Raw genomic sequence first — 55,361 nt, 5'->3', positions numbered from 1 at the left:
GGCGATGACCGCCTTCACCTCGGCCCGCGTGATGCCCTCGACGGGGGGCATGTCGCCGAAACGCCAATGATGGGCCCGGACGCCGCTTTCCGCCGCGATCAGGAAGGCCCGATCCCCGTGGTGGTCAGGAAGATAGAACGGATGCAGGAACGGGGGTCCCTGCTCGGTACCGGTCGCGACCTCTCCATGGCAGCTGGCGCAGCGCGCAGCATAGGCGCGCTGGCCGAGCGCCGCCTCGCCGGTCACGTCGGGAAGGATCACCGCTCCCGGCTCGGGCACCGCGAAGCTGCCGGCAGCCGCGGGCAGACCTGCCGCCACGGCAAGGCACGCGAGCGTCCCTGCGAGGGGCCAGTTCATGCCCGGCCCTCCGCCCCGGCAAGGTCCGACAGGATCGGGCAGTCCGGGCGGTCGTCGCCGTGGCAGCGGTGCACGAGGTCCGAGAGCACCGCCTTCAGCCCCTCGAGCTCAGCGATCTTGCGGTCGATCTCGCCAAGCCGCTCCTCGGCCAGTCGCTTCACGTCGGCACTGGCACGCTCGCGGTCCTCGTAGAGCGAGATCAGCGCACGGCAATCGTCGATCGAGAACCCCAGCGACCGCGCCCGGGCCAGAAAACCCAGCTTCGCCGCCTCGCGCGCGCCGAAGTCGCGGTAGCCGTTCGCGGCACGGGCCGGACGGACCAGCCCGATCTCCTCGTAATAGCGGATCGTCTTCGCCGGCAGGCCGCTCGCCTCGGCCGCGTCCTTGATGTTCATCGCGCCACCTCCATCCTTTGATGCAAAGCCTAAGGCTTCCTGCCGCTGGAAGGTCAATCGCGATTTTCCCCTTGACCTTCCAGCGACTGGAAGGACTACGTCACAGGGCGACGCAAGGTTCCTGCCCGGGAGGCACACATGCACGCGCATCATCATCACGACCATGGAACCGGTTCCGGCTGCTGCGGCGGTAAGGGCCAGGGACCCGCGAAGACGACCGTCATCCGCGATCCCGTCTGCGGCATGACCGTCGATCCCGCCGCCGGCAAGCCGAGCCTCGATCACGACGGCCGCAGCTTCCACTTCTGTTCGGAAGGCTGCCGCACCAAGTTCGCCGCCGCGCCGGAGGACTACCTGACCGCGAAGGATCCGGTCTGCGGCATGACTGTCGACCGCGCCAGCGCCGCGCACATGGCCAGGCATGACGGCCAGCGGTTCTACTTCTGCTCGGCCCGCTGCCAGCAGAAGTTCGAGGCCGATCCGGCCAGCTACCTCGGCGACCGCCCCGCGCCCGTGGCCCCGGCTGGCGCGCAATGGACCTGCCCGATGCACCCCGAGATCGTGCAGGACGGCCCCGGCGACTGCCCGATCTGCGGGATGGCGCTCGAGCCGATGATGCCCACCGCCGACAGCGGTCCCAACCCCGAACTCGTCGACTTCCGCCGCCGGCTGTGGATCGGCGCACCCTTGGCAGCGGCGGTCTTCGTGCTCGAGATGGGCGACCACCTCGGCCTGCCGTTCCGCGACTGGCTGGGGCCGACCGCCTTCCTCTGGGTCCAGGCGGTGCTGGCGACGGCGGTCGTCTGGCTGACCCGCGTGTTCTTCAAGCGCGGCTGGTCCTCGATCGTCAACCGCAGCCCGAACATGTGGACGCTGATCGCGATCGGCACCGGGGCGGCGTGGATCTTCTCGGTGGTGGCGCTCATCGCGCCGGGCATCTTCCCGCACGCCATGCGCCATGACGGCATGGTGCCCGTCTACTTCGAGGCGGCGGCGGTGATCCTGATCCTCGTGCTCGTCGGACAGGTGATGGAAATGATCGCGCGCGAGCGCACCGGTGACGCGATCCGGGCGCTGATGGACCTCGCGCCGAAGACCGCGCGGCGGATCCGCGGTGGACAGGAGGAGGACGTGCCCCTCGACGCCGTCGCGGCGGGCGACCTGCTGCGCGTGCGCCCGGGCGAGTCGGTGCCGGTCGACGGCACGGTGACCGAGGGTCATTCGAGCGTCGACGAGAGCATGGTGACCGGCGAGCCGGTGCCGGTCGAGAAGGCGCAAGGCGCCACCGTCACCGGCGGCACGCTGAACCGCACCGGCAGCTTCGTCATGCGCGCCGAGCGGGTGGGGGCCGAGACCACGCTGTCGCGCATCGTGGGCCTCGTCGCGCAGGCGCAGCGCTCGCGCGCGCCGATCCAGGCGGCGGCCGACCGGGTGGCGGGTTATTTCGTGCCGGCGGTCGTCGGCTCGGCCCTGCTGGCGTTTGTCCTGTGGTGGGCGCTCGGCCCCGCGCCGGCGTTGAGCCACGCCTTCGTCGCCGCGGTCTCGGTGCTGATCATCGCCTGCCCCTGTGCGCTGGGCCTCGCCACGCCGATGTCGATCATGGTGGCGACCGGGCGCGGCGCGCATGCCGGCGTCCTGATCCGCGATGCCGAAGCGCTGGAGCGGCTGGCCAAGGTCGACGTGCTGGTCGTGGACAAGACCGGCACGCTGACCGAGGGCCGCCCCTCGCTGACCGAGGTGGTGGCGGGCGCGCTCGACGCGCCCGCGATCCTCGCCCATGCGGCGGCGCTCGAGCGTGGCTCGGAACACCCGCTGGCCGAGGCGATCACCGCCGGGGCCCAGGCGCGCGGGGCCGCGCGGCTTGAGGTGCAGGACTTCGAGGCCGTCACCGGCAAGGGCGTGACCGGCACGGTGAACGGCGCGCGGGTCGCCCTTGGCAATGCCGCGCTGATGGCGGCCGAGGGCATCGAGACCGGGGATCTTGCCGCCCGCGCGGCAGAGCTGCAGGCGCAGGGCCGCACCGCGATGTTCCTCGCGGTGGGCGGCAAGGCCGCGGGCCTCGTCGCGGTCGCCGACAAGGTGAAACCCACCACGGCCGAGGCGATCAGGGGCCTGCACGCGGCGGGTCTGCGCATCGTCATGGCGACGGGCGACGCCGAGGCCACGGCCAAGGCCGTGGCGCAGAGCCTCGGCATCGACGAGGTCCGCGCCGGGGTTTCGCCCGAGGACAAGGGCGCGCTGGTGGCCGAGCTGCAGGCCAAGGGCCTGAGCGTCGCGATGGCGGGCGACGGGGTGAACGACGCGCCGGCGCTGGCGGCGGCGGACGTGGGCATCGCGATGGGCACCGGGGCGGATGTCGCGGTGGAAAGCGCGGGCATCACGCTGGTGAAGGGCGACCTGACGCGGATCCTGACCGCGCGCAGGCTGGCGCAGGCGACGATGGCCAACATCCGCCAGAACCTGTTCTTCGCCTTCGTCTATAACGCCGCCGGGGTGCCGCTGGCGGCGGGGGTGCTCTACCCGTTCCTCGGCATCCTGCTCTCGCCCGTTGTCGCGGCGGCGGCGATGAGCCTCAGCTCGGTTTCGGTCATCGGCAACGCGCTGCGCCTGCGCGCGCTGAAGCTTGACTGAGACCAAGGTCGGTGGCGGGGGATTGCCGCGCCACCGACCAGGCCCTTGCCCCGCGCCCCTGCAGTCCGGTAGATTTCCCCCATGTGGCACCGCCTTCGCGCTCTTCTCCCGCTTTGCGTCGTGATCCTGATCACGGCGACGGTGGCGTTGAGCCCGGCCAACGCGGCCTCGATGCTCGACTGCGATGGCACGGTGACCGCGCCTGCCAAGGCCTCCGAAATGGGCCATGACCATGCCTCGATGTCGCACGCGGATAAAACGCCCGCGCCCGGCGACATGAAGGCCGACCACTGCGCCAGCCATGCCTGCCTGATGGCGATCGCCGCGCTGGCGATCCAGCCTGCGGCGCCGTTGCGCCTTGCGCAGCCGCAGGGCCTGCCGGTGCGCGCCTCGCTCATTGACCTCGCGATCCCCGAGGGGCTGCGCCGGCCACCCCGCGCCTGATCCGGATTCCGCATGCGCGGGGGGGCCAAGCCCTCGCGCCCGTCGTGACCTGTGATCGGATGAGGACCTTTCGTGAAAACCGTTCTTGCGGCCATCGTGCCGCTGCTTGCCGCCGGCTGCGCGCCGGTGGACAGGCTGACCCCTGCGCTGGCGCTGATCGCCCCGGCCGATCCCGCGACCGCGCGCCCGGCCCCTTCGGGCCCCGCCGTCGCCTATACCGCGCATGAGATCACCGAGCCGGGCGACTGGCGCGGCCTGAACGACGCGCAGTCCGGGGGGCGGCCATGAAGCCGCTGATCCTGGGCCTCTCCGCCGCCCTCACCCTGTCGGCCTGCGCCGATTTCGGCACGATGGGCCGCGCCTCGGAGCCCCGCGCGGGCTTCGCGCGCACCGAGGCCGCAGCCCGCTCCGCCGGACTGACGGCCGCCTGGCACCTCACGCCGGCCGAGGTCGCGGCCAATGCCGCCCGCGTCCGCGCCCGGGTGCAGGGCAAGACCGTCAACGCCGACACCGCGGTGCAGGTGGCGCTGGTCAACAACCGCGCGCTGCAGGCGCGCTATGCCGAGCTTGGCCTGTCCTCGACCGAGCTTTGGGAGGCCGCGATGGGCCCTGTTCCCACCCTCGGCGTCTCGGCCACCGGCCTTGCGGGCGATGCCGCGCGCAGCTTGGAAGCGGCGCTCGCGGCCTCGCTTCTCGACATCGCCACCGCGAAGCCCCGCACCCGCGTGGCGCAGATCCGCTTCGAACAGGCCGAACTCGCGGCGCTGTCCGAGACCATGGCGCTCGCCGTCGAGACCCGCCGCGCCTGGATCGAGGCGGTCGGCGCCTTCGAGGCGGCGGCGCTGATCGGCCAGACCCAGGGCACGGCCGAGGCCGCGTCGGAACTGGCGGCGCAGCTTGGCCAGACCGGGGCGCTGAACCGGGCCGATCAGGCGCGCGAACATGCCTTCACCGCGGAACTCGCCGCCGAGCGCGCCGCCGCGCGGCTGGAGGCCGAGGTCGCCAAGGAACGGCTCTTGCGGCTGATGGGTCTTTGGGGCGGCGATCTCGACGTCTTCGTCCCCGACGCCCTGCCGGGGCTGCCGGGCCGGCCGCGGGGCGCTGCCGACATTGAGCGGCTGGCCCTGCAGAACCGCCCCGATCTGGCGTCGGGACGGCTGGAGCTGGAGGCGGTCGCGCTCGACTACCGTCTGGAAGGCCGGACGCGGATGATCTCCGACGTGGCGCTGGCCGCGGGCGGCGAGGTGGAGCGCGAGGACGGCGAGACTGACCGCACGGCGGTTCTGGACCTCGATTTCGAGATCCCGCTCTACGACACCGGCAGGCTCGTCTCGAAGCGCGGCCAGATGGCCTATCTGCAGGCCGCCAACGAACTGGCCGACCAGGCGATCGCCGCGCGGGCCGAGGCGCGGATCGCGCAGCGGCAGGTCACCGGCCGCCACGCGATCGCGCGGCAGTGGCGCGACCAGGTGGTGCCGCTTAGGGCCGAGATCGATGAGCAGGCGCTCCTGTCCTACAACGGCATGCTCACCTCGGCCTTCGATCTTCTCGAGGATGCCCGCGACGGGCTCGAGGCGCGGCTCTCGGCCGCCGCGGCCAAGAAGGACTACTGGATCGCCGAGACCGACGTGACCGCCGCCATCTGGGGCGGCCCGATCTCCAGCGAAGGAGGCGACGAATGAACCGCAGACAGATGCTGGGCGCCGGGATCGGCGCCGGTGCGGTGCTGGCCTCGGCCGCCGCCGCGCAGACGCGCTTTCGCGACCTGCCCGAGGCCGCGGTGATGGACAGCCCCGCGACCGCGGTGCCGCCGCGCCCGGGCTCGGGGCCCGACTACAACCCGGTGGTCACGCTCAACGGCTGGTCGCTGCCCTGGCGGATGAACAGCAACGTCAAGGAGTTCCATCTGGTCGCCGAACCGGTCGAACGGATCATGGCCGAGGGGATGATCGCCCGCCTCTGGGGCTACAACGGCCAGTCCACCGGCCCGACCATCGAGGCGGTCGAGGGCGAGCGGGTGCGGATCTACGTCACCAACCGCCTGCCCGAACACACCTCGGTCCACTGGCACGGGCTGATCCTGCCCTCGGGGATGGACGGGGTCGGCGGCCTCAGCCACCCGGCGATCCCGCCGGGCAAGACCTTCGTCTACGAGTTCGACCTGATCAAGTCGGGCACCTTCATGTACCACCCCCATGCCGACGAGATGGTTCAGATGGCGATGGGGATGATGGGCCTCTTCATCGTGCATCCGCGCGACCCCGCCTTCATGCCGGTCGACCGCGACTTCGCCTTCCTGCTCGCTGCCTATGACATTGACCCCGGCACCTACCTGCCGCGGGTGGCCGAGATGACCGACTTCAACCTGTGGACCTTCAACAGCCGGGTCTTCCCCGACATCGACCCGCTGGTCGCGGCCAAGGGCGACCGGGTCCGCGTGCGGGTCGGCAACCTGACGATGACCAACCACCCGGTGCACATGCACGGCTACGATTTCGAGGTCACCTGCACCGACGGCGGCTGGGTCCGCCCCGAGGCGCGCTGGCCCGAGGTGACGATCGACATCCCCGTCGGCGCGATGCGGGCCTACGAGTTCGACGCGAACCACGTCGGCGACTGGGCGCTGCACTGCCACAAGTCGCATCACACGATGAACGCGATGGGCCACGACCTGCCGACGGTGATCGGCGCCGACAAGTCGCGGCTGACGGCGATGATGCGCCGCCACCAGCCCGGCTACATGCCGATGGGCACCGCCGGCATGGCCGACATGGGCGAGATGTCGATGGAGCTGCCCGAGAACACCGTGCCGATGATGACCGGCTGGGGGCCCTACGGCCCGCTCGAGATGGGCGGCATGTTCACCGTGCTGAAGGTGCGCGAGGGCATCGCGCCCGGCGACTATTCCGACCCCGGCTGGTTCGAGAACCCGCCCGGCACCCAGGCCTGGGAATGGACCGGAGAGCTTCCGGACCATGCCCGCAACGACAGCCCCCGCACGATCCTGACCCCGCCCGGCCACCTGCGCCGCGGCTGAGCCCCGATTTTCCTGAGGAGACTCCCAGATGACCACCAGACTCCCCCTGATCGCTTTCGCGCTTTCCCTTGCGCCGGGCGTGGCCCTTGCCGCCGGAAACCATGCCGGCGGCCACCCGATGGCGATCGGCATGGCGGCCCACCACAAGCCCTCGCGCACCGTCGAGGTGACCATGCGCGAGACCGACGACGGGGCCTATGTCTTCGAACCCGCCGATCTCGCCTTCACCCCCGGCGAGACGGTGCGCCTGCACATCGTCAACGCCGGCGAGACCGAGCACGAGTTCGTCATGGACACGCCCCATGCCATCACCGAGCACAAGGCGCTGATGGAGAAGTTCCCCGAGATGGAGCACGACGACCCGAACGCCGTGCGCCTCGGCCCTGGCGAGGAGGCCGACATCCTGTGGACCTTCGGCGACGCCGGCGCCTTCGCCTTCGCCTGCCTGCTGCCCGGCCATTACGAGGCCGGCATGCACGGCACGCTCGACGTCAAGTGACCCCTGAAAGGAGATTTCCGATGAAGACGCTGCTGACCCTCGCCGCCGCGCTGACGCTCTCGGCCGGCATGAGCCTCGCGCAGTCCGGGATGCCGATGACCACCGGCACCGTGACCAAGATCGACACCAAGTGGAACAAGGTCACGATCGACCACGGCCCGCTCGAGAACCTCGACATGCCGGCGATGAAGATGGTGTTCAACGTCGCCGATCCGGCGATGCTCGAGGGCCTGAGCGAAGGCGCCGAGGTCGAATTCCACGCCGAGCGCATGAACGGCAAGCTGACGGTGACCGAGCTGAAGCGCTGACGGCGATGCCCCGGGTGACGGATCATGCCGTTCATCCGGGGTTCAAAGAAGGCATCGCCAGCTTGCGGGCACGGTCGCGGACCGGGCATCACCCTCGACCTTCGCCCGCATCGTGTTGCCACCGATCCGTGGCGCCGTTCCGGGATCCGACCCTGGCCCCTTCCCCTCGCGAGACGGGGCCCGGTGCACGCGCGAGCCGGACAGGCAAGTGCGGTCGCGAATGTCCGCTCCGTCCGCGAAGTCGACTGCCACGGTCGCATGCACGCCCGGAGATCCCGCGCTTGCGGCCGTCGGCACGCACCCGCGAAGCGACAGGTTATGGGTAATCGCGCACCCTTACGGGGGCGCGAACCGCTTTGGGCACTCCTGCACCCCGATCAGAAGTCGAGGTTCTCGACGCTCAGCGCGTTCTGCTGGATGAACTCGCGGCGCGGCTCCACCACGTCGCCCATCAGCTTGGTGAAGATGTCGTCGGCCTCCAGCATGTCGTCGACCTTCACCTGCAGCAGCGTCCGCGCCACCGGGTCCAGCGTGGTCTCCCACAGCTGATCCGGGTTCATCTCGCCCAGACCCTTGTAGCGCTGCAGCGTCAGCCCCTTCTCGCCCTCGGTCAGGATCGCCTTCAGCAGCTCGAGCGGGCCGTGGATCAGCTGCTCGCGCTCCTTGCGCACCAGCTTCACCGGCTGGCCATAGGCCTCGATCAGCGCCTCGGTGAACGAGCCCAGCCGCCGCGCCTCGCCCGAGCGCAGCACCTGCCCGTCGAGCGTGCGCACTTCCTCGACGCCCCGGACGAAGCGGGCGAAGCGCAGCCCGTGGTCCTGCGTCGGGCGGCCCTGCCAGCCGCGCTCGTATTCCAAGACCACATCGTCCAGCCGCGCGGCCACGGCATTGCCCACGCCCTGCTGGTCGGCATCGACCGCACCGGGGCGGAAGGCGCCGGCGATCGCCGCCTGTTCCAGGATATGGGCCGGATAATGCGTCGGGAAGGCCTTCAGCACCCGCTGCACCGACCGCGCCTCTTCGACCACGCGGGCCAGGTCCTGGCCCATGATCTCTTCCCCGTCCGCGCGGCGCAGCATCGCCCCGTCGACCCCGGCCTGCACCAGGTAATCCTCGAGCGCCGCCTGGTCCTTCAGATAGACCTCGGACTTGCCGCGCGCGACTTTGTAAAGCGGCGGCTGCGCGATGTAGAGGTGTCCGGCCTCGATCAGCTCGGGCATCTGCCGGAAGAAGAAGGTCAGAAGCAGCGTGCGGATATGGGCGCCGTCGACATCGGCATCGGTCATGATGACGATCTTGTGGTAGCGCAGCTTGGCCAGGCTGAACTCGTCGCGCCCGATGCCGGTGCCCAGCGCGGTGATCAGCGTGCCGATCTGGTCAGAGCTGAGCATCCGGTCGAAGCGCGCGCGCTCGACGTTCAGGATCTTGCCGCGCAGCGGCAGCACCGCCTGGTTCTTCCGCTCGCGCCCCTGCTTGGCAGAGCCGCCGGCCGAGTCCCCCTCGACGAGGAAGAGTTCGGAGAACTCGGGGTTCTTCTCCTGGCAGTCGGCGAGCTTCCCGGGCAGCGAGGCCACGTCCATCGCCGTCTTGCGCCGCGTCAGCTCGCGCGCCTTGCGCGCCGCCTCGCGTGCCAAGGCGGCCTCGACGATCTTGCCGACGATGATCTTGGCTTCCGAGGGATGCTCTTCGAACCATTCGGCGAGCTTCTCGTTCACCAGGTTCTCGACCGCCGGGCGGACCTCGGACGAGACCAGCTTGTCCTTGGTCTGGCTCGAGAATTTCGGATCGGGCACCTTCACCGACAGCACGCAGGTCAGACCCTCGCGCGCGTCGTCGCCGGTGAAGTCGACCTTCTCCTTCTTCGCGATCCCGCTCGTCTGGGCGTAGGAGTTGATCGTGCGGGTCAGCGCGCCGCGGAAGCCCGCCATATGGGTGCCGCCGTCGCGCTGGGGGATGTTGTTGGTGAAGGGCAGCACCGTCTCGTGGTAGCTGTCGTTCCACCACATCGCCACCTCGACGCCGATGCCCTTGACCTCGCCGGTCATGTAGATCGGCTCGGCCATCACCGGGGTCTTCGAACGGTCGAGATACTTGACGAATTCCTTCACCCCGCCCTCGTAGAACAGCTCGGTCTTCAAGGGCTCGGCCGGGCGCTCGTCCTCGATGATGATCCGCACGCCCGAGTTCAGGAAGGCCAGTTCGCGCAGCCGAGTCTCCAGCGTCTTGAAGCTGTACTCGAGGTTCGAGAAGGTGCCCTCGGGGTCCGTCACCTTCGACGAGGCCATGAACCGCACCTCGGTGCCGCGCTCGCCGGGGGCGGGGCCCACGGGGTGGACATGGACGGTGCAGACGCCGCCCTCGAACCGGGCCTTGTATTCGGTGTCGTCGCGCCAGACCGTCAGCTCCAGCCAGTCGCTGAGCGCGTTCACCACCGACACGCCCACGCCATGGAGCCCGCCCGAGACCTTGTAGGCGTTGCCGTCGCTGTCGGTGTTGTTGAACTTACCCCCGGCATGCAGCTGGGTCATGATGACCTCGGCCGCCGAGACGCCCTCTTCCTTGTGCATGTCGACCGGGATGCCGCGGCCGTTGTCGCGCACCGAAACCGAGCTGTCGGCGTGGATCTTCACCCGCACGAAGTCGGCATGGCCCGCCAAGGCCTCATCGATGCCGTTGTCGACGACCTCGTAGACCATGTGATGCAGGCCCGAGCCGTCGTCGGTATCCCCGATATACATGCCCGGCCGCTTGCGGACCGCCTCCAAGCCCTTCAGAACCTTGATGGAATCCGCGCCGTAGGTCGAGGGCTTCGGGCTGTCGTCGGTCATGGGGAAAGGCCTTCGGTGGTGGATGCCATTTTATAGGGGATCGGGGGGGCAATGTCACCCCGAACCCACAATATTTGGGGGTTTCGCGCCTGTGGCGGCCCTGCGCCGGAAACAGGGTCGGGGGGCCTGCGAGGCCCCCCGTGCCCCCCCGGCTCTGGCGCGCCTGCCCGGGGTCAGAGCAGGGGGATGATGCAGCCGACGGCGACCAGCAGTCCGCCCGCTACCCGGTTGGTCCAGATCAGCGCCGCGGGGCGGGTCAAGAGCACGCGGGCGCGGGCGACCGCGGCGGCGGTGATCAGGTTGCCGCACAGCGGGATCGCCATCGACATCGCCACGATCGCCGCGATGTCCCAGCCGGTGATCCGCGTCAGGTCGAAGAAGCCGGGCAGCACCCCCATGTAGAACAGGATCGCCTTCGGATTGCCGAGGATCGCGAGGATCCCGGCCGAGAACCCGGCCCAAAGCCCCGGCCGCGTCATCCGCCCGTCGGTGGTCAGCGGCCGCGCCGCGCCGCGGATCAGGCCCAGGCCCATCACGATGAAGATCCCCGCGGCGATCCAGCGCAGCACCGCCATGATCTCGTGCATCTGACCCGCAATCACCGACAGGCCGAAGATCGCCACGAGCGACCACATCATGTCGCCCAGCACCACGCCCACCGCCAGCGGCCAGGCGCCCGCGAAGCCCCCCGTGAGGCCGCGGGCGATCAGCGCCACGAAGACCGGGCCGGGGGTCAGCCACAGGATCAGCAATGCCCCGGCATAAAGCCAGAGGCCTTCGGCAGAGAGCGTCATCGCGGCCTCGCGCAGGGCAGGGGGCGGGCGGGCCGCCGGTTGGTCCGCGCAGTCATGCCGGGCCGCGATGCCGCTGTCGAGGGGGCCCGTCGATGGGGCCCGTCGAGGGGAGGTGTCGAGAGGGCTAGAGATCCCGCGCCCAGGTCTGCCCCATCAGGTCCTGCCCGAAGCTGCGGTGCGGCGCCTGATCGACCAGCTCGAACCCCGCGCCCTGATAGATCCGCCGGGCGCTGGTCAGGCAGTCGTTGGTCCAGAGCACCATCCGGCCATAGCCCTTCGCCCGGGCGAAGCGCAGGCATTCCTCGACCAGCCGCCGCCCGATGCCCAGTCCCCGTGCCCAGGGCTCGACCCACAGCAGCCGCAGTTTCGCGCTGCCGTCCTCGGCCTTCACCACCATGACCGAGCCCGCGACCCGCCCCTCGACCTCGGCGATCCAGAGACGCTCGCAGGCGGGATCGAAGTCGCGGACGAACTTCGCCAGGATCTCGGCCACCAGCGCCTCGTAGCTCTGGTCCCAGCCGTATTCGGCGGCATAGAGCGCGCCGTTGCGGGCCATGATCGTGCCAAGGTCGCCCGGCTCGGGCGCCCGCAGCACCACCGTCCGATCCTTCGGCCCTTCGCCCAGCAGCCGCGAGACGCTGCGCATCGCGCCGACCAGCTCGCGCCGCTCGGCCGGGGTCAGCGGCGCCAGCAGCCCGCGCATCACCTCGGCCGAGGCCGCGTCCAGCCCCGCCGCCGCCGCCGCCCCGGCCCGGGTCAGGCGCAGCTCCAGCCGCTTGGCATTGGCGGCGCTCGGCCGGCGCTCGACCAGCCCGTCGCCCTCGAGCTGGGCGATGACCCGGCTCAGGTAGCCGGGATCGACCCTCAGCGTCTCGGCCAGATCACGGGCCGCGGGGGCGGCTTCGGCAGTGGCGATCTCGTAGAGCACCCGCACCTGCGGCAGCGCGTAGTCCGACGCCAGGAAGCGGTCGTCGAGCAGCCCGACCAGCCGCGTGTGGAAGCGGTTGAACTGCCGGAAGGCGGCGACCTGCCCGGGATCGACCTCGGGCACGGCCTGCGCAGGGGAAGGGGAAGACATGTTGCCTGATTCCGCTAAGTGTTGCCTTTGGCAACATAATCGGCGCGCGTCTGTCGGCGCAAGAGGCTCTGCGCGACCGAAGCTTCTGAAGAAGCCCTGAACGGCGTGGTCGCGGGGGGTGTACGGGGGGTGTACGCGGGCTGCACGCGAGGCACCCCCCCGGTTCTCGCGCTGCCGGCGGCCTCAGCCCTGCGGCGGCAGGGTCAGGCTGCCATCGGCGGCCAGCGGCCAGAACGGGTTCATCGCGACCTCCCAGACATGGCCGTCGAGATCGGCCCAATAGCCGGAATAGCCGCCCCAGAACACCTCCTCGGGCGCCTTCACGGCGCGGCCCCCCGCGGCGAGGGCGGTGGCATAGGCCGCGTCGACCTGCGCCTTGGTGGGGAAGTTCTGGGCCAGCGTGACAGCCCCGGTGCCCAGCTCGGCCACCGGGCGCTTCTGGTCCGCGGCCAGATCCTCGCGCCCGAACAGCGCCAGCACCGCGCCCTGCATCTGGAAGAAGACGACCCCCTCCTGCGCCTGGGCCGGCACCCAGCCAAGCCTCTCGTAGAAGGCGCGCGCCGCGTCCAGGTCGGCAACACCGAGCGTCAGCAGCGTGACCCGCTGCGGGCTGAGCGCACTCATGGGACATCCCTCTCGCTGGCCGCAGAAATCCCTGCGGTTTCGGTGACTTCCAGACCCTGCGCCCGTGCGCCGAGCCCCTCGAACAGCTCGGGCCCGGTGCCGGTCAGGAAGGCCTGCGCGCCAAGGGCCGCGATCTCGTCGTACAAAGCCCGCCGCCGGCCCGCGTCAAGATGGGCCGCGACCTCGTCCATCAGGATCACCGGCGTCAGGCCGGTTTCCGCCGCCAGAGCGCGCGCATTGGCCAGCACCAGCGACAGCAGCAGCGCCTTCTGCTCGCCGGTCGAACATTGCCCGGCGGGCAGACCCTTGGCGGCATAAACCGCTTCCAGATCAGCACGATGCGGCCCGACCACCGTCCGCCCCGCAGCAAGATCGCGCGCCCGGCCCCCCGCCCAGGCCGCCGTCAGCGCCCCGGCGCCCTGCGGATCGCCCTCCGGCCCGGTCAGCGTCAGCACCCCGGCGGGAAAGGCCGTCTCGGCCCCTGCCTGCGCCGCGACGATGCGGGCCACGGCCGCCGCCCGGTTCGCCTGGATGCGCGCGCCTTCCTCAGCCATCCGCGCTTCCAGCGCCTCGTACCAGCCCGCGTTGCGCGAGCCGTCCTTCAGCAGCCGGTTGCGCTGCCGCATCGCCTTCTCATAGGCCAGCGAAGCCTCGGCGTGGTCCGGCGCGAAGCTGAGCGTCAGCCGGTCCAGGAACCGCCGCCGCCCCTCGGCCGCCTCGATCCACAGCCGGTCCATCGCCGGCACCAGCCAGACCATCGGCACCACAGCCGCCAGCGCCGCCTGCGGCGCGGCCTTGCCATCGATCCGCACCATGCGCGAAGCAAGCCCCTCGGCCCCGGTCTCGATCTCGCGGAACACCCCCTCGCGGCGCAGCCCGGCCGAGACCTTCCAGCCCACCGCCTCGGGCCGCCGCGCCAGTTCCTCGGCCCCCGCACGCCGCAGGCCCCGCCCCGGCGACAGCAGCGACAGCGCCTCGAGGATATTGGTCTTCCCCGCGCCATTGGCGCCCCAGATCGCGACGGGCCGCCCGTCAAACGCAAAAACCGCCCGGCGATGCGAGCGGAACTGGGCGAGCGTCAGCTCATGGATCGCGAGGCCCGGCATCGCGCCCCTTTTCGCATTGGTTCAAATATCCCGGGGGGAGGCCGGGGGCCCGGGGGGCAGAGCCCCCCGCCTTAAACTAAATCGGGGCAGTGCCCCCCGCTCTTAACAGAAGCGGGGCAGCGCCCCCCGTCCGCGATGTGTCACACGCGCATCGGCATCACGACGTAGACCGCCGAGGTGTCGTTGCCCTCGCGCATCAGCGTCGGATCGCCCGAGGAGTTGAACAGGAACACCGCGTTCTCGCGGTCGACTTGGCTCGCGATCTCCAGCAAGTACTTGGCGTTGAAGCCGATCTCCAGCCGCTCGTCGCCATAGGCCACGGCCAGCTCTTCCTCGGCCGCGCCCGAATCCGGGGCGTTGACCGACAGGATCAGCCGGTCCTCGTCCAGCGCCAGCTTCACCGCGCGCGAGCGTTCCGACGACACCGTCGCGACCCGGTCCACCGCCTTGGCGAATTCGGTCGCATCCACTTCCAGCCGGCGCGAGTTGCCCATCGGGATCACGCGGCTGTAGTCGGGGAAGGTGCCGTCGATGACCTTCGAGGTCAGCGTGATCGCCGGGGTCGCGAAACGCACCTTGGTTTCCGAGACCGAGACCGCGATCTGCATCTCGTCATCGTCCAGAAGCTTGCGCAGCTCGCCCACGGTCTTGCGCGGCACGATCACGCCCGGCATCCCGTCGGCGCCCAGGGGCAGGGGGGCGTCGATCCGCGCCAGCCGGTGGCCGTCGGTCGCCACGCAGCGCAGCACCTGGCCATCCTCGCCCTGCGCGACATGCATGTAGACGCCGTTCAGGTAGTAGCGGGTCTCTTCGGTCGAGATCGCGAATTTCGCCTTGTCGAACAGGCGGCGCAGCACCGGCGCGGGGGCCGAGAAATTCGCCGAATACTCGGACGAGGCCATCACCGGGAAATCTTCCTTCGGCAGCGTCGCGAGGTTGAAGGTCGAGCGTCCCGCGGTCACCGTCAGCCGCCCCGAGGCGGGGTCGTCGGCCAGCGTCACCAGCGCGCCATCGGGCAGCTTGCGGACGATCTCGTGCAGCGTCACCGCCGAGACGGTGGTCGATCCGGCGCGCTCGACATGCGCGACGGCCTTGTCCACGACCTCGATGTCCAGGTCGGTCGCGCGGAAGCTGACGCCCTCGCCCTCGGCCTCGATCAGCACGTTCGCCAGGATCGGGATGGTGTTGCGACGCTCCACCACCGACTGTGCCTGACCCACGGCCTTCAGAAGCGTGCCGCGTTCGATCGAGAACTTCATTCCAACCCCCATCTCGCCGGGAGGGGAACGGTATCCGATTTCCCTGCCGGCTCAAGTCCTTTCGGCCCCAGCGGACCGTCGCCGCGACTGTTCCCGCTTCGCCCCGTCCCGTCAAGGCGGGCCGGGCCGATCTGCGGCATTCCGGCCACGCCCGGGGCGCGGCCTGTTGTCACGAGGACATAAGTCGGCGCAGCAGTTCCAGGTCCTCGGACAGCTGGTTGTCCTGGCCGCGCAGCTCTTCGATCTTGCGGATCCCGTGCATGATCGTGGTGTGGTCGCGCCCGCCGAAGCGCCGGCCAATGTCAGGCAGCGACCGGGTGGTCATGTGTTTCGACAGATACATCGCGATCTGCCGGGGCCGGGCGATGGTGCGCTGCCGCTTCGGCCCGATCAGATCGGCGAGGCGGACGTTGTAATGCTCGGCCACCTTGCGCTGGATCTCTTCGATCGTGACGCGGCGGTCGGAGGCGCGCAGGATGTCGGCGAGGCAGTCCTGCGCCAGTTCCAGCGTGATCGGCTTGTTCAGCAGCGAGGCGAAGGCGAAGAGCCGGGTCAGCGCGCCTTCCAGCACGCGGACGTTGGTGGTGATGCGGTGCGCGAGGAACTCGAGCACGCCCGGCGCCAGTTCGAGGCCCCGATACTGGCCGCCGTCGCGGGCCTGTTCGGCCTTGGTCTGCAGGATGCCCAGCCGCAGCTCGTAGTCGGTCGGGTGCAGGTCGACGACAAGGCCGCATTGCAGGCGCGACTTGATGCGCTCTTCCAGGTCCTTGATCTCGCCCGGCGCACGGTCTGCCGAGATGACGATCTGCTTGTTCTGATCCACGAGCGCGTTGAACGTGTGGAAGAACTCTTCCTGGGTCGAATCCTTGCCGGCGATGAACTGCACGTCATCGACCATCAGCACGTCGACCGAGCGGAACAGCGACTTGAAGTCCATCACCTGCTTGTCGCGCAACGCCTGCACGAAGCGGTACATGAACTGCTCGGCCGAAAGATAGAGCACCCGCAGATCGGGGCGGCGGGCCTGCAGCTCATGCGCGATGGCGTGCATGAGGTGGGTCTTGCCCAGACCGACGCCGCCGTAGAGGAACAGCGGGTTGAAGGTCACCGGGCCGCCCTCGGCCACCCGGCGGGCGGCGGCATGGGCCAGCGCGTTCGGCTTGCCGACGACGAAGCTGTCGAAGGTGAAGCGCGCGTCGAGCGGCGCGCCCGGCAGCTCTTCGGCCGGGGCCGCAACCGGGGCTGCGGCACGCGCGGGTTTGCGGGTCGGCTCGGCCGGCTTCGCGGTCTCGGTCGTGCGTTCGGTGGCGCGGGCGGGCGCGGCGGGGGAGGCGCCGGCGGTCATCCGCGGAACGGTGAATTCAAGGCGGTCGACCTCGGCGCCGGTGCGCTGAAGGACCTGACGGATCTGCTCGCCGAAGTTGCGAGACACCCATTCGCCCATGAAGGTCGTCGGCACTTCGATGCGGGCGATGCCGCCCTTGAGGCCTGCGAGTTTCAAGGGTTCGATCCAGGTCACGAAGTTGTTGTGACCCAGCGCCTTGAGCAACTCGTTACGAACCTGTCCCCAGCTGTCTTCAGCCATTATTATTCTGTCCATTCTGTCTGCACGCGGGACCCCCACGGCCCGCTGCGACCCTCATGGACAAGGGAAACCGAATACGTGCCGGCCTGCCGGTGGCAGGTCGGATCGCAGACAGCCCGTCCGGTCGCGCCCGAGAGGAGGGCGCGTCGAACGGTATGGGACAGACACCAAGGTGCAGGTCCGCAAAGTCGCCTCTCTCACCGGCACCGTGGCAGCGGCTGTCCCGTTCCCTGGCAGGGGCGCGGGGCGCAGTGAGGGGTGCAACTTCCCCCAGTCGATGTGAATCGCAGGGCCAAGCTAGACCGGCGCCGGAAGGGTCCGCAACCGAACTTCACGCTTGACGGAGGGTTTGTCCGAACGAATCCCTCGGGCCTGTGCACGCCGGACACGGGGATCCGTAAGTGGCTGAAAACAAACGAAAGGGGGCGCAGCTATGTGCTGCGCCCCCTTTAAATATTGGGATTCCCGGCCGGGCCGGGCAGCGGCCTATCAGGCGGCCGACAGGGCCTTCACGCGGGCCGAGAGACGCGACATTTTGCGCGCCACGGTGTTCTTGTGCAGAACGCCCTTGGTGATGCCGCGGGCCAGTTCCGGCTGGGCGGCGCGCAGGGCGGCGACGGCGTCTTCGGCGTTGCCCGAGGCGATCGCTTCCTCGACCTTGCGCAGGAAGGTGCGGATGCGCGAACGGCGGGCCTTGTTCACGTCGTAGCGGCGCTCGTTCTGGCGGGCGCGTTTCTTGGACTGGGCGGTATTGGCCATGGTGTGGCTCCCCTCTGGCGGGTCGAATGCATAACGAAAAGCGTGTTCGCCCCACCACCGGGTTCAGTACCGGCTGATTCCGGCCAAAGCGGGCCTCACACGCATGATCGGGCGGCCTATAAGCAGATTCCCGGGCCTTGAAAAGCAAAAACCGCGCCGGGGGCGCGGTTCGGGGGCCTGCGAGGGGCGGCGGGGTACCCGCGGAGGGGCGGCTCAGCGGTCGCGGAACTGCGGCGTGCGCTTTTCCAGGAAGGCCGACATGCCCTCTTTCTGGTCCTCGGTCGCGAACAGCGCGTGGAACAGCCGGCGTTCGAACAGCACGCCCTCGCGCAGCGTCGTCTCGTAGCTGCGGTTCACCGCCTCTTTCACCGCCATCACGGTCAGCGCGGATTTCTCGGCGATCTTCTTGGCTGCGGCCATCGCCTCGGGAATCAGCTTGGCGGCCGGGACCACCCGGCTGACGAGGCCTGAGCGCTCGGCCTCGGCCGCGTCCATGAACCGCCCCGTCAGGTGCATGTCCATCGACTTCGACTTGCCCACGAAACGGGTCAGGCGCTGGGTGCCGCCGATGCCGGCCACCACGCCAAGGTTGATCTCGGGCTGGCCGAACTTCGCGGTGTCCGAGCAGATGATGAAGTCGCACATCATCGCCAGCTCGCAGCCGCCGCCCAGCGCATAGCCCGACACCGCCGCGATGACCGGCTTGCGGGTGCGGCAGATGGCCTCGCTCTCGCCGGCGAAATAGTCCGAGCCGAACATGTCGACGAAGCTTTTCTCCGACATCTCCTTGATGTCGGCGCCGGCGGCGAAGGCCTTTTCAGAGCCGGTGAGGACGATGCAGCGCACCTTCTCGTTCTGGTCTGCGGCCTTCAGCGCCTCGGCGAGCTCGCCCAGAAGCTGGGAGTTGAGGGCGTTCAGTGCATCGGGACGGTTGAGACGGATGAGGGCGACGTAGTCTTCGACTTCGACGATCAGCGTCTGATAGGCCATCGGGGAACCCTTCCTTTGGTCGGGGAAGTCCTATCACGGCAGCGGGTTTTGGCAAGCCGCTCGCCCCTTTCGACCCCTGTGTCGCGAGGTCACGGGGGGCGGTCGGGGCCTCAGTCGCCGTGGCGGGTGAGGGGCAGCGGGCGCTGTTCCTCAATCGCCTCCATCGCGAAATACGAGGTGACGGTGTCCAGCTCGACCCGGCTGATCAGCCGGCGGTAGATCGCGTCGTAGCTGGCCATGTCCTGCGTCACCACCTTGATCAGGTAGTCGTAGTCGCCGCCGATCCGGTAGAAGTCGATCACGTCCGGGATCGACGAGACATGCGCGCGGAAGGTCTCGAGCCAGCGCGCCGAGTGGTGCCGGGTGCGGATCATCATGATCACCAGCAGGCCCGAGCCCAGCCGATCGCGGTTCAGCACCACCGTGCGGTTGCGGATCGCGCCGCCAGCCTCGAGCGCCTTCAGCCGCCGCCAGCAGGCGTTCTGCGAAAGGCCCACGCGATCGGCCAGATCGCGCTGCGAGGCGGTGGCGTCGCGCTGCAGCTCTTCAAGGATCTTGCGGTCGAGATGATCGAGTTTCAGGCTCATGTTGGGTCATGTGATAGAATATGTTGGTCTGTGCTGTGTCATTTTGGGACAAATCCGCACCCATGCAATGACATTCTTCGCCGAGAGACAGGGCGGCCCTTCCACCGCCAGGACCGGAGACCTGAAATGAGCGTCCTTGAAAGCTTCCGCGCCGATCTGGCCGCCCCCCGCCTTGCCGAACGGCTGGCCGCGGGGCTGGTCGGCCATGACGCGGTGATCGAGGGGCCGTTCGGGCCGAAGCCGATGGTCTATTGCGATTACGTCGCCTCGGGCCGGGCGCTGCGGCAGGTCGAGGAGTTCGTGCTGACGAAGGTGCTGCCCTTCTACGCCAACAGCCACACCCGCGCCTCGCATTGCGGCGCCTATACCACCGGCTTGCGCGAAGAGATCCGGGCCGAGATCGGCCGGATCGTCGGTGCGGGCCCCGAACAGTCGGTGATCTTCGCGGGCTCGGGCTCGACCGCCGGGCTGAACCGGATCGCGATGCTGCTCGACATCCCGGGCGTGCTGGCCGCGGGCGGGCGCGCTGTGGTGCTGGTCGGGCCCTACGAGCATCATTCGAACCTGCTGCCTTGGCGCGAAAGCGGCGCTGAGGTGATCGAGATCCCCGAATCCGAGGCCGGCGGGCCGGACATGGCGGCGCTCGATCGGGTGCTGGCCGAGGTCGCGGGGGCGGCGCTGGTGGTGGGGGCCTTCGGGGCGGCCTCGAACGTCACCGGGATCCTGACCGATGTCGAGGCGGTGACGCGCCGGCTGAAGGCTGCGGGCGCGCTGGCTGTCTGGGACTACGGCTGCGCAGGGCCCTACACGCCGATGACCATGGGCCACGGCACCGATGCGGCGAAGGATGCGATCGTCTTCTCGTCGCACAAGTTTCCCGGCGGCCCGGGCGGCTCTGGCGTCATGGTGCTGGACCCGGCGGTCGCCCGGCGCCGCACGCCGACCCTGCCCGGCGGCGGCACCGTGGCCTTCGTCTCGCCCTGGGGCCATGTCTATTCCGACGACCTCGCCGACCGTGAAGAGGGCGGCACTCCGAACGTGGTGGGCGACATCCGCGCGGGCCTGTCGCTGATGATCAAGGCGGCGCTGACCGATCAATGGCTGGCCGACCGGCAGGAGGCCCTGCGCCGCCGGGCCGAGGCGGTCTGGGCCGCCAACCCGCGGATCGAGCTGCTGGGGCGCGAGCGCAGCGCGGCGAAGCTGCCGATCTTCTCGTTCCGAGTCCGCGACGGCAAGGATGCCCTCGTGCACCACCAGCTGTTCACGCGGATGCTGTCGGACATCCACGGCATCCAGGCCCGCGGCGGCTGTGCCTGCGCGGGCAGCTATGCGCACCGGCTGCTGGGGCTGGACGAAGAGACCTCGGCCGCGATCGTCGCCGCGCTTGAGGCGGGAATCGAGACCGAGAAACCCGGCTGGGTCCGCCTGAACCTCTCGGCGCTGATGTCGGACGAGAAGGTCGATTTCGTCATCGAGGCCGTGGACTCTCTGGCGCGAGAGGCGTCTGATCGGGCCAGTGCCTACGCGGCCGACACCGCCCATGCCCGCTTCACGGCACGGGCCCTGACCGAGGTCTGATCCTGAGCCGATCCCCGCTGCTGAGCCCCGTCTTCCGCCGCCTTTACGCCGCGCAGGTGCTGTCGCTGCTGGGAACCGGGCTTTTGACCGCGGGCCTGTCGCTGACCGCCTGGCGGCTGGGCGGGGCCGCGGCGGCGGGGCTGATGCTGTCGGCGGTCTTCGCGCTGAAGATGGTGGCCTATGTCGGCCTCGCGCCGCTGGCCGAGGTGGCGCTGGCGCGGGTGTGGCGCGGGCCGGCGCTGATCGGGCTCGACCTTCTGCGGCTCGGGCTGCTGGCGCCGCTGGCGCTGGTCGACAGCTGGCCCGCCATCGCGGGTCTCAGCTTCCTGTTCTTCGCCGCAACCGCCGCCTTCGCGCCGCTCTTCCAGGCTCTGATCCCCGAGATCCTGCCCGAACGCGACGCCTATGCCCGCGGTCTTGCCCTGTCGCGGCTGGCCTCGACCGCCGAGACGCTGCTGACGCCGATGCTGGTCGCGCTGGCGATCGCGGTGATGCCCTCGCGCTACGTCTTCACGCTGGCGGCGCTGTGCTTCCTGGGCTCGGTCGCGGCGCTGCTTCTGGCGCGGGTGCCGGCGACGGTGCGTCCCGCAGTGCGGGCGCCGCTGTGGCAGCGGGTGACGAAGGGGATGGCGATCTACCTGCGCACGCCGCGGCTGCGCGGGCTGTTCATGGTCAACCTCGGGCTCAGCCTCGGCTATGCTTGGGTGCTGGTGAACACCGTGGTCTTCGCGGGTGCCCGGCTGGGCAATGCCAACCACAATTACGCGCTGCTGATGGGGGCCTTCGGGGTCGGGGCCGGGGCGATGGCGCTGGTCCTGCCGCGGCTGATGGCGCGGGTGTCCGAGCGGCGGCTGACCGTTGCCGGCGCGCTGTTCTTCGCCGCGCTGACGCCTGCGATCCTGCTGCCGCTGGCGCTGCCGGGACTGCTGGTGCTCTGGGCCGGGTTCGGCGCGGCAACCAGCCTCGTGCTGACGCCCGGCGGGCTCGTCCTGACCCGTTCGGCGGCCGAGTCCGACCGGCCGGCGGTCTTCGCGGCGCAGTTTTCGCTGAGCCATGCCGCCTGGCTGGCCGCCTATCCGCTGGCGGGCTGGCTGGCCGGGAGGCTCGGCCCCGAGCCCGCGCTGGTGGCGCTGGGCGCGCTTGGCGCGCTGGTGACGCTGGCGGGGCTGGCGATCTGGCCCGCCGAGGACCCCGAGATCCGCGCCCACAGCCACGACGACCTGCCCCCCGATCATCCGCATCTGGCGGAGACCCCGGGGGCGCGGCGCCATGCCCATGTCTTCCACATCGACGCGCTGCACCCGCACTGGACGATGTGACCGCGCGCGGCGCGCATCCTGCCCATGATTTCAGCACCCCGCCGCTCGCCTGCCGCGCGCTTTGGCGGTATACTCATCATACCGGCCTTTCGCCTGCGCAGCGTGTATTTCCGCGCTGCAGCATGATAGGCTGGCCGCAAGGAGGACGTGCCGCATAGCTTGAGGATATTTGAGATGATCGCCCTTGTTTTCATGGCCTGCCTGCCGAACGGCGGCAGCGACTGCCGCGAACAGCAGCTTCTGTTCTCGGCGGAAAACCTGACCCCCTACATGTGCCTGATGCAGGCGCAGCCCGAACTGGCGAAATGGACCGAGGGCCATCCCGGCTGGACCATCGCGAAATGGGGCTGCCGTCGCGTGAAGTCGGGCGAAGTCACGCTCTGACCCGTCCGGAGGCCCGGCCTCCGCCCTTTGGCTGAATTGCGACCGATCACGGGCCGGTGACACACTCCGGGCGTGCCGCTTGTGATGCGGCTGTCACGGGAGGAGTGACCGGTCATGACCTACGAACACGTCAAGATCCACCCCGCGGTGGACAATGGCATCAAGCCTGCGGCCCCCGGCTTCGCGGGGGGCACGCTCAGCTGTCTCTGCGCCACCGACCCGGTCGAGGTCTCGGTCGGCGGGCAGACCGCGCACAACCACGTCTGCGGCTGCACCAAGTGCTGGAAGCCCGACGGGGCGACCTTCAGCCAGGTGGCAGTCGTGGGCCGCGACGCGGTGACGGTGACGAAGAACGGCCACAAGCTGAAGATCGTGAACGAGGCCGCGCCGATCCAGCGCCATGCCTGCACCGGCTGCGGGGCCCACATGTACGGACGGATCGAGAATCGCGAGCATCCGTTCTACGGGCTCGACTTCGTGCATACGGAACTGTCGTCGCAATCGGGCTGGTCCGAGCCGCAATTCGCGGCCTTCGTCTCGTCGATCATCGAATCCGGGGTGGACCCCTCGCGCATGGATGACATCCGCGCGCGGCTGCGCGAACTGGGGCTCGAGCCCTACGATGCGCTCTCGCCGCCGCTGATGGACGCCATTGCGACGCATGTGGCCAAGAAATCCGGCGCACTTGCAGCCTGATTGCGGGCAGTCTACCCCTTGCCGCGCTGCCGCATGCCGGCGGCGCGCTTCCGTGACCTGACAGAGGAAAGTTCCATGCGCACCCGTGCCGCCGTCGCCGTCGCCCCCGGCAAACCGTTGGAAATCATGGAGGTGAACCTCGAAGGGCCGAAAGCCGGCGAGGTTCTGGTCGAGATCAAGGCCACCGGCATCTGCCACACCGACGAATTCACCCTTTCCGGCGCCGACCCGGAAGGCATCTTCCCGGCGATCCTCGGCCATGAGGGCGCGGGCGTGGTGATCGAAGTGGGCGAGGGCGTCACCTCGCTGAAGCCCGGCGACCATGTGATCCCGCTCTACACGCCCGAATGCCGCGAATGCCCCTCGTGCCTGTCGCGCAAGACCAACCTCTGCACAGCGATCCGCGCGACGCAAGGGCAGGGCCTGATGCCCGACGGCACCACGCGCTTCTCGATGCTCGATGGCACGCCGATCTACCACTACATGGGCTGCTCGACCTTCGCGAACCACACGGTGATGCCCGAGATCGCGCTGGCCAAGGTCGACCCGGCCGCGCCCTTCGACAAGATCTGCTACATCGGCTGCGGCGTCACCACCGGCATCGGCGCGGTGCTGAACACGGCCAAGGTCGAGATCGGCGCCAAGGCCGTGGTCTTCGGTCTGGGCGGCATCGGTCTGAACGTCATCCAGGGCCTGAAGATGGCCGGGGCCGACATGATCATCGGCGTCGACCTGAACAACGACAAGAAAGAATGGGGCGAGAAGTTCGGGATGACCCACTTCGTCAACCCGAAGGAGATCGAGGGCTCGGTCGTCCAGCACATCGTCGAGATGACCAAGACCCCCTTCGACAAGATCGGCGGTGCGGACTACTCGTTCGACTGCACCGGCAACGTGAAGGTGATGCGCGACGCGCTAGAATGCACCCACCGCGGCTGGGGCGTCTCGGTCGTGATCGGCGTGGCACCGGCAGGGGCCGAGATCCAGACCCGCCCGTTCCAGCTGGTCACCGGCCGGGTCTGGAAGGGCACGGCCTTTGGGGGCGCCCGCGGCCGGACCGACGTGCCGCAGATCGTCGACTGGTACATGGACGGCAAGATCGAGATCGACTCGATGATCACCCACACGCTGAAGCTCGAAGACATCAACAAGGGCTTCGAGCTGATGCATGAGGGCAAGTCGATCCGCTCGGTCGTCATCTACTGACCCACGGCCCCCGGGCCGCGCGCGGGGCCGGTCTTCCGGCCCCGTTTCCATGTTCGAAAACCGATCGGGAGATCACCGATGGCGATGAAGACCGTCTCCGAGAACGCGAGCTTCGGCGGGGTGCAGGGCGTCTATTCCCACGCCGCCACCTCGACCGCCTGCGACATGACCTTCGCGGTCTACCTGCCGCCCGAGGCGAAGACCCAGAAGGTGCCGGTGCTGTGGTATCTCTCGGGCCTGACCTGCACCCATGAGAATGCGATGACCAAGGCCGGGGCGCAGGCCTGGGCCGCGGCCTACGGCATCGCGGTGATCTTCCCCGACACCAGCCCCCGCGGCGAGGGTGTGGCGAATGACGAGGCCTATGATCTCGGGCAGGGCGCCGGCTTCTACGTCAACGCCACGCAAGCCCCTTGGGCCCCGCATTTCCGCATGTGGGACTACGTGAAGACCGAGCTGCCGAAGCTCGTCTTCGACGAATTGCCGCTCGACCCCGCGCGGCAGGGCATCACCGGCCATTCGATGGGCGGGCACGGCGCGCTGACGCTGGCGATGACCGACCCAGACACCTACCGCTCGGTCTCGGCCTTCGCGCCGATCGCGCATCCCACCGCCTCGGACTGGGGCCGCAAGCAGCTGGGCGCCTATCTCGGCCCTGACGAATCCACCTGGACCGCGCACGACTCGACCTTGCTGATGCGCGAGAAGGGCTATCCGGGCGAGATCCTGATCGACCAGGGCAGCAAGGACAACTTCCTCGACCTGCTGAAGCCCGAGGCCTTGGCCGAGGCCGCGGCGAAGCGTCGCCAGCCGATCCAGTTCCGGATGCAGCCCGGCTACGACCACAGCTATTTCTTCGTCTCGACCTTCATGGAAGACCACGTCGCCTGGCATGCCGAGCGCCTCGGCGCCTGAGGTTTCCGCCTTCGCATTGGTCCAAATATCCCGGGATCCGGGGCAGAGCCCCGGCCCGTTTCCCCCCGTGCGCCCGCCGGTCCCCGCGACCTGCGGGCGTGCCGGCATTCCATTTTTCTGAACCCTCCGACGCCCCTCATACCTTAGGGTGACGCGCCCGTGCGGCCCGTTGACGCAGCCGTGATCGCGCCGCCAGATGGTCCTCATTGAGCGGGACCCCGGCTTTGGGAGGAGCTTGGATCCGGACATCCGGATCCGCGCGGTCACGCTCTCCGCACCAGGGAGGAACCCCATGAAGAAGGTCACATTCGGCGTCGTCGCGGCCCTGTGCCTGTCGACCGCCACCGCCTATGCGAACGATGCGCTGATGGAGGTGATGAAGGATCCCAAGCAGTTCGGCACCCAGCTCGGCAACTATGCCGGCACCCGCTATTCCGAGCTCGACCAGATCACCAAGGACAACGTCAAGGACCTGAGCGTCGCCTGGACCTTCTCGACCGGGGTGCTGCGCGGCCACGAGGGCGCGCCGCTGGTGATCGGCGACATCATGTATGTCCACACGCCGTTCCCCAACAACGTCTACGCGCTCGACCTGAACAACGAGGGCAAGATCCTGTGGCGCTACCAGCCGCAGCAGAATGCCGACGTGATCGGGGTGATGTGCTGCGACACGGTGAACCGCGGTCTCGCCTATGGCGATGACATGATCTTCCTCGGCCAGGCCGACAACACGCTGGTGGCGCTCGACGCCAAGACCGGCGCGGTGAAATGGACGGTGCAGAACGGCGATCCGGCCAAGGGCGAGACCAACACATCGGCCCCCTTCGTGGTGAAGGACAAGGTGCTGATCGGGATCTCGGGCGGCGAATACGGCGTGCGCGGGTACATGACCGCCTACAACATCAAGGACGGCAGCCAGGCCTGGCGCGCCTATTCGACCGGCCCGGACGCAGAGATGCTGGTCGATCCGGAAAAGACCATGGTGCTGGGCAAGCCGATCGGCGCCGACAGCTCGCTGAAGAGCTGGGAGGGCGACCAGTGGCAGATCGGCGGCGGCACCACCTGGGGCTGGACGACCTATGACCCCGATCTGAACCTGATCTACTACGGCACCGGCAACCCCTCGACCTGGAACCCGGCGCAGCGCCCGGGCGACAACAAGTGGTCAATGACGATCATGGCCCGCGACGCCGACACCGGCATGGCGAAGTGGTTCTACCAGAAGACCCCGCATGACGAATGGGACTTCGACGGCGTCAACGAGCACGTGCTGATCGACAAGGCGGTCGACGGCAAGGACCGCAAGCTGATCGTCACCTTCGACCGCAACGGCTTCGGCTACACGCTCGACCGCGAGACGGGCGAGCTGCTGGTCGCCAAGAAATACGACCCCGCCGTCAACTGGGCGACCGAAGTCAACATGGACAAGAACTCGGACCAGTACGGCCGGCCGCAGGTGGTCGCGCAATACTCTACCGAGCAACAGGGCGAGGACGTCAACACCACCGGCATCTGCCCGGCGGCGCTGGGTTCGAAGGACCAGCAGCCCTCGGCCTACAGCCCGAAGACCGGGCTGAACTACGTGCCCACCAACCACGTCTGCATGGACTACGAGCCGTTCCGCGTCAGCTATTCGGCCGGGCAGCCCTATGTCGGCGCGACGCTGTCGATGTTCCCGGCACCGAACAGCCACGGCGGCATGGGCAACTTCATCGCCTGGGACGCCGCGACCGGCGAGATCAAGTGGTCGCTGCCCGAGCAGTTCTCGGTCTGGTCGGGGGCGCTGGCCACCGCCGGTGACGTGGTCTTCTACGGCACGCTGGAAGGCTATCTGAAGGCCGTGGACGCCACGACCGGCGAGGAGCTTTACAAGTTCAAGACCCCCTCGGGGATCATCGGCAACGTGATGACCTACGAGAACGCCGGCAAGCAGTATGTGGCGGTGCTGTCGGGCGTCGGCGGCTGGGCCGGGATCGGTCTGGCGGCGGGTCTGACCAATGCCAATGACGGCCTCGGCGCGGTCGGCGGCTACGCGGCGCTGTCGGACTACACCGCGCTTGGCGGACAGCTGACGGTCTTCGCCCTGCCGAACTGATCGATGCCGAACTGACCGTCGACAGACCAGATCACCGCGCCGTCCCGGACCCCGGGGCGGCGTTCTCGTATCTCGAAGCCCTTGGCGCACCAACTAAAGGCTGACGCGACAGGCCCCGACCCGCGGCCTAGCTTGAGCACGAAAGCTCTTTGGGAGGAGAGACCATGAAGGCCAAGACCTGGCTCGCCGCGGCGCTGATCGCCTGCGCATCCGCCGGCACCGCCGCCGCCGCCGACAAGACGGCCGAGGATCTGAAGGCGGTGTCGAACGACGGTGTGCGCAACTTCGACGCCAAGGAGGAACCGACCTACAAGATCGAGGCCGACGGCACCGTCGACTGGAACACCTTCTCGGGCTTCCGCCGCTATCACGCCGAATGCCATGTCTGCCACGGGCCGGACGGCGAAGGCTCGACCTATGCGCCGGCGCTGAAGAAAAGCGTGCTGCGGCTGGACTATTACGAGTTCCAGGGCATCGTCGCCGGCGGCAAGCAGGAGGTCGGCAATGCCCAGAACCAGGTGATGCCCGCCTTCGGCACCAACCCCAACGTGATGTGCTATCTGGACGACATCTACACCTACCTGCTGGCGCGCGGCACCGATGCCATCCCGCGCGGGCGCCCGGCCAAGAAGGCCGACAAGCCCGAGGCCTATACGAAGGCCGAGAACGAATGCATGGGGGGCTGAGATGCGGCCCCTGCTTCCTGTCCTTGCGCTGATCGCGCTGGCCGGCAGCGCGGGGGCGCAGGTCGCGGACCTTGTCGACCGCTCGGCTCTGCGGGTCTGTGCAGACCCCGCCAACAGCCCGATGTCCGACAAGGACGGCAGCGGCTTCGAGAACCGGATCGCCGAGCTGCTGGGCCAGGCGCTGGGCCGCCCGGTGCGCTACACCTGGTTCCCGCAGGTCAACGGCTTCGTGCGCAAGACGCTGGCGGCGGGGGAATGCGACCTCGTCATGGGCTATGCGCAGGGCGACGAGCTGGTGCTGAACACCAACCACTACTACGTCTCGACCCATGTGCTGGTCACGCGCCCCGGCGATCCGCTGGCCGCGGTCGAGCGGCTGGAAGACCCCGCGCTGCAGGGCCACCGGCTGGGGGTGGTCGTGGGCTCGCCCCCCGCCACCTATCTGGCGCGCGGCGGGCTGATGAAGCTGGCGAAACCCTATGACCTGATGGTCGACCGGCGGGTCGAGAACCCGGCAGGGCAGATGCTCGACGACCTGCAGGCCGGGGTGATCGACGGCGCGCTCCTGTGGGGGCCGATCGGCGGGCCGCTGGCCAAGGCGCGCGGGCTGTCGGTGATGCCGCTGGTTCACGAAACGGCGAGCCCGAAGCTGTGGTACCGGATCACCATGGGCGTGCGCCAGGGCGAGACCGACTGGAAGCACGAGATCAATTCCCAGATCCGGCGCAATCAGGAGGCGATCGACCGAATTCTGGTAGAGGCGGGCGTGCCGATCCTGAACGACTACGGGACCGAGCCGAAACAGGTTGCCAACTGATTGATGTGAAAGGGCTGGGGCCTCATCCGGAAGTATGATGGCGCCCCGCCGCTGCCCCGTGTCTTCTGGGGGCGGGAGGCCGGGACGCGCCGACACGCGCCCGGCGGGAGGAGAAGATGGTTGCGAGACATGGCCTTGCCGGCGCGCTGGTCGCCGGCCTGTGGCTGGCTGTCGCCGCGGGCGCAGCCGGGGCCGAGGGCGTCACGATCCGCGCCGCGGTGCTGCGCATCGACAGCCCGGCCGCGGTGCTGCCGGCCTCGCGGCTGGACCTGCCGCCCGCGGATCTGGGCTTTGCCGGCGGACAGCTCGGCACGGCCGACAATGCCACGACGGGGCAGTTCCTGAAGCAGGCCTACGAGACGATCGACGTCGCCGCCACGCCCGAAACCGCCGGGGCCGAGCTGGAGCGGCTGATCGGCGCGGGCGTGCAGTTCGTGGTGACGCTGGGCGACGCCGAAGAGACCGGGAAGCTGGCCCACCTTGCGGGGCCGCGGGCGCTTCTGTTCAACGCCTCGAGTGGTGACGACGCCCTGCGCAATGCGGCCTGCCGGTCGAACCTGCTGCACACCGCACCCAGCGACGCGATGCGGGCCGATGCGCTGGCGCAGTTCCTTGTCTGGAAGCGCTGGGACCGCTGGCTGCTGGTCTCGGGCAGCCACAAGGAGGACCTCGACCTGGCCGAGGCCTATCGCCATGCGGCGAAGAAGTTTGGGGCGAAGATCGTGGCTGAGAAGGTCTTCGCCGACACCGGCGGCGCGCGGTCGACCGACAGCGGGCACGCGCAGGTGCAGGCGCAGATGCCGGTCTTCCTGCAGGATGCCAAGGATCACGACGTCATCATCACCGCCGACCGCAGCGGCGTCTTCGCCGACTGGCTGATCTGGAACAGCTGGCAGCCGCGGCCGGTCGCCGGCTCGGCCGGGCTGATGCCGGTCAGCTGGTTTCCGGGGCACGAGGGCTGGGGCGCGACCCAGTGGCAGACCCGCTTCGAGGCGCAGGCCCATCGGTTCGCGCGCGAAGAGGATTACCAGGTCTGGCTTGCGCTGCGCAGCATCGGCGAGGCGGCGAGCCGCACCGGCTCGGCCGATTTCGCGGTGCTGTCCGACTATATCCGCGGCCCGAAGTTCCAGCTGGCGGGCTTCAAGGGCCAGGCGATGAGCTTTCGCGACTGGGACGGCCAGCTGCGCCAGCCGATCCTGCTGACCTCGGGGCGGGTGCTGACCTCGGTCTCGCCGCAGGAGGGGTTCCTGCACCAGAGCTCGGTGATGGACACGCTGGGCACCGACCGCCCCGAGACCGGCTGCAATCTGAGAGGATGACCATGCGCCCGCTTCTGATCGCAGCCCTGCTGTCCGCCGCAAGCCCTGCCCTGGCCGACCGGATCTTCGTGTCGAACGAGAAGGGCAACTCGATCACCGTGCTCGATGGCAAGACGCTGGAACGGATCGCGGATTTCCCGGCGGGGCAGCGGCCGCGCGGCATCACCGCCTCGCCCGACGGCAAGACGATCTATGTCTGCGCCTCGGACGACAACCTCGTGCGGGTCTTCGACGCCCAGACCTTCGAGGAACAGCCCTCGCTGCCCTCGGGGCCGGACCCGGAGCTGTTCGTCCTGCATCCGTCCGGCAACCCGCTGTATATCGCGAACGAGGACGACAACATCGTCACCGTGGTCGATGTGCACACCCGCAAGGTGCTGGCCGAGGTGCCGGTGGGGGTCGAGCCGGAGGGGATGGGCGTCAGCCCCGACGGCAAGATCGTCGTCAACACCTCCGAGACGACGAACATGGCCCATATGATCGACACCTCGACCTTCCAGATCGTGGGCAATGTGCTGGTCGACAGCCGGCCGCGCTTTGCCCAGTACGACAGCGACGGCAGTCACCTTTACGTCTCGGCCGAGATCGGCGGCACCGTCTCGGTGATCGACGCGGCGAAGCAGGAGATCGTGCACACCATCCGCTTCGAGGTGCCGGGCGTCCTGCCCGAGGCGCTGCAGCCGGTGGGCGTGCGGATCACCCCGGACGACAAGCGCATCTTCGTGGCGCTGGGCCCGGCGAACCGGGTTGCGGTGATCGACGGCGAAAGCTGGGAGGTCCTCGATTACCTGCTGGTCGGCCAGCGGGTCTGGCAGCTTGCCTTCTCGCCCGATGGCAAGTGGCTCTACACGACCAACGGCAACAGCAACGACGTTTCGGTCATAGACGTGGCCGCGGCCAAGGTGGTGCAATCGGTGCAGGTCGGCCAGCAGCCCTGGGGCGTGGTGGCCGTGCCGTGAGAGTGAAAAGGGAGAGACGACCGATGAGGATGATCGCGATCGCCGCGCTGGCGGGGATGCTGGCGCTGCCGGCCACGGCGCATGAGTTCGGCCCGGCAGGCCTGATGGACCGCACCAACCGCACGGAGCTGCCGCCGCTGACGCTGGCCTCTGGCAAGCCGCTGGCGGAAGAGACCTATCAGCTGAAGTCGGGCGGCTATTATACGATCGAGATCACTTCGGACGGCTCGGCCGAACTGGCGATCGCCGGGCCCGAGTTCTTCCGCGCGATCTGGATCAACGAGGTGGTGATCAACGATATCGAGATCCGGCCGCTGGGCGTGGCCTCGCTGGAGTTCGACGACGAGGGCACCGCAAAGATCAGCTTCGTCGCGATCACGCCGGGCAGCTACACGGTGATGATCCCCGGGACCACCGGCGAAAGCCAGCGCGCGAGCTTCGTGATCAAGTGAAACCGCTCGCGCTTCTTGCCCTTGTCGCCCTGGCGGGTCCGGCCCTGGCCGACGGCCCGCCCAAGGATGCGGACTGGCCCTGCGTCCAGCGCAAGGTGCCGCATCTGTCGCTGGGCTCGGTCTGGGCGGGGCCGCTGCCGGATGACGCGCTCGAGGCGCGTTCGCAGGATGGCGCGATCCGCGAGACCGCGGCGCGGCTGGCGCTGCGCCGCACCGGCGAGGATGAAGCGCGCGCGCTGATCGCCGCGACCGCGCCCGGCGATCGCGCGGCGCTCTATCTCGCCGTGTTCCGCGACATCGACCACACCCGCGACCGGGTGATGCAGGGCATCGCCCGATATGCCCGCAAGCAGACCGAGCTCGACACCCGGATCAACGCGTTGCGGGTCGAGCAGCGGGGGCTGGAAGGCAGCAAGGATTTCGACCGCATCGACACGGTCGAGCGCGACCTGGATTGGGCGACGCGGATCTTCCGCGAACGCCAGCAATCGCTGACCTATGTCTGCGAGGTGCCGGTGATCCTCGAGCAGCGGGCCTTCGCGCTCGGGCGGGAGGTGATGGCGCAACTGCAATAGATGCGGTGCAGATGCAGCATTTCGGCGGGTTTTGGCCGATCAGCTAGGTTTTGGTCCAAGACTCTGTGTGTGAATGGAAATTTCGGATGATTTTCCGCCGCGTCGCGCAAGATTTCCGGTATGCGACTGCGACCGATCGTCCTAGGATCGAAGTCTGTCGGAAGGGAGAGGAGGCCCGACCGACGAGGGAGGACACCATGCAGACCACGCTGAGCCGGCATGCCGCCGGCACTGATGTCGCGCGCGGCGCGACCTCGCATTCCGTCCAGGACGTTCTGATCATCGACGACCATCCGCTGATGTGCGACGCGCTGGCGGTCACGCTCAGCCATGCCTTCGGGCTGCGGCGGGTGCGCACCGCCTCGGGGCTGACGGCGGCGGTCGCCAGCATCCGCGGCGAGGGGGCGCCCGATGCGATCGTCGTCGACCTGAACCTGCCCGATGTCGCCGGGACCGAAGGGGTGATGAGCCTGCGCGCGCTGGCGCCGCAGGCCGCCGTCACCGTCATCTCGTCGGATTTCGATCCCGAGGTGGTGGCGACGGTGCTGGCCGCGGGCAGCCGCGGCTACATCCTGAAGTCGCTGCCCCGCGCGCGGATGGTCCGCGCCTTCGAGGCGATGTGGGCCGGCGAGACGGTGATGCCTGACGGCTACGACCCCGAGGAACTGGGCCAGCAGGCCGAGGAACAGGCGCGGCTCGCCCGCGACTTCGCAACGCTGACACCGCAGCAGATGAACATCCTGCGGCTGATCTGCCAGGGACGGCCCAACAAGATCATCAGCTACGAGCTGTCGATCGCCGAGGCGACGGTGAAGACCCACATCGCCGCCATCATGTCGAAGATCAACGTGAGCAACCGCACCCAGGTGGCGCTTCTGGCCAACAAGGCGCGGATGTTCATGCGCTGAGACCGCGATGGACCGCGCGGCCGCAGGGGGGGCAGGGCTGGCGGCGGACGCCCGTCCGCTGGTCGCGGTCAGCCGCGGCTCGGCCGAGGAGATGGCGAAGGATTTCCTCGCCGCCTTCGCGGGCGCCCGGCCTGCGGCGATCCTGCTGTTCGCCGCCGACGGCACCTGCCTGCCGTTGTTGTGGCGGACGCTGTCGCAGGCGTTTGGCCCGGCTTGCCGGGTGCTGGGATGTTCGTCGGCCGGCGAATTCGCCTTTGGCGGCTATGCCAGCGGCACCACCGTCGCCATCGCGCTGCCGGCCGCGCATTTCCGGGTCAGCGCCGTGCAATTGCAGGGCCTGCGGGCTTCGGCCAGCCTCAACTGGCTGCTCGCGCTGCGCGCGGCAGGCGAGGCGGTGCCCGAGGAGCCGGGCCGTTCGCGCTTCGGGATCCTGCTGATCGACGGGCTCTCGCAGCGCGAGGAACTGGTCAGCGCGCTGATCGACGCGACGCTGCCCGGCACGCTGGTGCTGGGCGGATCCGCAGGCGACGGGCTGCGCTTTGCCCGGACCGAGGTGATGCTGGATGGCGAGAACCGCCCCGACACCGCGATCTTCTGCCTGATGTCCACCGACTTCGCGATCGAGGAGATCGTCTTCGATCACATCATGCCGACCGGCGCGCGGATGGTGGTCACCGATGCCGATCCCGAGGAACGCCTGATCCTCGAGATCGACGCCGAACCCGCCGCGCGCGAATATGCCCGCCTGATCGGCACCACGCCCGAGGCCCTGGGCCCCGCCGCCTTCGCCGAGAACCCGCTGCTGGTGCAGATCGGCGGCAAGCAGTTCGTCCGCGCCATCGCCGGGCTGACACCCGAGGGGGGGCTCAGGCTGATGTCCTCGATCGAGACCGGCTCGGTCATGACCCTCGGCCGGGCGGTGGACCTGACCGACGGGCTCGAGGAACGGCTGGGCCAGCTCGGGCGGCCGGCGGCGCTGATCCTCGGCTTCGACTGCATCCTGCGCCGGATCGCGCTGGAACAGGCCGGGCTGCAGGAGGATGCGGCGCGGATCTTCCGGCGCTGGAACGTCGCGGGCTTCAACACCTACGGCGAGCAGCACGGCGGCATCCATGTGAACCAGACCTTCGTGGGTCTCGCCTTCCTCGACCCGGACGGGGGCACGGCCCATGCCTGACAGCGTGATCCCGCCCGATCCGGCCGCGCTGGCGCGGCGCATCGAGAAGCTCGAACGCATCAACCGTGCGCTGGTGAAGCGCATCGACCAGCTCGATGCCGCGCGCAGCTCGAGCTATTCGCTGGCCCGCACCGCCGAGCATCTGGAACGCGAGGTGCTGGCCCGCAATCAGGACCTCGAGCGCGCCCTGGCCGACCTGTCGCTGACCAACCGCGAGCTGGGACAGGCGCGCGAGGCGGCTGAAGAGGCCAGCCGCGCCAAGTCGCGCTTCCTGCGCGCGGCGAGCCATGACCTGCTGCAGCCCCTGTCCGCGGCGAAGCTGCTGCTGTCGCATCTGGACGAACTCAGCCGCGACCCGCTGCTGAGCGACCTTGTGACCCGGATCGGCGAGAATTTCGACAGCGCCGAAGAGCTGATCCGCATGCTTCTGGAAATCGCCCGGCTCGACAGCCAGCGGCTCGAGATCCATCCCGCCCCGGTGGCGCTGGGGCGCCTGTTCCAGCGGCTGGCGGGCGACATGGGCCCGCAGGCGCAGCACATCGACCTGCGTTTCGTGCCCTCGTCCGAGACGGTGATCAGCGACCCGGTGCTGTTGCGCCGGATCGCGCAGAACCTCGTGTCGAATGCGCTGAAATACACGCGGTCCGGCAAGGTGCTGGTCGGCGCGCGGCGGGCGGGCGACAACATCTGGCTCGAGGTGCATGACACCGGTTCAGGCATCGCGCCCGAGGATCAGGCGAAGATCTTCAACGAGTTCGAGCGCCTGTCGCGCGCCGATGTGCCCGGCACCGGGCTGGGGCTGTCGATCGTGCAGCGCGCCTGTCTGCAGCTTGGCCACAGCGTCGAGGTGATCAGCACGCCGGGTCGCGGCTCGTGCTTCCGGGTGCTGCTGCCGCGGATGGGCGGGCTCTGCCTGATCTCGCCCAAGGCGGCAGAGACCCGCGACGTGCGCGCGGTGCCCGACTGCTTCGCCGGCCGCACCGCGCTGGTCGTCGAGAACGACCGCAGCATGCGCCATGCCTTCGTGCTGCTTCTGCGCAGCTGGGGCATGACGGTGCTCGACGCCGAGTCGGTCGAGACCGCCGAGGCCGAGCTGATCCGCACCGGCCTGACCCCCGACCTGATCCTGACCGACTATCGCCTGAACGACGGCGAGACCGGCATCGATGTGATCGCCGCCGTCCGCGCCAGTCTTGGCGACATCCCGGCGCTGATCGTCAGCGGCGAATGCGCCGAGGCGATCATCGAGGCCTCGGGCCATCTGGGCGCCGCGGTGATGGAAAAGCCGGTGGTCGAACTTGACCTGCGCGACATGCTGCAATCCCTGCTGGAGGCCCAATGAGACCCCTTCCCGCCGCCGCCCTCTGCCTGCTTCTGGCCGCCGCCGGGCCGCAGGTGCCGATTTCGGACCTCGTGCTGGCGCCGGGCGTCTTCGCCGAGCTGCCGGCCACCGCGCCGGTCCGCTTCCACCACACGCGCACGGGCGCCAAGACCCCGGTGGATGAGACCCTGCACCTGTCGCGCCGGCCCGAGGGCGGGCTGGTGATCGCCGGCGACACGCCGATTGCCGAGTTCGGGCTGGGCAGCGCCAATCCGATCGTCCTCTATTTCCTGGAAGGCGTGGTGCGCGAAATGGCGCAGGAAACCGGTGGCAGCCCGTTCTACATCCGCAACCGCATGCGCGAGGCGCTGTCGCGCACCGCGATCGCCGGGGCCGTGACAGAGGTGCAGCCCTTCGACAAGGATCCGAACCGCGGGCAGATGGGCGACTGGGGCGGGCTGACACTGGAATTCACCGCCGACCGCGCGGTGCCCGGCGGCGTGCAGGCGCTGCAGGCGCAACTGGACGCGCCCGAGGGTTACCGCGAGGCGATGGTGCTGGTGAAGGGGGACTGACCATGCAGGGACGCGCTCTTGCCTTGATCGCGCTGATCGCCGGCACGCCGGCGCTGGCGCAGCAGGCCCCCGCGGGACTTGCCGCGGTCAACGACTATCCGACCGATGCCCGGGCCGAATATGTCTTCAGCTGCATGGCGGTGAACGGCCAGACCTCGGACGCGCTCGAGCGATGCTCGTGCTCGGTCGATACCGTCGCCTCGATCCTGCCCTATGACCGCTATGTCACCGCCGAGACGGTGCTGCGGATGCGCCAGACCAGCGGCGAGCGGGCGGCGCTGTTCCGCGGAACCCAGCCCACGACCGAGGCCGTGGCCGACCTGCGCCGCGCGCAGGCCGAGGCCGAGATGCTCTGCTTCTGACCGGTCAGCCGCGCCGCGCCGCCCGCAGCGCCCGGCGCAGCGTCTTCGCCTCTGGCATCGGGGCCGCGCGGGCATAGATCGCGCGGTCGAGCGGGGCCAGCGCCGCCGCCGCGCGCGCGGGCGGAATCTGCCGGGCGCGCGCCCAATCCTCGGCCGCGCGGCGCAGCGCCAGCGGACCCTGCGCGCGGGCCATGCGCCAGCCGTAGACCGGCGAGATCCGCGCCCAGTTTTCCGCGAGCCGCGACCGCGCCACTCGTTCGCCCCGCATCAGGATCGCAAGGCCAAGGAGCATCCCGCCCAGCGTCGTGCAGACCAGCGCGGCGAGGCTGGCCGTGCCGATCTCGCCCGATGGCACCTGCGACGAGCGGAAGCTGCCGTAACCGATCGGCAGGGCCGGGATTTCGACCTTCTCGACCCGCCGGGTTGTGGTGTTGAAGAAGGGGATGGCTTCCGCCGGCAACACCCCCGGCTCGCCGGTGTGCGGGCGGAACTGCCAGCGCCAGACGACGGTGGCGACGGGCCCCTCGGGCGTCAGCTCCAGGCGCCGCTCGACCGGTGCGGTGAAGGTGATCAGCCAGTTCTGCTGGATCACCGGGCGGGGCGGCAGCATTTCCGGCAGGGCACCCTCGGCGCGCAGGGTGACGGTGCGGGTCACCGTCTCGCCATCCTTCAGCGTCGCCGGATCGGTCGACAGCTCGTCGGTCAGCGTCAGTCCCGCGGCGGTGAAGCGCCAGCCGTGCGGGCTGTGGAAGGGCGGATCGTCAGGCATCGGCGCGATGGTCAGCTCGACGGGCCGGGCGATGACCGTCACCGGCACCCGGCGGCTGGTGGCCTGATCGATGATCTGCAGCTCGTGCTTCACCGGGCCGAAACGGGCGATGCCGGTATGGTTCGGGAAGATCGCCAGATGCCGCTCGACCACCACCCGCTCGACCCCGTCGACACGCTCGCGGTGCCAGTCGTCCTTGCCAAGCTGCACCCAGTCGAAACGGTCCGACGGCGCGATCACCATCTCTTCGCGCGCGACGGGGCGGTCGTAGACGCCGCGGATCGTCACCGGGATCATCTCGCCCTCGACGATGCGACCGTGCAAGGGATGCGGCTCGATCGTCAGCACGCGGGGCTCCTCCGCCGCGGCGGCGCCGGCAAGCAGCGCAAGAAGCAGCAGCGCCCTCACCATGGATCGCCCGCCTCTGGCGGCGTGAAGCCCATCGCGAGCCGGCGCTGGTATTCGTCGGCGAGCCTGAGCCGCAGGAAGGCACCCGGATCGTCGGGCAGGGTGGCCAGCCAGTCGTCATCCGGCACGATCCGCCCGGGGTCGAGCGGGCGGGCGACGGCCGAGAACAGCTCGACCGGCGGGCCGCCGCCCGGCTTGGCGCGGGCGGCGATGCGGCCGGCGGCATTGCCCTCGCCCAGCGTCTTCGGGGCCAGCCGGTCGACCAGCGCCCGGTTTTCGCGGGCCTGCGAATCCGCCGGGTTGGCGAAAAGCACCGCGTCGAAGTAGGCGCGGGCCAGACCGTAATCGCCCAGCATCGCCAGCGAGGTGCCGCGGTTGAAGGTGGCGGTGCGCCCGGCCTGCGCAAAGGCGGCGTCGGCCCCGGCGTAATCCCCCGCGCGCCACAGCGCCGTGCCGCGCGCGGCGGGGTCGTCGATCAGCGCGGCGGCGGGGCCGGGCAGGCCGATCGCATACAGGAGCTTGCCATCGGTGCCGCGCCCCGCAGCGACGATCAGCGCGACCCCGGCCGCGGCGAGGATGAGGGCGCGCTTCATGGCGCGGGCCTGCGGAACAGGAGGGCGGCGGGGAGCAGCGCCAGCAGCAGCAGCCAGCGGCCCATGTCGCGGAACACCTCCGGCGCGCGCTGCGAGGCCGCCAGCGCGCCGATCCGCCGCTCGGCGATGCGCGCGGCAAGCTCGGGTGCCGCGCGCGCGGCAAGGCCCGCACCGCCACCGGTCCGGGCAAGCTGGTCGAGCGCCGCGGCCTCTGCCGCCGGGGCCTCGGGGTCGGCCGCCGTCAGCGCCAGCGTCCAGAGCCGTGCGCCGCCCTCGGCTGCGCGTTGCGCCTCGGCCAGCGCGGCAGGCCGCCCGGCGCCGCCGCCGTCCGAGATCATCACGAGATCGGCCCCGCCGATGCCGCCGCCACCGCCGAAAAGCTCGCGCACCGCGCCCAGCGCGATGTCGGGGCGGCTGCCCGACAGCGGCATCGTGTCAGGGCCCAGCACGCCGATCAGGCTGGCAAGCGAGGCCGCATCGGTGGTGGGGGCGCTGGCGACGAAGGCATCGGCCGCAAAGACCAGCACCCCCACCGGCCGGCCGTCCGCACCGTTCAGCAGCGCAGCGGCGGCGGCCTGCAGGTCGGCCAGCCGCGCCGGGCTCTTGCTGACCGAGGGCGACAGATCGAGCAGCAGCAGGATCGGATCGGCGCGCAGCAGGCCGGTCGCACCGGCGGCAAGCCGCGCCGGGCCGGTCAGCGCGATCACCACCGCCAGCGCCGCCATCCAAGGGGACAGCCGCATCAGCCGGCCGCCGCCCGCACGGGCCAGACCCAGCTGCGCGAGGCGCGCAAGCACTGCCGGGGCGAGAATGCCCTCCCATCCGCCATGCCCGCGCTGGCGCCAGAGCTGCCATCCGAGCAGCGCCAGCGGCAGCAGCGCCAGCGCCCAGAACGGTCGCAGCCAGACCAGCGTCATGCCACTGCCCTCCGGAAGCCCGGCAGGCCCGCGCGGCCGAGGGCCAGCACCAGCGCCGCCACAAGAGCCAGGCCCGCGGGCCAGGTCCAGGCGGGGCGGGGGACGACGACGGGGGGGCGTCGGCTCGGGTTCGGCTCCAGCCGGTCGAGCGCCTGCGCCATGGCGCGCAGATCCTCGGTCCGGCGCACGCGCCAGCTTTCGCCGCCCGCCGCGGCGGCGATCTCGCGCAGCATGGCCACATCGACGGCATCGCGCGCGGCAGGGCGCGTCTCCATGTCGTCGGGGCCGAGCGCCACGGTATGCACGCGCACGCCATGCGCCGCCGCCAGCCGCGCCACATCGCGCGCATCCAGCCGCTTGCCGCTGTCGCGCCCGTCCGACAGCAGCACGATGGCGCGGCTTTCGGCGCCGCCCTCGTCCAGCCGCTTGAGCGCAAGGCCCAGCCCCTCGCCGATCGCGGTCGACCGGCCGGTGACGCCGACCGAGGCTTCCTCGATCGCCCGCCCGACCGCGGCAAGGTCATGGCTGAGCGGCGCCGCGACATAGGCGCGGTCGGCAAACAGCACGAGGCCCAGCCGGTCGCCCTCGCGTCCCGCGGCGAAGGCGCCGGCCACGGTCTTCACCGCGTCGAGCCGCGAGACCTGTTGACCGTCTAGGGTGAAATCCTCGGTCAGCATCGAGCCCGACATGTCGAGCGCCAGCAGGATGTCACGCCCCGAGGCGGAGCTGTTGCGCTCGAGCGTCAGGCGTTCGGGACCGGCCAGAGCGGTCACCAGCGCCGCCCAGAGCAGCGCAGCGAGGACAATCTCGCTGCGGGTCGCGGGATCGCGCGTCGCTGCGGTCTCGCTGCGGGGGGCGAGACTCGACGGAAGGTAGACCGCCCCCTGCAAATCGGCGCGCGGCGGCAGGACGCGCCACAAAAGCACCGGCAGGGGCAGCAGCAGAAACAGCAGCGGGGCGTCGAACTGCATGCTCAGCGCCGCCGTCGCCTGCGGGCCTCGCCCAGAAGGCGGTCCAGACGCTCGTCGGCGCGTCTCAGCTGCTCTGGGGACTGCGATCGGTAGAGGCTGTCGCGCAGATCCGGCGGCAGGCGGCCCCCCAACCGCGTGAACAATGCTGCGCGGCGAGACAGGCGTTCCGGTGCGGAAAGATCGTCTGAAATCAGCGCATTGTCGTCATGATCGCGGTCTGTTCGGGCCGGCTTCGCTGCAGGTCGCAGGGCCAGATGGATCAGGGTGGCAAGCAGAAGGCCGATCCCGAGCGCCGCGAGCATGTCAGAGGCGTGAAGTGCAGCGAAACTTTCGGGCAGACGGGGCGGATGCAGGTCTGCCGCGGCAATTTCGGGGGTCATGCCGCAGCCTCCGCCGCATCTTCGCTGCGCAGCATTCTTACCGTGACCCCAAGCGCAGCAAGCCGATCGCGGATATCTTGTTGCGTGTCGCCGCGCGCAGCGAAACGGCCACGATGCGCGGCGCCAAGGGCGTCCAGCCAGCTCAGCCGAACCCTTGGCGGTGCAATTTCGACCGGGTCCGCAGGCACAAGAAGAACAATCTTGCCGCGTCGCAGCATGGCCGCGGCGACGGCCGGCAGCTCTGTCCCCGGATCGTCGAGCGCCGAGGCCAGCACCACCGTCGCGCCCCGCGGCGCGAGCCGGGCGGCGCGGGCCAGATCGGGGGCCAGCGGGCGGACGGGAAGGGTGACAGAGGACAGCGCAAGGGCATGGGCGCGCACTAGGCAGCCTGCAACCCGCGCCATGCCGGCGGTGCGCGCACCTATCCGCGCGGTCTGTAGCCCCGCGTCGGTGATCGCCGCGCAGCCGACCGAGCCGCCGGCCGCCACCGCCTGCCAGCCGGCGCGCGCCAGTGCCTCGGCCGCAGTCAGCGAGCGGAAGCGGCGGCTGCCCCAAAGCATCGGGCGCCGGAAATCGGCGATCAGGAACAGGCTGCGGTCGCGGTCCTCGTGGAAGCTGCGCACCTGCATCTGGCCCGACCGCGCCGAGGCGGCGGGATCGAGATGGCGCGGGTCGTCTCCGGGGACGAAGGGGCGGATCTCGCGGATCTCGTGGCCCTGCCCGCGGGGGCGGGTCGGCGCGGTGCCGGGACGGTCGGCGATCTGCACAGCCGCCGCGCGGCGGCCGCCGTGACCGGCCAACGCCAGCAGATCGGCGGCACGAAGCTCGGTCGCGCGCGCGATCTCTTCCGGGCTCACCACGGCCGCACCTCTGCCAGCAGCCGTGCGACGATCTCGCGCGGGCCGATCCCTTCCGTACCCGCGCGCCAGCTTGGCACCAGCCGATGCGACAGCGCGTCGGGGGCCAGCGCCTCGACATCCTCGGGCAGGGCATGGTCGCGCCCCTGTAGAAGCGCCCGCGCCCTCGCCGCCGCCGCCAGCGACAGCGTGCCGCGCGGGCTGACCGGATGCTCGATCAGCCCCTCGAGCCCGGTGCCGGCGCTGTCGCGCGTCGCCATCACCAGCCGGACGATGAAATCGCGCAGCGCCGGTGCAAGATGCACCTGCGCGGCCTCGGCCCGGGCTGCGAGGATCTCGACCGGGTCGAGCTGCAGGGGCGGATGCGCCGGGCCCGAAAGCCCCTCTCCCTCGACAAGGTCGAGGATCCGCCGTTCATCTTCGGCCCCGGGCAGGGCGAGGTCGAGATGCAGCAGGAAGCGGTCGAGCTGCGCCTCGGGCAAAGGATAGGTGCCCTCGTGCTCGATCGGGTTCTGGGTCGCGGCGACCATGAAAGGGCGCGGCAGCGGCCGGGTGACGCCGCCCGCGGTCACCTGCGCCTCTGCCATCGCCTCGAGCAGGGCAGACTGCACCTTCGGCGGGGCGCGGTTGATCTCGTCGACCAGCACCAGCGAATGGAACAGCGGCCCCGGCACGAAATCGAAACTGCCGCGGTCGGGGCGGAACACCTGCGTGCCGGTCAGGTCCGAGGGCATCAGGTCCGGCGTGCACTGCACCCGCGAGAAACTGCCCGAGAGCCCTTCGGCCAGAAGCCGCACGGCCCGGGTCTTGGCGAGGCCCGGCGCCCCTTCGATCAGCACATGACCGCCCGCGATCAGCGCGACCATCAGTCCTTCGACGAGATGTTCATGTCCGATCAGCCCGGCCGTCAGGCCTGTCGCCAGCGCTCGCACGCGCCCGGCCGCTTCCGGCCGGTCGAGACCGGCCAGGGCTGCGCTTCTGTCCATCGTCTCCTCCCGGACCAACCGCCGGGCCAGACTGGCAGAGGCCTGCGGCAAATGCGCCTCGGCCGAAAGGATGAGGAGTCAGCGCTGGCAGTCTGGGCAGAAGAAGGTCGAGCGGCCGGACTGCACGACCCGCGTGACATGGCCCGTGCAACCCTCGGTCCGGCAGGGCTCGCCCTCGCGGCCATAGGCGCGGAAGCTGTGCTGGAAATAGCCCAGCTCGCCCGAGGCCTGGCGGTGATCGCGCAGGGATGAGCCGCCGGCCTCGATCGCTTCGTCGAGCACGCGGCGGATCACCGGCACCAGCCGGGCGATCTCTGCCGCGGTCAGGTTGCCGGCGGGGCGGCGCGGGTCGATCCCTGCGCGGTGCAGCGCCTCGCAGACGTAGATGTTGCCAAGCCCCGCGATGATCCGCTGGTCGAGCAGCATCGCCTTGATTGGCGCGGCCCGCCGCGCAAGCCGCGCTGCAAGGAAGTCCTCGTGGAAGGCATTGTCGAAAGGCTCGGGGCCGAGGCCCTTCAGCAGCCAATGGTCGGCGGCGCCCGAGGTCGCCACCAGATCCATCGCCCCGAAGCGGCGCGCATCGTTGAAGGTGACGCGGGCGCCGCCTTCCATGGTCAGAACGACATGGTCGTGCTTGGCGACCGGCTGGTGATCGCGAACGAAGACACCCGGGACCTCGCCCGAGACCAGCATCCGCCCCGACATGCCGAGATGGATGATCAGCGTCTCGGCGGTCGAGAGATCGGCGAGGATGTATTTCGACCGCCGCCCCAGCCACTCGACCCGTGCGCCGGTCAGGCGTTCCGCCATCCGCGGGGGCAGGGGCCAGCGCAGATCGGGGCGGTTGACCTCGGCCAGATCGATCCGGCGATGCTCCATCGCGGGCAGCAGGCCGCGGCGCACGGTTTCGACTTCGGGCAGTTCTGGCACGGGCGGCCCCTTGGTCTGGAAGGATGCCCCGATGTAGGCGCTGGAACGCGCGGGGGAAAGCCCGGGCCGCCGCCGAGTGTCGCAGCCGGTTTGCCTCGGGCGAAAACGCAGTATATCCCGGGGGCGGCCGGGCAGTTCCGGCACATGAGGGCAGCGGACATGACCGGCGAGCAGCGCACCACCCATTTCGGCTATCAGACCGTCGACGAGGACGCGAAGGCCGGGATGGTCCACGGGGTGTTCAGCCGCGTCGCCTCGAAATACGACATCATGAACGACCTGATGAGCGTCGGCATCCACCGGCTCTGGAAGGATGCGATGATGGACTGGCTGGCACCGCGCCCGGGCCAGCGGCTGCTGGATGTGGCCGGCGGCACCGGCGACGTCGCCTTTCGCTTCCTCAAGCGCGCGCCCGGCGCGACGGCGATGGTCTGCGACATGACCGAGTCGATGCTGATCGAAGGCCAGAAGCGGGCCGAGGCCGAGGACATGGCCGACCGCCTGTCCTGGCAAGTCGGCGATGCGATGGAACTGCCCTTCGAGTCGAACAGCTTCGACGTCTACACGATCAGCTTCGGCATCCGGAACGTGACCCGCGTGCAGGACGCGCTGGCCGAGGCCTATCGCGTGCTGAAGCCCGGCGGTCGCCTGATGGTGCTGGAATTCAGCCAGTTGCCGAACGCGGCGATGCAGAAGGCCTATGATCTTTATTCGTTCAACGTCATCCCGGTGATGGGGCAGGTCGTGGCGAACGACCGCGACAGCTATCAGTATCTGGTGGAGTCGATCCGCAAGTTCCCCGATCAGGAAACCTTCGCTTCGATGATCCGCACCGCCGGGTTCGGGCTGGTGAAGTATCGCAATCTCTCGATGGGGATCGCGGCGTTGCATTCGGGCTGGAAGATCTGAGCGGATGCGCGGACCGCACAACTTCTGGCGGCTGATCCGCACCGGTGCCACCTTCGAGCGCACCGGCGCGATGGGCCAGGCGCTCGAGGCGATGGAGGCGCCGCCGCGGCTGCGCGCGATCGCGCGGGTAATGGGCTGGCCGTTCCGCTGGCTGGGGTATCGCGGCGATCCGGCCCTGCCGCCGGTGACGCGGGCGATCACGGCGCTGGGGCCGGCCTACATCAAGTTCGGCCAGATCATGTCGACACGGCCCGACGTGGTCGGCGTTGACCTGGCGCAGCAGTTGCGCGTGCTGCAGGACAAGCTGCCGCCGTTCCCGACAGAGGTCGCCAAGCGCGTCTTCGAGGCCGAGACCGGCTTCAAGGTCGATGAGGTTTTCAGAGAATTTTCTGAGCCCGTCGCCGCCGCCTCGATCGCGCAGGTGCACCGCGCGCGGCTGGCATCGACCGGGGCCGAGGTCGCCGTCAAGGTGCTGCGCCCGGGGATCGAGCGGGCCTTCTACCGCGACATCGATGCCTTCTACCTTTCGGCCGGGATGATCGAACGCATCGCCCCTTCGGCGCGTCGCCTGCGCCCGACCGAGGTGATCCGCCATTTCGAAGGCGTGGTGCTGGGCGAGCTCGACCTGCGGGCCGAGGCCGCCGCAGCCTCGGAATTCGGGGCGAATACCGCGGGCGATGAAGGCTTCAGCGTTCCCCAGCCGAACTGGATGCTGTCGGGCAAGCGGGTCATGGTGCTCGACTGGGCCGAGGGGATCCCGATGGGCGACCGCGAGGCGATCGTCGCGGCGGGTCATGACGCGACGCGGCTGGCCGAGCGGGTGCTGCAGCTTTTCCTCGCCCATGCGCTGCGTGACGGCTATTTCCACGCCGACATGCATCAGGGCAACCTGAAGGTTGCGCCGAACGGCGATGTCGTTGCGCTCGACTTCGGGATCATGGGACAGATCGACGAGTACACCCGTCGCGTCTATGCCGAAATCCTGATGGGCTTCATTCGCCGAGACTATCAGCGCGTCGCCGAGGTGCATTTCGAAGCCGGCTATGTCCCGGCCGATCGCGACGTGCATGCCTTCGCGCGGGCGCTGCGGGCTGTGGGCGAGCCGATCTTCGGCATGGATGCCAGCCAGATCTCGATGGCGCGCCTGCTCGCCTATCTCTTCGAGGTCACCGAACGGTTCGGGATGCAGACCCGGACCGAGTTGATCCTGCTTCAGCGGACCATGGTCGTGGTCGAGGGCGTCGCCCGCTCTCTCGATCCGCATCTGAACATCTGGGCCGCGGCACGGCCGGTGGTCGAAACCTACATTGCGGACAACATCGGCCCCAAGGCGCTGGTCCGCGACCTCGGGCGCACCCTTCGGGTCGTGTCGCGCTTCGGACCGCAGCTGCCAGGCATGGTCGAATCGCTGCTTTCGGAGCGCCAGGCCGAGGTGAAGGTTTCGGTATCCCCGCCGCGCTGGCGTGCCGCGGGTCTGCTTGTGCTGGGGGCGGCCCTGGCGCTGGCGGGGGTCGCCCTCGGCGTAGCGCTCTGACGCCACGCGGGTCATTGCGCGCTGCGCAGCGCGGTGACGTCCGCGGCCGGGACAGAGATGCCCCCCTTGCGCAGCAGGATGACGCTGCCGCCCTCGTTCCGGGCTTCGATGATTGGCGAGAAACTCGTGACTTCGCTCGAGCCGGTGACGATACCTGCCTCGAGGTGATCGAGCTTGAAGTGGTAAGCACCCTCCGGCAGCGGATTGCCATTCGCATCGGTGCCCGCCCAGTCGAGCTGGGTCGTTCCAAGCGGCACCGCGGCCTGCGCGACCAGCTGGTTCGACGCGTTGTAGACCGAGAGGCGCTCAGCCTCGGCCACGGTGCTGGGGGTCAGACCAAGTTCGACCGGGGCACCGTCGAACCAGACTGGTCCCGAGGCTTCGGCCTGCAGGCCCACCCATCCCACCAAGTCCGACAGTGCCATGACGTTCAGGCGAGATCCGAGGTCCGTCAGCAGATCGTTGGTCTTCACCTGCTGCTCTACGCCCGAAAATGTCGCGAGCTGCACAGCAAAATCCGTCGACTCCATGGGATTGAGCGGGTCTTGATTCTGCAGCTGGGTGGTCAGCATGGTCAGGAAGGTCTGGAAGTCGGACGAGACGTCGGTCGCGTCTTCTGCGCTCGACGGCTGGGTCGAACTGCTCGGGGTCGCAGAGGCGACAGCGGTCACGGCCATGGTGGGTCTCCTGGCGGGGGTCAGAGGCGCAGGTCGAGCGCCCCGGTCGCGCTTGGCTGCGCGGAATGTGGCAGACTGTTCGGGGATATCGGCTGCCTCGCTGGCGTCAGCGCAGGCTCTTCCGGAAGCGGCTGCAACGGCGGCTGCCGGCCATCGGAATGAGACGAGCGATTCTGCGAGAAGAAGAAATTGACATCTGACATGCCAGCGTCACGGAAATCCTTCGCCAATTGGTCGACATGGCGGCGCAGCAGATCGAGTGTTTCAGCGCGTTCGACATGGATTGCGACGGTCATCCCGTCCTGCCCCGAAAGCATGGACATCTTGAGATGGCCCAGCTCGCGCGGTGACAGCTCGATCTCGACCGTGTGGCCCTGCATGTGCCGGACCTTCGCGGAGATCTGAGGGCCGGGCCACACCGGTTCGGCCGTCGCGGCAGGAAGGGCCGCCTGAGCGGGCGCCGGCGGGGCATCGTGCCGAGCAGGCAAGACAGGTCGCGTCGTTTCGACAGCAAGCGGTCCGACGGTGGGGCCGCCCGCCGTCGGGAGGGCCGACGTCTGTGCTGCGGTCTGATCGGGCGCTGTCGCAGGAAGTCCTTGGTCAAGTGACGACAGGGTGGGCGGCGGCGATGCCGCATCCGATCGCCGCGCGATCGGGGTGCGGGCTGGCGGCGACGGTCTCTCTGCCGTCGCAGCAGCGGGAGCGGCTGAAGCTGCGGCGCAGGTGCTTGTTGAGAGGGGGGCGGCAGGGGCGGGACCGGCCGAAGCGACTGGCAGCTGTCCCCGATTGGGGAAGTCCGCCGTCTGCGCGTTGTCGGTCAGCCGACGCGCCGGCTGCGGCGCGCCGAGGTCGATGGCGAGCGGCTGTGGCGTCGCTTGTACGATCGTCGGTGCGATTGCCACTGGCGTCCCCACTGGCATCTCCGAGGGCGCTGCCGCCGCCGGTGTCGTCGTCGTCGTCGTCGTCGGCGCGGGGTCAGCTATTCTGGTCGCCAGTGTCTCTGCCGAGGGCATCGTGTTGCGCCGTGGCACGGGGCTCGCGTTCAAGGGGGCAGTCGGCGGGATGGCTTCGCGCGGCTCGGAAGCTGTCACTTTGCCGGCCACCGACTGCGTCGGTTCCCGCTCGATCGCAGGCGTTGACGGAAGGCCATGCTGTGTCGAGCGTGAGAGTTGTTCGGGTGCGGCGCTTCGGGCCAGCCTGCCCACGCGATCATTGAGGCCGCCAGACTCACCGAGAGCGGGAGCAATCCGGTCGGTGTATGCGGTGCCGTTTCCGTCGACGGACTGCTCAGCGGTCTCTGGTGCTGCGGGGACGTCCTGCTCCGAAGACGGTCGACGTGCGGGCGTTTGGTCAGAGGATGACGCGGGAGGCGCGACGAGAGGTTCACCCTGCTGAATGACCGCGGTCTCTGCAGGCAGCATGTCCAAAGCCGTCTGCGCCGTGGCTGCCCTGTCCTGAAGCGGCCGACCAGCCTGTGCGCGCACTTGCGAGGCAGTTTCCGGTGGCTGCAGTGGCAGGTTCTCTGGCGCGCTCGCGAGTCCTTGCGTCGGAGCGGCCACGCTCGTCAAAATGGCCTCGTCTGCCTGCTCGGAGCCCATGGTCCGGTGCACCGGAGGCAAATCGCTCCCAAAGTCCGCGACGCCTTCCCCCTCGGGCCCGTCGACTTCGGCGCCGTCCGCTGGATTCGCGGTGATACGGCCCGGGGACAGCGGACCAAAGATAGCGGCGGGCTCGGCGATGGTGAGGATGGGCGGCCGCACTTCGGGCTGATGCTCTGTGTCCGCAGGCGCGGGTGGCAGGGCTGTGAGAACAGGCCGAGGTGGCAACTCAGTGTCCGTGGACAGCGTGTCAGAACCGGGCAATTCTTCGGTCGACGCCCCGCCGAAGACCATGATTGGCTGCAACGCGATGGCCGCCGGAGCCGCTTGGTTCGCCCCGCCCCGAACCTGCTCGGAGGGCGTCGTCGCGTTGGTCGCAGGCGTGTCGATGCTGGAAAGGTCATCCAGATCGAAGGGCGGGATGCCCCCCTCTGCGTCGGCGGGGGGCGATGCGGACGGCAGAGCCCCGAGGAGCCGCGTCAATATTGCTTCCAGCATCGGCTGCAATGCCGCACCTCCGGGTTGGTCTGTTCCCGAGTGTGTCGGCTTCGCCTTACCGAATGTTTACCGCGACTCGGGCAAATGTCCTCGTCCTGCCACAATTCAGAGGCCGCGCATGCTGACCGCTCCATCTGCCGCCTTGCGACCCGAGGGCGCGGCGCGCCTTCTGCCGGATCGCGCAACCGCCGCCCGCGATCTCGAGGCCGCATTTCTGACCGTCCTTCTGCGCGAGGCGGGGTATGGCGCGCCCAGGGCCTCTTTCGGGGGCGGGCTGGGAGAGGAGCAGGTATCGTCCATGCTCTGCGACGAGCAGGCCCGTCTGATCGCCGAGGCCGGCGGGATCGGACTTGCCGCGCGGTTTCTGTCCGCCGGCGCGATGGGGGGTGACGATGGATGATCTTCTAGCCTTGGAACGGCTGCTGCGGCGCGAGGCGGCGCTGCTGCTGGCTGGAGAGCTGCGGCATCTTGAACCGATCGTGGCGCGAAAGGCGCTGCTGCTGGCGCGGCTCGACGCCCAGCCGCCGGCAGACGCACGACGGCTTGCCCGCGTGCGGGCGCTGGCAGAGCGCAACGCGCGCCTGCTGACGTCGGCTCTGGCCGGGGTGCGTGCCGTGGCGGGCACGCTGGCGGCCGGGCAACGCGCCGGCACGCGGCTTGAAAGCTACGATGCGCTCGGTCGCAGCCGGACGATCTCGTCGCCCCTCCCGGGGCTCGAACGCAAGGCCTGATGCGGCGTGATTCGTTCAGGGGTTCTTAGGGAGTCTCGGCGAATGTGCCCCTGCGTCCCGGAAGCGGGCGGCGCGCGGTCAGCGCGGCGGCGAGAACGCCCGAGCATCCCGGAAGGGGTTTTCCACGCATCCGGCGCAAAGCGCCTCATCAAGGGACGACAGTCATGTCGAGCATCCTCACCAATACCGGCGCAATGGTTGCGCTGCAGACTCTCAAAGGCATCAACTCGGGGCTGGCGAAGACCCAGTCCGAGATTTCGACCGGCAAGTCCATCTCGACCGCCAAGGACAATGCCGCGGTCTGGGCCATCTCGAAGGTCATGGAATCCGACGTGAAAGGCTTCCAGGGCATTTCGGCGAGCCTCGATCTGGGCGAATCGACCGTTGCGACGGCGCGGCTGGCCTCGGAAAAGATCACCAACCTGTTGACCGACATGAAGGGCAAGATCGTCGCGGCGCAGGAAGAGAACGTCGATCGCGGCACCCTTCAGACCGACATCGACGCGCTGAAGGACCAGATCAATTCGATCGTCGGCGCGGCGCAGTTCAACGGGCTGAACCTGATCGATGGCAACTCGTCCACCGACATGAAAATCCTGTCGTCGCTGGACCGCAGCTCCACGGGCTCGGTGTCGACCTCGACCATCGATGTCACCCGTCAGAACCTGTCGTCCTCGGCCTATGTCGCCAAGGCCGCCTTCACCGGCACCACCGGCGCCTCGACCGATGCGGACACCGCGGTGATGACGCTGGCCAAGACCGACACGACCGGTGTCAGCTTGGTCCTCGACGATGCGGTTACCTACGCTGCCGGCGACAAGATCTCCGTCACGCTGGGTGACAAACGGATCAGCTACACCGTCACCGCCGAGGATGCGGCACAGACCGCTGCGGCACAGACGAACCTGATCGGTGCCGGGCTGAAATCGGCGGCCGATCAGCTGGGCATCACCGATCTGCGCGTGGATTATGCCGCGAACGACGGGACGAACCAGGCGACTCTCACCTTCAAGGTCGCGGACACCAACGGCGACAGCACGTCGGACATCGGCGCCGACATGACCATCGTCGCCCAGTTCCAGAATGCCGGGTCCGGCGGTCTGGCCCTGATGACTGGGATCGACGTGACGACTGATCCGGCCTCGGCGCTGGCGAATGTCGAGACGCTGATCGACACCGCGACCCAGGCCGCAGCCTCCTTCGGCTCGGCCGAGGGTCGGATCCAGACCCAGGCGGACTTCATCTCGGGCCTGACCGACTCGATGAAGACCGGTATCGGCTCGCTGGTCGATGCCAACATGGAAGAGGCTTCGGCCCGCCTCCAGGCGCTGCAGACCCAGCAGCAGCTCGGCATCCAGGCGCTGTCGATTGCGAACCAGCAGCCGCAGAACATCCTGTCGCTGTTCCGCTGACACTTGGCGGGGCGGGCAGAGGACGCCCGCCCCGAACCCACGGCAAAGCCGTGACCTGAAGCAATGCTCCTGTGACGGGAGAGGGCAAGATGAACGCGACCAGGATGGCTAAAACGGCCTATTCCACGCCAGGCGAGCCGGTGCGGACGCCGCGTGGCATCGAATACGAGATCTTTGCCCGGGTGACCGGGCAGCTGCAGCGCGCGATGGATGCCGACCAATTCGGCGATCTCGTGGCCGCGTTGCACGAGAATCGCCGGCTTTGGCAGGTGCTCGCGGCAGATTTGGCCCTGCCGGAAAACGGACTGCCAGAGGATCTTCGCGCCCGCTTGCGGTATCTGGCGGAATTCACGCGACTGCACAGCCGTAAGGTCGCCGCCGGCGAGGCGGGGGCGCAGGTGCTGATCGACATCAACACGATGATCATGCGCGGCCTGCGCGCGACGGGGCCGGTGCAATGACCGGGCTCGTCCTGAAGCTGGCCCCGCAGGAGCGGGTGCTGATCAACGGGGCGGTGATCGAGAATGGCGAAAGGCGCTCGCGGCTCGCGATCATGACCCCGAACGCACATATCTTGCGGTTGCGCGATGCCATCCACCCCGATGCGGTGACGACGCCGGTGCGCCGCGTCTGCTATATTGCGCAACTTGTGCTGTCAGGGGACGCCGATCCCGACGAGGCACGCTTCCAGCTGCTGCGCGGGATCGAACAGTTGAGCCAGGTGCTGACCGATCCGGACAGCCGTTCGCATCTGCGGCAGGCGACCTCTGCAGTGGTCGGGGACCAGCCCTACCAGGCACTCAAGGCGTTGCGTGCCCTGCTGCCCCGGGAGGAGCGGCTGCTGGCCGCGAGCCAGCGATGAGCTATCAACCGATCGTTCCCATCGGTGGCTTCGCGGGTTGGGCGATGCTCAACCGGACCATGACCAGCCAGAAACAGGCCTTCGCGGCCTCGGGCGAGCCCGCACGGAACGTGGCCGCCTTCAAGGAGCGCATCGCCTCGGTCACCTCGGCCGAAGCGCTCGTCAAGGATCGCCAGCTGCTGTCGGTGGCACTCGGGGCGTTCGGACTGCAGGACGACATCAACAACAAGTTCTTCATCACCAAGGCTCTGTCCGACGGGACCACGGATGCCAGCGATCTGGCGAACCGGGTCTCCAACAAGGCCTACCTGTCGATGGCCCAAGCCTTCGGATTCGGCGATGGCACCGTTCATACCGCTGATGCCGGCTTCGCCGACCAGATCGCCCAGGCCTACCTGGACCGACAGTTCGAGGTGGCGGTGGGCGACAGCAATGAAAGCTTCCGCTTCGCGCTGAACGCCCAGCGCGAACTCCCCGCGCTGGCCGACAAGACCAGTTCCGACACGACCAAATGGTACACGGTGCTCGGCTCGCCGCCGCTGCGAAAGGTGTTCGAGAGCGCCTTCGGCCTGCCCGCCGCCTTCGGGGCGATCGATGTGGACCTGCAGGTGGAAACCCTGCGCGATCGGGCCGACAGTTATCTCGGCTCGCGGGATTTCGCGCAATTCGGCGACAGCGCAGCGATGGACAAGCTGATCCGTCTGTATCTTGTGCGTTCCGATGCCTCGGCGGGGCAGGTGGGGCTCAGCGGCGCCGCTATCGCCAGCCAGATCCTCGCCGGTGGTTGAGCGGCGGCGCTGCGCCGGAACGAAAAGGGCCGCGGGTTGCCCCGCGGCCCGGCAGTCGCTCGGAAGGGCGATCAGTCCTCGTCGCCGGCCAGCTGGCTCAAAACCTGACCGCGCCCGCGGGCCCGCAGCACCAGCGGCACGATCAGCGCGGTCGCCGCGACGGCCAGCATCACCGCCGCGATCGGCGAGGTGAAGAGCACCGTCCAGTCGCCCTGGCTGATCGCCAGGGCCCGGCGCAGCTGCTGCTCGGCCATCGGGCCAAGGATCAGGCCGACGACGATCGGCGCGATCGGATAGCCGAACACCCGCATCATGTAGCCCAGCAGGCCGAAGGCCAGCAGCATGCCCAGCTCGAAGACCGACGGGTTCGCGCCGATGGTGCCCAGCGTCGCGAACAGCAGGATGCCCGCATAAAGCCAGGGTTTCGGGATCGTCAGCAGCTTCACCCAAAGCCCGATCAGCGGCAGGTTCAGCACCAGCAGCATCGCGTTGGCGATCAGCAGCGAGGCGATGAGACCCCAGACCAGCTGCGGGTTCGTCGCGAACAGCAGCGGCCCCGGCTGCAGACCGAATTGCTGGAAACCGGCCAGCATGATCGCGGCGGTCGCCGTGGTCGGCAGGCCCAGCGTCAGCAGTGGCACCAGCGTCCCCGCGGCCGAGGCATTGTTGGCGGCCTCGGGACCGGCTACGCCCTCGATCGCGCCTTCGCCGAACTCCTCGGGGTGCTTGGTCAGCTTCTTCTCGGTCGCGTAGCTGAGGAAGGTGCCGATCTCGGCGCCGCCGGCCGGCATCGCGCCGATCGGGAAACCGATCACCGTGCCGCGCAGCCAGGGCATCCACGACCGCTTCCAGTCCTCGCGGTTCATCCAGACCGAGCCCTTGACCGCATGGACCTTGTCCACGCCGGTGTTGCCCTGCGCGGCGATGAACATCGCTTCGCCCAGCGCGAACATCGCGACGGCCATGGTCGTCACCTCGATCCCGTCCAGCAGGTCGGGGATGCCGAAGGACAGGCGGGTCTGGCCGGTCAGCTGGTCGATACCGACGCAGGCGAAGGCGAAGCCCACGAAGAGCGAGGTCAGCCCGCGCAGGGTCGAGTCGCCGAAGGCCGAGGAAACGGTGACGAAGGCCAGAACCATCAGCGCGAAATATTCGCGCGGCCCGAAGACCAGCGCCATCTTCACGACGTAGGGCGCGAGGAAGGCCAGACCCAGCGTCGCGATCAGGCCCGCGACGAAGGAGCCGATGGCCGCCGTGGCCAGCGCCGGGCCGCCGCGGCCCTTGCGGGCCATCTTGTTGCCCTCGAGCGCGGTGATGATCGAGGCGCTTTCCCCGGGCGTGTTCAGCAGGATCGAGGTGGTCGAGCCGCCATACATCCCGCCGTAGTAGATGCCCGCGAACATGATCAGCGAGCCGGCGGCGTCCAGCCGGTAGGTCACCGGCAGCAGCAGCGCCACGGTCAGCGCCGGGCCGATGCCGGGCAGCACGCCGACGGCAGTGCCCAGCGTCACCCCGATCAGCGCATAGAGCAGCATCATCGGCTCCATCGCCGTGAGCATGCCCTGCATGAGGAAGTCGAACGCGTTCATCTCAGCCCCCCACGAGCCGCTCGAGCGGCCCGACCGGCAGATGCAGCATCAGAAGCTGCGAGAAGATTACCCAGACGATGAAGCTCAGCACCACGCCGACGCCGAGGGCGAGCGGCAGGTTGCGTTGGCCGAAGCCCCTCGCCGTCAGGCCGAAGAGAATGCCGGTGGCGATCGAGAAGCCCGCCACGTTCAGCAGCAGAAGCTGCCCGGCGAGCCCGGCCACGACCCAGACCACCGGGCCGAACTGCTGCTTGTCACGCTCGGGGAAGTCGCCGCGCCAGGCGGCGACCACGGTCCAGAGCGCGAGGATCAGCAGGCCCGCGCCGACGACCTGCGGGATCGTGGCGGGACCGACCTGAGAGTAGCCGGCAGCGCCCTTGAGGCGCTGCACGTCCCACAGGACGACGGCGCCCATCCCGGCAAGACCGGCGGCGATCAGAAGCGCCGGCCTGTCGGGGCGGCGCCGGCTGTCCTGCGGGAGTTGCGTCATTTCACCAGTCCGATGTCCTTGAGGACCGCTTCGGTCGCCGTGATTTCCTTGTCGAGCTGCGCCTGGAAGGCGTCACCGGCCAGGAAGGTGTCCGACCAGCCCTTGGCCTTCAGCTGTTCCTGCCATTCGGCCGACTTGGCCATCTTCTCGACGTCGGCGGTGATCGCCGCCTTCTGCTCGGCGCTCAGATCCGGGCCGGCCGCGACCATGCGCCAGTTCTGCAGCTCGACATCCAGGCCCGCTTCCTTCAGCGTCGGCGCTTCGATGCCCTCGATCGGCTCGGGCGAGGTCACCGCCAGCAGGCGCAGGGTGCCCGCCTCGACCTGGCTCTGGAATTCGCCCAGGCCCGAGATGCCCGCGGTCACCTGGCTGCCGAGGATCGCCGCCAGCGCCTCGCCGCCGCCCGAATAGGCGATGTAGTTGATCTTGGTCGGGTCGACGCCTGCGGCCTTGGCCAGCATGCCGACGCCGATGTGGTCGACGCCGCCCGCCGAGCCGCCGGCCCAGCTGACCGCGCCCGGATTTTCCTTCAGCTTCGCGACCAGTTGGTCGATCGTCTCGATCTCGGACGAAGCCGGGACCACGATCGCCTCGTATTCGCCGGTCAGCCGCGCGATCGGGGTCACGTCCTTCAGCGTCACCGGGGCGTTGTTGGTCAGGATCGCGCCCACCATCACATAGCCGCCGACGATCAGCGCATTGGCGTTGCCCTTGTTCTGGCTGGCGAATTGCGCAAGCCCGATGGTGCCGCCGGCGCCGGGGACGTTCTGCACCTGGACCGAGGACGAGATCTTCTCGTCCTGCAGGACCTGCTGCATGGTGCGCGCGGTCTGGTCC

Annotated in this window: 58 protein-coding genes (2 of these 58 only partly in view); 33 read left to right on the top strand and 25 right to left on the bottom strand. The window is 69.2% G+C overall.

From position 1 onward, the window contains the following. On the bottom strand, positions 1–357 hold the 5' portion of the coding sequence (locus V8J36_RS02690) for a c-type cytochrome (RefSeq protein ID WP_336465701.1). Its footprint begins 42 nt before the window's first position; the window shows 357 of its 399 coding nt (coding positions 1–357); it begins with the start codon at positions 355–357; its stop codon lies off the left edge, out of view. Beyond that, entirely contained in the window at positions 354–752 is a 399-nt protein-coding gene (cueR, locus tag V8J36_RS02685) for a Cu(I)-responsive transcriptional regulator (RefSeq protein ID WP_336465700.1), read from the bottom strand. Before cueR ends, V8J36_RS02690 begins: the two co-directional genes overlap by 4 nt. 138 nt (positions 753–890) lie before the next feature. Here cueR and V8J36_RS02680 point away from each other — a divergent pair, with 138 nt between their 5' ends. The 7 genes from V8J36_RS02680 to V8J36_RS02650 all read left to right on the top strand — a co-directional run bounded on the left by V8J36_RS02680 (position 891) and on the right by V8J36_RS02650 (position 7,671). Beyond that, a complete protein-coding gene (locus V8J36_RS02680; RefSeq protein ID WP_336465699.1) occupies positions 891–3,383 on the top strand; it encodes a heavy metal translocating P-type ATPase in 2,493 nt (830 codons plus the stop codon). Positions 3,384–3,503: 120 nt separating this feature from the next. After that, entirely contained in the window at positions 3,504–3,827 is a 324-nt protein-coding gene (locus V8J36_RS02675; protein ID WP_336465698.1) for a hypothetical protein, read from the top strand. A gap of 72 nt (positions 3,828–3,899) precedes the next feature. Further along, positions 3,900–4,115: a hypothetical protein gene (locus V8J36_RS02670; RefSeq protein WP_336465697.1), complete on the top strand. Its 216-nt coding sequence runs from the start codon at positions 3,900–3,902 to the stop codon at positions 4,113–4,115. Then, positions 4,112–5,509 carry a TolC family protein gene (locus V8J36_RS02665; protein ID WP_336465696.1) on the top strand — a complete coding sequence of 466 codons (1,398 nt, stop codon included), beginning with the start codon at positions 4,112–4,114 and terminating at the stop codon, positions 5,507–5,509. The genes V8J36_RS02670 and V8J36_RS02665 overlap by 4 nt, the downstream gene beginning before the upstream one ends. Further along, positions 5,506–6,864 carry a multicopper oxidase family protein gene (locus tag V8J36_RS02660; protein ID WP_336465695.1) on the top strand — a complete coding sequence of 453 codons (1,359 nt, stop codon included), beginning with the start codon at positions 5,506–5,508 and terminating at the stop codon, positions 6,862–6,864. Before V8J36_RS02665 ends, V8J36_RS02660 begins: the two co-directional genes overlap by 4 nt. A 28-nt stretch (positions 6,865–6,892) precedes the next feature. Then, the gene (locus V8J36_RS02655) at positions 6,893–7,363 is read left to right on the top strand and encodes a cupredoxin domain-containing protein (protein WP_336465694.1); all 471 of its coding nucleotides are present in this window, start codon (positions 6,893–6,895) and stop codon (positions 7,361–7,363) included. A 20-nt stretch (positions 7,364–7,383) separates the two neighbouring features. Beyond that, on the top strand, positions 7,384–7,671 hold the full coding sequence (locus V8J36_RS02650; RefSeq protein WP_336465693.1) for a copper-binding protein: 288 nt from the start codon (positions 7,384–7,386) through the stop codon (positions 7,669–7,671). Between the two features lie 377 nt (positions 7,672–8,048). Here the strand turns inward: V8J36_RS02650 and gyrB are convergent, their stop codons facing one another. From gyrB to V8J36_RS02600, 10 genes are all read right to left on the bottom strand, one after another. Further along, positions 8,049–10,499: a DNA topoisomerase (ATP-hydrolyzing) subunit B gene (gene gyrB / locus V8J36_RS02645; protein ID WP_336465692.1), complete on the bottom strand. Its 2,451-nt coding sequence runs from the start codon at positions 10,497–10,499 to the stop codon at positions 8,049–8,051. Positions 10,500–10,672: 173 nt separating this feature from the next. Further along, positions 10,673–11,293, bottom strand: a complete 621-nt coding sequence (locus tag V8J36_RS02640) for a LysE family translocator (protein ID WP_336465691.1) — start codon at positions 11,291–11,293, stop codon at positions 10,673–10,675. Positions 11,294–11,417: 124 nt separating this feature from the next. Next, positions 11,418–12,371: a bifunctional helix-turn-helix transcriptional regulator/GNAT family N-acetyltransferase gene (locus V8J36_RS02635; RefSeq protein WP_336465690.1), complete on the bottom strand. Its 954-nt coding sequence runs from the start codon at positions 12,369–12,371 to the stop codon at positions 11,418–11,420. A gap of 183 nt (positions 12,372–12,554) precedes the next feature. After that, positions 12,555–12,995 carry a VOC family protein gene (locus V8J36_RS02630; RefSeq protein WP_336465689.1) on the bottom strand — a complete coding sequence of 147 codons (441 nt, stop codon included), beginning with the start codon at positions 12,993–12,995 and terminating at the stop codon, positions 12,555–12,557. Continuing rightward, entirely contained in the window at positions 12,992–14,101 is a 1,110-nt protein-coding gene (gene recF, locus V8J36_RS02625; RefSeq protein ID WP_336465688.1) for a DNA replication/repair protein RecF, read from the bottom strand. Before recF ends, V8J36_RS02630 begins: the two co-directional genes overlap by 4 nt. Before the next feature lie 140 nt (positions 14,102–14,241). Further along, positions 14,242–15,360, bottom strand: a complete 1,119-nt coding sequence (dnaN, locus tag V8J36_RS02620) for a DNA polymerase III subunit beta (RefSeq protein ID WP_336465687.1) — start codon at positions 15,358–15,360, stop codon at positions 14,242–14,244. Positions 15,361–15,529: 169 nt separating this feature from the next. After that, a complete protein-coding gene (gene dnaA / locus V8J36_RS02615) occupies positions 15,530–16,945 on the bottom strand; it encodes a chromosomal replication initiator protein DnaA (RefSeq protein WP_336465686.1) in 1,416 nt (471 codons plus the stop codon). 489 nt (positions 16,946–17,434) lie between these two features. Further along, positions 17,435–17,704 (bottom strand): 30S ribosomal protein S20, encoded by a 270-nt coding sequence (gene rpsT / locus V8J36_RS02610; RefSeq protein WP_336465685.1) that lies wholly within the window; start codon positions 17,702–17,704, stop codon positions 17,435–17,437. Positions 17,705–17,917: 213 nt separating this feature from the next. Next, positions 17,918–18,694 (bottom strand): enoyl-CoA hydratase, encoded by a 777-nt coding sequence (locus tag V8J36_RS02605; RefSeq protein ID WP_336465684.1) that lies wholly within the window; start codon positions 18,692–18,694, stop codon positions 17,918–17,920. A gap of 110 nt (positions 18,695–18,804) precedes the next feature. Next, positions 18,805–19,281: an Lrp/AsnC family transcriptional regulator gene (locus V8J36_RS02600; RefSeq protein WP_336465683.1), complete on the bottom strand. Its 477-nt coding sequence runs from the start codon at positions 19,279–19,281 to the stop codon at positions 18,805–18,807. 126 nt (positions 19,282–19,407) lie between these two features. On the opposite strand from V8J36_RS02600, the gene V8J36_RS02595 reads away from it, so the two are divergent. The 18 genes from V8J36_RS02595 to V8J36_RS02510 all read left to right on the top strand — a co-directional run bounded on the left by V8J36_RS02595 (position 19,408) and on the right by V8J36_RS02510 (position 36,625). After that, positions 19,408–20,859 carry an aminotransferase class V-fold PLP-dependent enzyme gene (locus V8J36_RS02595; RefSeq protein ID WP_336465682.1) on the top strand — a complete coding sequence of 484 codons (1,452 nt, stop codon included), beginning with the start codon at positions 19,408–19,410 and terminating at the stop codon, positions 20,857–20,859. Continuing rightward, a complete protein-coding gene (locus V8J36_RS02590) occupies positions 20,856–22,178 on the top strand; it encodes an MFS transporter (protein ID WP_336466176.1) in 1,323 nt (440 codons plus the stop codon). The genes V8J36_RS02595 and V8J36_RS02590 overlap by 4 nt, the downstream gene beginning before the upstream one ends. 174 nt (positions 22,179–22,352) lie before the next feature. Next, complete coding sequence (locus V8J36_RS02585) at positions 22,353–22,562, top strand: hypothetical protein (RefSeq protein WP_336465681.1); 210 nt, start codon at positions 22,353–22,355, stop codon at positions 22,560–22,562. A 114-nt stretch (positions 22,563–22,676) separates the two neighbouring features. Continuing rightward, complete coding sequence (gfa, locus tag V8J36_RS02580; protein WP_336465680.1) at positions 22,677–23,258, top strand: S-(hydroxymethyl)glutathione synthase; 582 nt, start codon at positions 22,677–22,679, stop codon at positions 23,256–23,258. A 75-nt stretch (positions 23,259–23,333) separates the two neighbouring features. Further along, the gene (locus tag V8J36_RS02575) at positions 23,334–24,464 is read left to right on the top strand and encodes an S-(hydroxymethyl)glutathione dehydrogenase/class III alcohol dehydrogenase (protein WP_336465679.1); all 1,131 of its coding nucleotides are present in this window, start codon (positions 23,334–23,336) and stop codon (positions 24,462–24,464) included. Between the two features lie 78 nt (positions 24,465–24,542). Next, a complete protein-coding gene (gene fghA, locus V8J36_RS02570) occupies positions 24,543–25,379 on the top strand; it encodes an S-formylglutathione hydrolase (protein WP_336465678.1) in 837 nt (278 codons plus the stop codon). A gap of 292 nt (positions 25,380–25,671) precedes the next feature. Then, complete coding sequence (locus V8J36_RS02565) at positions 25,672–27,474, top strand: methanol/ethanol family PQQ-dependent dehydrogenase (RefSeq protein WP_336465677.1); 1,803 nt, start codon at positions 25,672–25,674, stop codon at positions 27,472–27,474. A gap of 164 nt (positions 27,475–27,638) precedes the next feature. Then, positions 27,639–28,160 (top strand): c-type cytochrome, methanol metabolism-related, encoded by a 522-nt coding sequence (locus tag V8J36_RS02560; RefSeq protein WP_336465676.1) that lies wholly within the window; start codon positions 27,639–27,641, stop codon positions 28,158–28,160. A gap of 1 nt (position 28,161) precedes the next feature. Continuing rightward, a complete protein-coding gene (locus V8J36_RS02555) occupies positions 28,162–28,977 on the top strand; it encodes a quinoprotein dehydrogenase-associated putative ABC transporter substrate-binding protein (RefSeq protein WP_336465675.1) in 816 nt (271 codons plus the stop codon). A gap of 116 nt (positions 28,978–29,093) precedes the next feature. After that, positions 29,094–30,296, top strand: coding sequence for an ABC transporter substrate-binding protein (locus V8J36_RS02550; RefSeq protein ID WP_336465674.1), 1,203 nt, complete (start codon positions 29,094–29,096; stop codon positions 30,294–30,296). Between the two features lie 2 nt (positions 30,297–30,298). Further along, positions 30,299–31,255, top strand: coding sequence for a PQQ-dependent catabolism-associated beta-propeller protein (locus V8J36_RS02545; protein WP_336465673.1), 957 nt, complete (start codon positions 30,299–30,301; stop codon positions 31,253–31,255). A 23-nt stretch (positions 31,256–31,278) separates the two neighbouring features. Further along, the gene (locus V8J36_RS02540; protein ID WP_336465672.1) at positions 31,279–31,707 is read left to right on the top strand and encodes a hypothetical protein; all 429 of its coding nucleotides are present in this window, start codon (positions 31,279–31,281) and stop codon (positions 31,705–31,707) included. Continuing rightward, positions 31,704–32,282, top strand: a complete 579-nt coding sequence (locus tag V8J36_RS02535) for a hypothetical protein (RefSeq protein ID WP_336465671.1) — start codon at positions 31,704–31,706, stop codon at positions 32,280–32,282. Before V8J36_RS02540 ends, V8J36_RS02535 begins: the two co-directional genes overlap by 4 nt. A gap of 197 nt (positions 32,283–32,479) precedes the next feature. Continuing rightward, positions 32,480–33,190 carry a response regulator transcription factor gene (locus V8J36_RS02530; RefSeq protein ID WP_336465670.1) on the top strand — a complete coding sequence of 237 codons (711 nt, stop codon included), beginning with the start codon at positions 32,480–32,482 and terminating at the stop codon, positions 33,188–33,190. Between the two features lie 7 nt (positions 33,191–33,197). Continuing rightward, positions 33,198–34,367, top strand: coding sequence for an FIST N-terminal domain-containing protein (locus V8J36_RS02525; protein WP_336465669.1), 1,170 nt, complete (start codon positions 33,198–33,200; stop codon positions 34,365–34,367). Further along, a complete protein-coding gene (locus V8J36_RS02520; protein WP_336465668.1) occupies positions 34,360–35,709 on the top strand; it encodes an ATP-binding response regulator in 1,350 nt (449 codons plus the stop codon). The genes V8J36_RS02525 and V8J36_RS02520 overlap by 8 nt, the downstream gene beginning before the upstream one ends. Further along, on the top strand, positions 35,706–36,263 hold the full coding sequence (locus V8J36_RS02515; RefSeq protein WP_336465667.1) for a hypothetical protein: 558 nt from the start codon (positions 35,706–35,708) through the stop codon (positions 36,261–36,263). Before V8J36_RS02520 ends, V8J36_RS02515 begins: the two co-directional genes overlap by 4 nt. Before the next feature lie 2 nt (positions 36,264–36,265). Further along, positions 36,266–36,625: a hypothetical protein gene (locus V8J36_RS02510; RefSeq protein WP_336465666.1), complete on the top strand. Its 360-nt coding sequence runs from the start codon at positions 36,266–36,268 to the stop codon at positions 36,623–36,625. A gap of 4 nt (positions 36,626–36,629) precedes the next feature. Here the strand turns inward: V8J36_RS02510 and V8J36_RS02505 are convergent, their stop codons facing one another. From V8J36_RS02505 to mutM, 8 genes are all read right to left on the bottom strand, one after another. Continuing rightward, positions 36,630–37,805: a hypothetical protein gene (locus V8J36_RS02505; RefSeq protein ID WP_336465665.1), complete on the bottom strand. Its 1,176-nt coding sequence runs from the start codon at positions 37,803–37,805 to the stop codon at positions 36,630–36,632. Further along, the gene (locus V8J36_RS02500; RefSeq protein WP_336465664.1) at positions 37,799–38,395 is read right to left on the bottom strand and encodes a hypothetical protein; all 597 of its coding nucleotides are present in this window, start codon (positions 38,393–38,395) and stop codon (positions 37,799–37,801) included. Before V8J36_RS02500 ends, V8J36_RS02505 begins: the two co-directional genes overlap by 7 nt. Beyond that, positions 38,392–39,312 carry a VWA domain-containing protein gene (locus tag V8J36_RS02495; protein ID WP_336465663.1) on the bottom strand — a complete coding sequence of 307 codons (921 nt, stop codon included), beginning with the start codon at positions 39,310–39,312 and terminating at the stop codon, positions 38,392–38,394. Before V8J36_RS02495 ends, V8J36_RS02500 begins: the two co-directional genes overlap by 4 nt. Continuing rightward, positions 39,309–40,283: a VWA domain-containing protein gene (locus V8J36_RS02490; RefSeq protein ID WP_336465662.1), complete on the bottom strand. Its 975-nt coding sequence runs from the start codon at positions 40,281–40,283 to the stop codon at positions 39,309–39,311. The genes V8J36_RS02495 and V8J36_RS02490 overlap by 4 nt, the downstream gene beginning before the upstream one ends. A gap of 2 nt (positions 40,284–40,285) precedes the next feature. After that, on the bottom strand, positions 40,286–40,663 hold the full coding sequence (locus tag V8J36_RS02485) for a hypothetical protein (protein ID WP_336465661.1): 378 nt from the start codon (positions 40,661–40,663) through the stop codon (positions 40,286–40,288). Beyond that, a complete protein-coding gene (locus tag V8J36_RS02480) occupies positions 40,660–41,520 on the bottom strand; it encodes a DUF58 domain-containing protein (RefSeq protein WP_336465660.1) in 861 nt (286 codons plus the stop codon). Before V8J36_RS02480 ends, V8J36_RS02485 begins: the two co-directional genes overlap by 4 nt. Beyond that, a complete protein-coding gene (locus V8J36_RS02475) occupies positions 41,517–42,506 on the bottom strand; it encodes an AAA family ATPase (RefSeq protein WP_336465659.1) in 990 nt (329 codons plus the stop codon). The genes V8J36_RS02480 and V8J36_RS02475 overlap by 4 nt, the downstream gene beginning before the upstream one ends. A 78-nt stretch (positions 42,507–42,584) precedes the next feature. Further along, positions 42,585–43,436, bottom strand: a complete 852-nt coding sequence (mutM, locus tag V8J36_RS02470; protein WP_336465658.1) for a bifunctional DNA-formamidopyrimidine glycosylase/DNA-(apurinic or apyrimidinic site) lyase — start codon at positions 43,434–43,436, stop codon at positions 42,585–42,587. A gap of 159 nt (positions 43,437–43,595) precedes the next feature. Between mutM and ubiE the strand changes: the two genes are divergently transcribed. Next, positions 43,596–44,345, top strand: coding sequence for a bifunctional demethylmenaquinone methyltransferase/2-methoxy-6-polyprenyl-1,4-benzoquinol methylase UbiE (gene ubiE / locus V8J36_RS02465; protein ID WP_336465657.1), 750 nt, complete (start codon positions 43,596–43,598; stop codon positions 44,343–44,345). 4 nt (positions 44,346–44,349) lie between these two features. Then, positions 44,350–45,879: a 2-polyprenylphenol 6-hydroxylase gene (ubiB, locus tag V8J36_RS02460; protein ID WP_336465656.1), complete on the top strand. Its 1,530-nt coding sequence runs from the start codon at positions 44,350–44,352 to the stop codon at positions 45,877–45,879. Positions 45,880–45,890: 11 nt separating this feature from the next. Here the strand turns inward: ubiB and V8J36_RS02455 are convergent, their stop codons facing one another. Both V8J36_RS02455 and V8J36_RS02450 read right to left on the bottom strand, forming a co-directional pair. After that, complete coding sequence (locus V8J36_RS02455) at positions 45,891–46,556, bottom strand: flagellar hook capping FlgD N-terminal domain-containing protein (RefSeq protein WP_336465655.1); 666 nt, start codon at positions 46,554–46,556, stop codon at positions 45,891–45,893. Between the two features lie 20 nt (positions 46,557–46,576). Then, positions 46,577–48,652, bottom strand: coding sequence for a flagellar hook-length control protein FliK (locus V8J36_RS02450; protein ID WP_336466175.1), 2,076 nt, complete (start codon positions 48,650–48,652; stop codon positions 46,577–46,579). A gap of 118 nt (positions 48,653–48,770) precedes the next feature. Between V8J36_RS02450 and V8J36_RS02445 the strand changes: the two genes are divergently transcribed. The 6 genes from V8J36_RS02445 to V8J36_RS02420 all read left to right on the top strand — a co-directional run bounded on the left by V8J36_RS02445 (position 48,771) and on the right by V8J36_RS02420 (position 52,445). Beyond that, entirely contained in the window at positions 48,771–49,052 is a 282-nt protein-coding gene (locus V8J36_RS02445; RefSeq protein WP_336465654.1) for a rod-binding protein, read from the top strand. Continuing rightward, a complete protein-coding gene (locus V8J36_RS02440; RefSeq protein ID WP_336465653.1) occupies positions 49,045–49,383 on the top strand; it encodes a hypothetical protein in 339 nt (112 codons plus the stop codon). Before V8J36_RS02445 ends, V8J36_RS02440 begins: the two co-directional genes overlap by 8 nt. A gap of 164 nt (positions 49,384–49,547) precedes the next feature. After that, positions 49,548–50,795: a flagellin gene (locus V8J36_RS02435; protein WP_336465652.1), complete on the top strand. Its 1,248-nt coding sequence runs from the start codon at positions 49,548–49,550 to the stop codon at positions 50,793–50,795. Positions 50,796–50,884: 89 nt separating this feature from the next. Next, on the top strand, positions 50,885–51,256 hold the full coding sequence (gene flaF, locus V8J36_RS02430; protein ID WP_336465651.1) for a flagellar biosynthesis regulator FlaF: 372 nt from the start codon (positions 50,885–50,887) through the stop codon (positions 51,254–51,256). Further along, complete coding sequence (flbT, locus tag V8J36_RS02425) at positions 51,253–51,657, top strand: flagellar biosynthesis repressor FlbT (protein WP_336465650.1); 405 nt, start codon at positions 51,253–51,255, stop codon at positions 51,655–51,657. Before flaF ends, flbT begins: the two co-directional genes overlap by 4 nt. Beyond that, positions 51,654–52,445, top strand: a complete 792-nt coding sequence (locus V8J36_RS02420; RefSeq protein ID WP_336465649.1) for a DUF1217 domain-containing protein — start codon at positions 51,654–51,656, stop codon at positions 52,443–52,445. Before flbT ends, V8J36_RS02420 begins: the two co-directional genes overlap by 4 nt. A gap of 71 nt (positions 52,446–52,516) precedes the next feature. Here the strand turns inward: V8J36_RS02420 and V8J36_RS02415 are convergent, their stop codons facing one another. The 3 genes in view from V8J36_RS02415 to V8J36_RS02405 are tightly spaced (at most 1 nt apart) and all read right to left on the bottom strand, a layout consistent with a single transcriptional unit that may run on beyond the window. Next, the gene (locus tag V8J36_RS02415; RefSeq protein ID WP_336465648.1) at positions 52,517–54,034 is read right to left on the bottom strand and encodes a tripartite tricarboxylate transporter permease; all 1,518 of its coding nucleotides are present in this window, start codon (positions 54,032–54,034) and stop codon (positions 52,517–52,519) included. A gap of 1 nt (position 54,035) precedes the next feature. Then, positions 54,036–54,524, bottom strand: coding sequence for a tripartite tricarboxylate transporter TctB family protein (locus V8J36_RS02410; protein ID WP_336465647.1), 489 nt, complete (start codon positions 54,522–54,524; stop codon positions 54,036–54,038). Next, positions 54,521–55,361 carry the 3' portion of a Bug family tripartite tricarboxylate transporter substrate binding protein gene (locus V8J36_RS02405; RefSeq protein WP_336465646.1) on the bottom strand. 104 nt of this gene lie beyond the right edge of the window, so 841 of the gene's 945 nt are visible here — the last part of the coding sequence; the start codon falls outside the window, past its right edge — the gene reads right to left on this strand; it ends in the stop codon at positions 54,521–54,523. The genes V8J36_RS02410 and V8J36_RS02405 overlap by 4 nt, the downstream gene beginning before the upstream one ends.

The sequence above is a fragment of the Frigidibacter sp. MR17.14 genome, assembly GCF_037095735.1.
Lineage (GTDB): Bacteria > Pseudomonadota > Alphaproteobacteria > Rhodobacterales > Rhodobacteraceae > Frigidibacter.
This window is presented reverse-complemented; position numbering and strand designations above follow the sequence as displayed.

Coding starts and splice junctions, on each gene's coding strand:
- cueR (WP_336465700.1), bottom strand. CDS start 752: ATGAACATCAAGGACGCGGCCGAGGCGAGCGGCCTGCCGGCGAAGACG.
- V8J36_RS02680 (WP_336465699.1), top strand. CDS start 891: ATGCACGCGCATCATCATCACGACCATGGAACCGGTTCCGGCTGCTGC.
- V8J36_RS02665 (WP_336465696.1), top strand. CDS start 4,112: ATGAAGCCGCTGATCCTGGGCCTCTCCGCCGCCCTCACCCTGTCGGCC.
- V8J36_RS02660 (WP_336465695.1), top strand. CDS start 5,506: ATGAACCGCAGACAGATGCTGGGCGCCGGGATCGGCGCCGGTGCGGTG.
- V8J36_RS02655 (WP_336465694.1), top strand. CDS start 6,893: ATGACCACCAGACTCCCCCTGATCGCTTTCGCGCTTTCCCTTGCGCCG.
- V8J36_RS02650 (WP_336465693.1), top strand. CDS start 7,384: ATGAAGACGCTGCTGACCCTCGCCGCCGCGCTGACGCTCTCGGCCGGC.
- gyrB (WP_336465692.1), bottom strand. CDS start 10,499: ATGACCGACGACAGCCCGAAGCCCTCGACCTACGGCGCGGATTCCATC.
- V8J36_RS02640 (WP_336465691.1), bottom strand. CDS start 11,293: ATGACGCTCTCTGCCGAAGGCCTCTGGCTTTATGCCGGGGCATTGCTG.
- V8J36_RS02635 (WP_336465690.1), bottom strand. CDS start 12,371: ATGTCTTCCCCTTCCCCTGCGCAGGCCGTGCCCGAGGTCGATCCCGGG.
- V8J36_RS02630 (WP_336465689.1), bottom strand. CDS start 12,995: ATGAGTGCGCTCAGCCCGCAGCGGGTCACGCTGCTGACGCTCGGTGTT.
- recF (WP_336465688.1), bottom strand. CDS start 14,101: ATGCCGGGCCTCGCGATCCATGAGCTGACGCTCGCCCAGTTCCGCTCG.
- dnaN (WP_336465687.1), bottom strand. CDS start 15,360: ATGAAGTTCTCGATCGAACGCGGCACGCTTCTGAAGGCCGTGGGTCAG.
- dnaA (WP_336465686.1), bottom strand. CDS start 16,945: ATGGCTGAAGACAGCTGGGGACAGGTTCGTAACGAGTTGCTCAAGGCG.
- rpsT (WP_336465685.1), bottom strand. CDS start 17,704: ATGGCCAATACCGCCCAGTCCAAGAAACGCGCCCGCCAGAACGAGCGC.
- V8J36_RS02605 (WP_336465684.1), bottom strand. CDS start 18,694: ATGGCCTATCAGACGCTGATCGTCGAAGTCGAAGACTACGTCGCCCTC.
- V8J36_RS02600 (WP_336465683.1), bottom strand. CDS start 19,281: ATGAGCCTGAAACTCGATCATCTCGACCGCAAGATCCTTGAAGAGCTG.
- V8J36_RS02595 (WP_336465682.1), top strand. CDS start 19,408: ATGAGCGTCCTTGAAAGCTTCCGCGCCGATCTGGCCGCCCCCCGCCTT.
- V8J36_RS02585 (WP_336465681.1), top strand. CDS start 22,353: ATGATCGCCCTTGTTTTCATGGCCTGCCTGCCGAACGGCGGCAGCGAC.
- gfa (WP_336465680.1), top strand. CDS start 22,677: ATGACCTACGAACACGTCAAGATCCACCCCGCGGTGGACAATGGCATC.
- V8J36_RS02575 (WP_336465679.1), top strand. CDS start 23,334: ATGCGCACCCGTGCCGCCGTCGCCGTCGCCCCCGGCAAACCGTTGGAA.
- fghA (WP_336465678.1), top strand. CDS start 24,543: ATGGCGATGAAGACCGTCTCCGAGAACGCGAGCTTCGGCGGGGTGCAG.
- V8J36_RS02565 (WP_336465677.1), top strand. CDS start 25,672: ATGAAGAAGGTCACATTCGGCGTCGTCGCGGCCCTGTGCCTGTCGACC.
- V8J36_RS02560 (WP_336465676.1), top strand. CDS start 27,639: ATGAAGGCCAAGACCTGGCTCGCCGCGGCGCTGATCGCCTGCGCATCC.
- V8J36_RS02555 (WP_336465675.1), top strand. CDS start 28,162: ATGCGGCCCCTGCTTCCTGTCCTTGCGCTGATCGCGCTGGCCGGCAGC.
- V8J36_RS02550 (WP_336465674.1), top strand. CDS start 29,094: ATGGTTGCGAGACATGGCCTTGCCGGCGCGCTGGTCGCCGGCCTGTGG.
- V8J36_RS02545 (WP_336465673.1), top strand. CDS start 30,299: ATGCGCCCGCTTCTGATCGCAGCCCTGCTGTCCGCCGCAAGCCCTGCC.
- V8J36_RS02540 (WP_336465672.1), top strand. CDS start 31,279: ATGAGGATGATCGCGATCGCCGCGCTGGCGGGGATGCTGGCGCTGCCG.
- V8J36_RS02530 (WP_336465670.1), top strand. CDS start 32,480: ATGCAGACCACGCTGAGCCGGCATGCCGCCGGCACTGATGTCGCGCGC.
- V8J36_RS02525 (WP_336465669.1), top strand. CDS start 33,198: ATGGACCGCGCGGCCGCAGGGGGGGCAGGGCTGGCGGCGGACGCCCGT.
- V8J36_RS02520 (WP_336465668.1), top strand. CDS start 34,360: ATGCCTGACAGCGTGATCCCGCCCGATCCGGCCGCGCTGGCGCGGCGC.
- V8J36_RS02515 (WP_336465667.1), top strand. CDS start 35,706: ATGAGACCCCTTCCCGCCGCCGCCCTCTGCCTGCTTCTGGCCGCCGCC.
- V8J36_RS02510 (WP_336465666.1), top strand. CDS start 36,266: ATGCAGGGACGCGCTCTTGCCTTGATCGCGCTGATCGCCGGCACGCCG.
- V8J36_RS02505 (WP_336465665.1), bottom strand. CDS start 37,805: ATGGTGAGGGCGCTGCTGCTTCTTGCGCTGCTTGCCGGCGCCGCCGCG.
- V8J36_RS02500 (WP_336465664.1), bottom strand. CDS start 38,395: ATGAAGCGCGCCCTCATCCTCGCCGCGGCCGGGGTCGCGCTGATCGTC.
- V8J36_RS02495 (WP_336465663.1), bottom strand. CDS start 39,312: ATGACGCTGGTCTGGCTGCGACCGTTCTGGGCGCTGGCGCTGCTGCCG.
- V8J36_RS02490 (WP_336465662.1), bottom strand. CDS start 40,283: ATGCAGTTCGACGCCCCGCTGCTGTTTCTGCTGCTGCCCCTGCCGGTG.
- V8J36_RS02485 (WP_336465661.1), bottom strand. CDS start 40,663: ATGACCCCCGAAATTGCCGCGGCAGACCTGCATCCGCCCCGTCTGCCC.
- V8J36_RS02475 (WP_336465659.1), bottom strand. CDS start 42,506: ATGGACAGAAGCGCAGCCCTGGCCGGTCTCGACCGGCCGGAAGCGGCC.
- ubiE (WP_336465657.1), top strand. CDS start 43,596: ATGACCGGCGAGCAGCGCACCACCCATTTCGGCTATCAGACCGTCGAC.
- ubiB (WP_336465656.1), top strand. CDS start 44,350: ATGCGCGGACCGCACAACTTCTGGCGGCTGATCCGCACCGGTGCCACC.
- V8J36_RS02455 (WP_336465655.1), bottom strand. CDS start 46,556: ATGGCCGTGACCGCTGTCGCCTCTGCGACCCCGAGCAGTTCGACCCAG.
- V8J36_RS02450 (WP_336466175.1), bottom strand. CDS start 48,652: ATGCTGGAAGCAATATTGACGCGGCTCCTCGGGGCTCTGCCGTCCGCA.
- V8J36_RS02445 (WP_336465654.1), top strand. CDS start 48,771: ATGCTGACCGCTCCATCTGCCGCCTTGCGACCCGAGGGCGCGGCGCGC.
- V8J36_RS02440 (WP_336465653.1), top strand. CDS start 49,045: ATGGATGATCTTCTAGCCTTGGAACGGCTGCTGCGGCGCGAGGCGGCG.
- V8J36_RS02435 (WP_336465652.1), top strand. CDS start 49,548: ATGTCGAGCATCCTCACCAATACCGGCGCAATGGTTGCGCTGCAGACT.
- flaF (WP_336465651.1), top strand. CDS start 50,885: ATGAACGCGACCAGGATGGCTAAAACGGCCTATTCCACGCCAGGCGAG.
- flbT (WP_336465650.1), top strand. CDS start 51,253: ATGACCGGGCTCGTCCTGAAGCTGGCCCCGCAGGAGCGGGTGCTGATC.
- V8J36_RS02420 (WP_336465649.1), top strand. CDS start 51,654: ATGAGCTATCAACCGATCGTTCCCATCGGTGGCTTCGCGGGTTGGGCG.
- V8J36_RS02415 (WP_336465648.1), bottom strand. CDS start 54,034: ATGAACGCGTTCGACTTCCTCATGCAGGGCATGCTCACGGCGATGGAG.
- V8J36_RS02410 (WP_336465647.1), bottom strand. CDS start 54,524: ATGACGCAACTCCCGCAGGACAGCCGGCGCCGCCCCGACAGGCCGGCG.